This is a genomic window from Prauserella alba (genome assembly GCF_024171735.1).
Taxonomy (GTDB): domain Bacteria; phylum Actinomycetota; class Actinomycetes; order Mycobacteriales; family Pseudonocardiaceae; genus Prauserella; species Prauserella alba.
The window spans coordinates 1-57,671 of the sequence record NZ_JAMTCH010000010.1 but is presented as its reverse complement, the minus strand read 5'-3'; the positions used below and the strand labels follow the sequence as shown (position 1 = coordinate 57,671).

Genomic DNA, 57,671 nt, shown 5'->3' with positions numbered 1-57,671 from the left:
AACATCTACGGCCCCACCGAGGCGACCGTCGACGCCGCCTACGCCGACATCGACGGCGACACCCCGGTGATCGGCAAGCCCCTCGCGGGGATGCGTGCGTACCTGCTGGACAACGCACTGCAGCCGGTCACACCGGGCGCCGTGGGGGAGCTGTACCTCGCGGGGCCGCAGCTCGCGCGCGGCTACCTCGGCCGGTTCGCGGGTACCGCCGAACGCTTCGTGGCCGATCCGTACGGCCCGCCCGGCGAGCGGATGTACCGCACCGGCGACCTGGCCAGGTGGAGTCCGGAGCGCGGGTTCGACTACCTGGGCCGCGCCGACGGCCAGGTGAAGATCCGCGGCCACCGTGTCGAGGTCGGCGAGGTCGAGGCGGAACTCGGCGCACTGCCCGGGGTGAGCGGTGCCGTCGCCATGGTCCGCAGCGACACGGCGACGCCCCGGCTCGTCGGGTACGTCGTGCCCGAACGCGGCGCGGCCCCGACCCCCGACACGATTCGCGACGGCCTTGCCGAGCGGCTGCCCGACCACCTGGTGCCGTCGGCCGTCGTCGTGCTCGACGAATTGCCGCTCACCGTGGGCGGCAAGGTCGACCGCGGCGCGCTGCCCGCGCCGCGCGCCGCGACGTCGGGCAGGCCACCGTCGACCGAACGCGAACGGCTGCTGTGCGCCGTCGTCGCCGAGGTGTTCGACCTGCCCGGTGACGAGGTGAGCCCGGACGGCGACTTCTTCGGTCTCGGCGGCGACAGCATCAGCGCGATCAGCGTCAGCAGCCGCCTCCGCGGCCACGGGTTCGAGTTGCGGCCGCGCGACCTGCTGGCCCGGCGCGACCTCGCCTCGCTCGCGATGCGCATGTCGACCTCCGGCGGCGACACCGAACCCGCCGTCGCCGACGAGCCCGTCGGCACCCTGCCCGCACCGCCGATCGCCTGCGGCCTTCTCGACCCGCATCCCGACCCGGCTGCGTTCGCGGGCTACGCACAGTGGACGGTCGTCACGACGGCCACGCCGCTGGCACGGCCGCGCGTGGTCACCGGCCTCGGCGTCGTCCTGGACACGCATGCCGCACTGCGGCTGCGGCTGACCGGCCGCAGGGAGCTGGAGGTACGGCCCGTCACGGATGTCTCGGCCGAGGGCATGGTGTCGGCCGAACCCGCCGGCACCGACCCCGCCGACGTGGCGCAGCGCCTCGCGGCCGAGCTCGACCCGGCGGCCGGCGAGATGCTGCGGCTGGGCCTCGTTGGCGACGACCGGCTCGTGATCGTGGCGCACCACCTCGTCATGGACGGTATGTCCTGGCGGGTGCTGTTGCCGGACCTGCGGGCGGCCTGCCGCGGCGACATGCTCGCGCCCACGGGCACGTCGTGGCGCGCGCACGCGCTCGCCCTGGCCGAACAGGGCGCGGCGGGCGAGCGGCGCAGCGAACTCGACCACTGGCACGGCGCGACCGACCCGGCGATCCGGCCGCTCGGCCTGCCCGCGCTCGACCCCGCGCGGGACACCGCCGCGACGGCCCGCCGCGACGTCACCGTCCTCAGCGCACGGTCGTCGGCCGCCGCGCTGACGGCACTGCCCGCGGCGTACCGCACCGGAACCGACGAGGTGCTGCTCGCGGCACTGGCCCTGGCACTGCGCGCCGTCCACACCCGCACAGCACCGGGCGGGCACGCGCAGCCGCGCCGCGACGCCTTCGGGATCACCGTGGAAAGCCACGGCCGCGAAGCACTCACGCCCGGCGCCGACCTCTCGCGCACGATCGGCTGGTTCACCACGGAATTCCCGGTGCGCGTCCCCGCCGAGGCGTTGCGGACCGATGCGGAACTGCGTGACGCACTGGCGGGCGGCCACGCGGCCGGGCGGCTGCTGCGGGCGGTCAAGGAGGCCCGCCGCGCGGTGCCCGGCGGCGGCATCGGCCACGGCATCCTGCGGCACCTCGACGACGCCGCCGCACTGGCGCCGGAACCACCGGAGGTGCTGCTCAACTACCTCGGCCGGTTCACCGCACCCGACGGCGGCGACTGGCGACTGCCCGAACGCGAGGCCTTCGGCGTCCTCGAACCCGAAGGCAAGGCGCTCGAACAGGTCCTCGCGCTGAACTGCTTCGTCCACGAGCACGCCGACGGTGACGCCGGCGGCGCTGCCGACGGTGATGCCGGCGGGCCGAGACTGGCCGTCGAGTGGACCGCGGCGGGCAGGCTCGTCGACGCCGGTCTCCTCGCCGAACTGCAGCGCGCCTGGTCCGAGGTACTGGACGCCCTGGCCGCCCACGCCGAACGCATCGGCCCCGGCGGCGGTGGGCTCACGCCGTCCGATCTGCCGCTCGTGTCGCTGACCCAGGCCGACATCGACGTGCTCGAGCAGGCGCGGCCCGTCTCGGACGTGCTACCGGCGACCGCGCTGCAGGCCGGACTGTCGTTCCACACCATGGCCGCCGGCGACACCGACACGGACGTGTACGTCGTGCAGGCCGTCCTCACCCTCACCGGCGAGCTGGATGAGCAGCGCCTCGCCGACGCCGCCGAGCAGCTGCTGCGCAGGCAGCCCGCGCTGCGCGCCCACCTCGCCACGACCGCGGCGGGCCAGGTCGTGCAGGTCTTTCCCGCCGAAGCCGACGTCGACTGGCAGCACATCGACCTGTCCACAGCAGACTCCAGCCGCGGCGACGTATGCGGCGGCGACGTTGGCGACGACGACGTGCGCGGCGGCGATGTCGACGCGGTGTTCGCCGACCGGTGCCGCGAGGAACTGGAGCGGCCGTTCGACCCGGAGGTGCCGCCGCTGATCCGGTTCCGGCTCTTCCGGTTCGGCCCGGCCGAGCACCGGCTCGTGCTCACCAACCACCACGCGCTGCTCGACGGCTGGTCGATGCCGCTGACCGGGCGGACGTTGCTCGCCCTGTACCGAGAACTCGGCGGCGGACCTGCGGTCGCGCCGTCGGCGTCGCTGCAGGACTACCACCACTGGCTGGCGAGCCGTGACCGCGGCGCCGCGGTCGACGCCTGGCGCGACGCGCTGTCCGGTGTGGACGAAGCGACACTGCTGGCGCCCGCGACCGCCCGCCGGGAGGTCGCCCGGCCGCAGCGGGTCACCCTGGACCTGGGGGAGGAATTCAGCAGGCGGCTGAGCGCCTTCGCCCGCGACCGCGGCATCACGGTCACCACGGTGTTGCAGACCGCCTGGGGACTGCTGCTCGGCAGACTGACCCGCAGGCGCGACGTCGTGTTCGGTTGCCCGGTGTCGGGCAGGCCCGCCGAGGTGGACGGGATCGAATCGATGATCGGCCAGCTCGGCAACACGATCCCCGTGCGGGTGCGCCACCGCCCCGACCAGCCGGCGGCCGAGCTGCTGGAAGCCGTCCACGACGCGTCCGTCGCGCTCGCCGAGCACCACCATCTCGGCCTGCCCGACATCCAGCGCGCCGCCGGCGTGGGCGAACTGTTCGACACGATGCTGGTGATGGAGAACTTCCCGTTCAACGGCGCGGGCCTCGCCGTGGACGAGTCCGTCGCGCTCGCCGGTGTCGACATCACCGACGCGACGCACTATCCGCTCACCGTCATCGCGCTGCCCGGCGACCCGCTGCGGCTCGTGCTGAGCTACCAGCCCCACGCGTTCACCGACGACACCGTGCGCGGGTACTCCCGGTGGCTGCACACCCTGCTGACCGAACTGGTCACCGCACCCGACCGGCCCGTCGGCAGTCTGCCGATGCTCGACGCCGCTGAGACCGCCGCGACGCTGGAGCAGGGCACGTCGTATCTCCCGGCGAAACCCCGCGACGGGGTGCTGGAGACGTTCGCCTCGTGGGTGGCCCGTACCCCCGACGCCGAGGCGCTCGTGTGCCGGGGCCGCAGCCTGACCTACGCCGAGCTGGACCGCGAGGCCAACCGGCTCGCCCACCGCCTGCTCGACGCGGGAGCCGGGCCGGAGACGCCGGTCGGCATGCTGCTGGGCCGGGACGTCGAGATGATCGTCGCGTTGCTGGGGATCCTCAAGGCCGGTGCGGTGTACCTGCCGCTGGACCCGGACTATCCGAACGACCGGCTCGCCTACATGATCGGCGATGCGCGGCCCGCCGCGTTCGTCACCGACGCCGAAGCGCTGGCGCAACTCGGCGGCGAGGTTCCCGGGGACGGCACCGTCGTGCGGGTCGACGATCCGGCCGCGGCGGCCACCGCCCGCGACCACGACCCCGCCCACGCCCGCGCTGGGCTGACGCCGGATGCGCTGGCCTACATCATCTACACGTCCGGCACGACCGGTAAACCCAAGGGCGTGGCCGTCACACACCGCGGCATCCCGGACCTCATCTCGCTGCAGGAGGAGGTCGTCGGGGTCACCGAACGGGACCGCTACCTGCACTTCGCCTCGACCAGCTTCGACGTCGCGTTCTGGCAGACGATGGTGCCGCTGGCCTCCGGCGGAACCCTCGTCGTCGCGCCCGACGAGGTGCGGGTGCCGGGAGACGAACTGCTCGACTACATCGCCGAGCACCGGCTGACCGGCATCAACCTGCTGCCCTCGTTCCTCTCGGCGGTGCCCGAGGACCGCACGGTGCCCGAGGACGTGTTCTTCGTGGTCGGCGCCGAACGGCTCGACCCCGAACTGGCCGACCGGTGGGGCAAGGGCCGGCGTGCGCTGTTCAACGCCTACGGGCCGACCGAGGTCACCATCAACTCGGTCACCTGGCACTACGAACCGGGCGAGACCGGCGCCGTCCCCATCGGACGGCCCGACCCGAACGTGCGTGCCTACGTGCTCGACGACGGCCTGCAACCCGTGGGCACCGGCGTCCCCGGTGAGCTGTACCTGGCGGGGCCGAAACTCGCCCGCGGCTATCTCGGCAGGCCCGGGCAGACGTCGCAGGCGTTCGTGGCCGACCCGCACGGCGGGCCGGGGTCGCGGATGTACCGCACCGGCGACGTCGTGTACTGGCGCCCCGACGGTCAGCTGGTGTTCCTCGGCCGTGCGGACCGGCAGGTCAAGGTGCGCGGTTTCCGCATCGAGCTCGCCGAGATCGAGACCGCGCTGACCCGGCATCCCGACGTGCGCGGCTGCGCGGTCGTCGTGCGGGGCGGCAGGCAGCTCGTGGGCTACGTGATCCCGGCCGAAGGTGCGGAGTTCGATCCGGTGCGGCTGCGCGAGGATCTGCTCGGCGAGCTGCCCGACTACATGGTCCCCGCCGCGTTCGTGCGGCTCGACCGGCTGCCGCTCACTCCGGGCGGCAAGCTCGACGAGCAGGCACTGCCCGCGCCCGAACACACCGGTGACGGTGCCGGGCGGGAACCGGCCACCCACGCCGAACAGGTGCTGCTCGGCATCGTCCGGGACGTGCTGGGCGACGACGGCGTTCGTCTCGACGACCACTTCCTCGAGGTCGGCGGCGACAGCATCGTCTCGCTGCAGGTCGTGTCCCGCGCGCGCAGGGAGGGCCTGCGGCTCGGGCCACGCGACGTGCTCGACGGCGGGACCGTCGCGGGCATCGCCGCGCGCTGCAACGCCGCCTCCGGCGGCACCGACACCGGACCGTCCACGGGGGACGCCCCGCTGACGCCGGTCATGCGCGACCTGCTCGACCGCGCACCCGAGCCGGGCGACTTCTGCCAGTGGACCGAGATCTGCGTCCCGGCGGGCGGTGACCTCGCGACGTGGTCCCGCGTCGTGGACGCGGTGCTGCGGACCCACGACGTACTGCGGGCACACCTCGCGCCGGGCGCCGACGGGACGGGGCGCGGGGACCGGGTGCTGCGGATCCCCGATCCCGGCGCCGTCACCGCCGCCGACGTGCTCACTCGCGTCACGGCGAGCGGCGACCCGCGCGACCTCGTCGACGGCTGGATCGCCGACGTGCGGGAGCAGTTCGACGTCGATCACCCGCCGCTGGTGCGGGTGCTGTGGGTCGATCGTGGCCCCGCCGAGCTGGGCAGACTCGTGGTCGTGGCGCACCACCTGCTCGTCGACGGCGTGTCGTGGCGGGTGCTGCTCGACGACCTCGCCGATGCCTACGACGGCAGGGACCTCGTCAAGCCGACACCGTTCCTGGGCTGGGCACGCGCCCTCGACACGGCCGCGGACGCGAGGGCAGGTGAACTGCCGCACTGGCGCGCGGTCGGGAGGAACCCGCAGAAACGGCTCACCCGCGCGCGGTTCGACCCGCAGCGGGACACCGCTGCCACGGCGGTGCACCACGAGTTCTCGCTCGACCACGAGACGAGCAGAGCCCTCCTCACACGCCTGCCCACCGCATACCACGCCACGCCCGACACCGTCCTGCTCACCGCGCTCACCAGGGCGATCGGCCGGTGGCGGGACCGCGAACCGGACCTGTACGTCGCGCTGGAAGGGCACGGCAGGCACGCACCGGACCCGGCCCAGGAGTTCGACCTCTCGCGCACGGTCGGCTGGTTCACCGCCGTCCACCCGGCACGGATCACGCTGCCGGACGGTGGCACTGCCGCGCAGCTGAAGGCGGTCAAGGAGCAGCTCCGCGCCCAGGGCGACGGCCTCGGCCACGGGATTCTCACCGCGGCCGGGCAGGTGAGCCCGGTGCGCCCGGACGTCAGCTGGAACTATCTCGGCCAGTTCGCCTCCGCCCCCGACGGTGAGCGCGCGTGGCAGGCGCCACCGGGGTCGGCGCCGTTCGGTTCCGGCGGAGACGCGCTCCCCATGCCGCACAGCCTGTTGTTCAACGCGATGACCACCGGCGGCAGCGACGGCCAGGAGCTGCACGTGCGGGTGAGCTGGCCGCGGGCGGTGCTGACCGACGACGACGTCGCCGGGTTGGTGGACGCGTTCCGCGGGGAACTCACCGCGTTGGCCTCCGACGAGGACGCGAGGGCCGGCGCGGGTCGCACCCCGTCCGACTTCGCACTCGTATCCCTCACGCAGTCCGATGTGGAGGGGCTGGAGCAGCGGTATCGCGTGTCCGACGTGCTGCCGCTCAGCCCGCTGCAGGAACTGATGCTGCAGCACTCGCGGCGGGTGCCCGCGGGCGGGCGCGATCCGTACACGGTGCAGGCGGCGTTCTCGCTGACCGGCCTGGTCGATGTCGACGCGCTGCACGCCGCGGCCTGCGACCTGCTGTTGCGGCATCCGAATCTCGGTGCCGCGTTCCCGCGCGGCCTGGACGTGGCGGTCCTGCTCGCCGACGCCGCACCGGACCGTCGCTATGTCGACCTGTCGACCGAGGCGGACGTCGACTCGGCGGTCGAGAGGGTGCTGGCCGCCGATCTGGCTGAGCCGTTCGACCTCGCCGAGGGCTCGGCCGTGCGGCTCACCGTCGTCCGCCGGACCGCCGACGCGGTCGACCTCGTGCTGACCACGCATCACGTGCTGTCGGACGGCTGGTCGGCCCCGCGGATGCTCGGGGAGATCTTCACGGCCTACACCGCGCGCACCGCGGGCACCGACACGGTCGACCGGCCGGAGCCGGTGCCGTTCACGCGGTACCTGCGTTGGCTGTCCGAACGCGACCGTGACGCCGACGTCGCCGCGTGGTACGGCGAACTCGCCTCGGTGGACCGGTACGACAGGGCGCTGCCCGACACCCCGGCATCGACCGCCGCCGATACCGCCGATGCTGCCGACGCTGATGCCGTTGCGGCGGGGGTGCCGGAACCGGTCACGTTCGACCTCGAACCGCAGCTGGTGCGCGCGCTCACGGCGACGGCTGCGGCAGGCGGCATCACGCCTGCGACGCTCGTGCAGGGCGCGTGGGCGGCCGTGCTGACCGCGCGCAGCGGTCGCAAGGACGTCCACTTCGGAACGATGGTGTCCGGCAGGCCACCCGAGGTGGACGGGGTCGAGGAGATCATCGGCCTGCTGGCCAACACCGTGCCGGTCCGCGCGAACCTGACCGGCTCGCTCGACGGCGCGCTGCGCGAGCTGCAGGACCGGCAGCAGGCGATGGCCGAACACCACACGGTGTCGCTTCCCGCGCTCGAACGGTCGGTGGGCGTGAAACGGCTCTTCGACAGCCTGCTGGTGTTCGAGAACTATCCGGTGGACCCGGACCGGCTGGCCGAACCCGCGCCCGGTCTGCGGCTCACGGGCATGCGGTTCCGGGAGTTCACCCACCACCCGGTGACGGTCACGGTGATGCCGGAGGGCGCGGGCTGGCGCGGCATCGTCGCGTGCCGGCCGGGCACGGTGGCCGAGCACGCGGGCATCCTCGCGGCCGCGTTCGAACAGGTGCTGCGGGCGCTGCCGGAGCTGCTCGCCGACGGCAGCGTCGGCACCGGAGACACGGCCGGCGCCGACGCTGCGGTGCGGCTCGCGCGGCGGTCCCTGCGGGCGGACGACCGGTGACCGCGCAGGCGAGCAGCGACGACCCCGTTGCAGCCGCGGCGCCGGACCGCATCGACGGCAGGTTGCTGGCGATGGCGCTGGTGCTGGTGCTCGGCGCGTTCATGGCGTCGCTGGACTCGACGATCGTCAACGTCGGACTGCAGACCCTGAGTGTCGAGTTCGGCGCGAGCGTGACCGAGGTGCAGTGGGCCAGCACCGCGTACCTGCTCGCGGTGGTCGCAGCCGCGCCCACGTCGGGGTGGCTGGCGGAACGGTTCGGGGCACGCCGCGTGTGGCTGGCCGCGGTGGCGGTGTTCCTCGTCGGATCGTTGGCGTGCGCGCTGGCGTGGTCGACGGCGTCACTGGCCGTGTGCCGCGTGCTGCAGGGTCTCGGCGGCGGGCTGCTGCCACCGACGGGACAGGCGCTGCTCGCGCGCGTGGCCGGCAAGAGCCGCACCGGCCGGGTCATGAGCATCGTCGGCGTGGTGCCGATGCTGGCGCCGGTCCTGGGCCCACTGGCCGGCGGCACGCTGCTGGAGGTGGCGGACTGGTCGTGGCTGTTCCTCGTGAACATCCCGGTCGGTCTCGTGGCGATGCTGCTGGCCGCGTGGCTGGTGCCGCGCGTACCCGCGGCCGACCAGGTGTCGCGGTTCGATCTGCGCGGGGCCATGCTGCTGTCCCCGGGGCTGGCGGCCGTGCTGTTCGGGCTCACCGACATCGGCTCCGCCGACCGGAACACCTCGATCGCCGTGACGGCCCTGGTCGTCGGCGCGGGGCTGTTGGCCGCGTTCCTGGCGCACGCGCTCCGCGCGCACCGCGTGCCGCTGGTGGATCCCCGGTTGTTCCGCACCCCGCCGGTGGGCGCCGCGGTGCTGGCGCTGTTCGTGGCGGCGGCGTCGGTGTTCGGCACGATGTTCCTGCTGCCGATGTACCTGCAGTCGGGCCGTGGGCTGTCGGCGTGGGACGCGGGGTTGATACTCGCTCCGCAGGGCGTCGGTGCAGCACTGGGCTCGTTGCTGGTGGTCAAGCCGCTGATCGACCGGGTGGCGCCCCGCACGATCGTGGTGACCGGATTCGTGCTGATCATCGTGGCGACGGTGCCGCTGACCCAGCTCGCCGGCCTCTCCGGCGAGTGGCTGATCGCGACGCTGCTCGTCCGCGGGCTCGGCGCCAGCATGATCGCCTCGCCCGTGATGACGATCGTGTACACGGCGGTCGACCCCGAGTGGCTGCCACGGGCGTCGAGCGCGCTGAGTCTCGTCAACTACGTCGGCGGCGCGATCGGCACCGCGGGACTGGCGGTACTGCTGGAACTGCGGCTCACCGCGACGGGAGACGTCGCGGCGTCGTTCAGCGAGGCGTTCTGGTGCGTGCTGGGGCTGTGCGCACTCGCTCTCGCCGGTGCGCTCCGCCTGCCCCGGACGGTGCCCTCGCGGTAGTTGCACCGGAACGACCGTCGCGCGACAGCGTGTCGATGAGGGCGGTGGCCGGCTCCGGAATCCGCAACACGGTGCCCGGAATCCGCAACACGGTGCGTGCGGGTCAGCGGAGGGTGGCGCCGCCGTCGACGTAGAGCTCCTGCATGGTGACGTGCCGGGCCCGGTCCGAGGCGAGGTAGAGGACGGCATCGGCGACGTCCTCCGGGTCGGCGATACGCCGGAGCGGAATGCCCACCCGGTAGTTCTCCGGGTCGCCCTTCAGCACCGGGTCGGGGCCGCCGCCGTCGTGTTCCCACATGGCGCGCTGCATCGGTGTGTCCGTCGAGCCGGGACAGACGACGTTGCAGCGGATGCCGTGGTCGGCGAGCTCGAGGCCCAGCGACTTGGTGAACATCGTCGTGGCTGCCTTCGACGCGGCGTAGGCCGCCATGCCCCGTCGGGGCACGCCACCGGCGTTCGACGACACGGTGACGATGCAGCCGCGTTCCCGCTCGATCATCCGTGCGCTCACGGCCCGCGACACGTGGAACACGCCGGTCGTGTTGACCCCGAACGTGAACTCCCAGTCCGCGTCCGAATAGGACGCAACGGGTCCCTTCACCAGGACACCTGCCACGTTGGCCAGCACGTCGATGGCACCGACGGCCGCCTCGGCCCTCGCGACCGTGTCGTCGACCTGAGCCGAGTCGGTCACGTCGCACGGCAGGCCGGTGATCCCGGGTTCGTCCTCGTAGGTCTCGCCGATGCCGGGGGAGCGGTCGGTCGCCACCACGACGGCACCCGCGTCGCGCAATGCCCTGGCCACGGCGGCGCCGATACCCTGCGCGGCGCCCGTGACGAAGGCGACCTTGCCGGCGAATTCCTGCTGATCCACGGAGCTCCTTCGAACGGCCGGTCTCGTCCGCGAGCCGGTCGGCGGACACGCGCGCGACATTACCGTGGTGTGCGGCCGATGCGCTGTTGACGAGACCACAGCTCGCCGTCGGATCCCGCTCGCTGTCGGATGCCGCTCGCCGCCGTGGCAGCTCGCCGCCGTGGCAGCTCGCCGTCGTGGGCGATCCCGCTGCCGTGGCGATCCCGCTGCCGCGGGCCGCGGGCGGAGCGGCTCGTGCTCGGCGCCCGGACCGGCCTGTCGCCGGGGGCAGACACGCGAACTGGGCCGGGCACGCGAAGTGGGGGCCGGACATGCGAAATGGGGGCCGGACATGCGAAATCCCCGGGGTGGTCGGCCCACCCCGGGGATTTCGCTGCTACGCGGTATCGAGTTCCGCGGCGCGAGCAGCTCGCTCTCAGGCGCCGAGGATCGACGGGATCGCGCCGGCCCAGGCGGAGCTGACCAGGCCTGCGGCACCGGCACCCAGGTGGGCACCGGACTCGTTCCAGGCGTTCACGTAGTCGGCACCGGTCGGGTTCGACGGAACCTCCGGAACGTCGACCGTGCCGGCGGACGCGACACCCGCGGTGGCGGTCAGGGCGCCCAGGGCGATGGCGGTAGCGGCAGTGGTACGAGCCAGGGTCTTACGCAATTTCCAGTCTCCCTAGGGATCGGGCTGCTTGGGTCGCCGGACCTTCCTCGGCCCGACTCCAAGATCATCGAACCGATTCCTCGCAGGTCGCAAGGGCTGCCATGCGATCGAGACGTGGGGGAACATGAACGAGTGACGCGTTGTCACACTGCGTTTCCCGTGTTCCCACGGTTGGTGTCCCACTGTCGAATGAAGACAGTTCAGAGTGGAATGTTGTTCATGTTTGACGGTTCGTCTGCCCGTGTCCGAGTGGTGTCCAGTGTGTCCACATTGGCTGATTCGGGGAACGCCTGAACGAGTGAGTCATCGTAGCCGCCGCCGAGGCGAGCCCGCGTCGAGGTCCATCCCGGACTCGGTCGTGGGCGGCGGTCAGCGGTGCCAGAGGTCCACGACGCTGACGCCGGTCTCGCCGAGCAGCCGGCGGGTCAGCGGCAGGCTGATGCCCACGACGCTGGACGGGTCGCCGTCGATGCCCTCGACGAACCAGCCGCCCAGCGCATCGAGCGTGAACGCCCCCGCGACCTGCAGCGGCTCGCCCGTGGCGATGTAGGCGTCGAGCTCGTGCTGGGCGGGCTCGGCGAACCGCACGGTCGTGGTGCACGTACCGCTAGCCTCGGCCGTGACCGCGCCACCCGAGAGACGCAGTACCGCGTGCCCGGTCAACAGTTCGCCCGTGCCACCCGCCATGTCGGCCCAGCGTTTACGCGCCACCTCGGCCGTGTGCGGCTTGCCGACAAGTGCGTCCCCGATCGACAGCATCGAATCGCAGCCCACCACGACGGCGTCCCCGGACGCGGCTCCGTCGGCGTCTCCGCGGGGGTCGAGTTCGCCGGCGACCGCGCGGGCCTTGGCGGCGGCCAGCGCAGTCACGGTCTCGGCGTGCGTCGGGTCGGTGAGTTCCGCCATCACGGCGTCCTCGTCGACCCCGGAGACGATCACGTCGGGTTCGATCCCCGCGGCGCGGAGCACGGCGAGACGGGCGGGAGAGGCGGAGGCGAGGATGAAGCGCACGGGACCCAGATTACGAGGGGGTCTGCGGCGGGCCGGTACCGGTGGCCGGGTGGCGCCGCCGGGTCTCTCCGCCGCCGTCAGCTGTCGAGCAGGGCGCCGTGGGTGCCACTGATGTGCGTGGTGAGTGCGGTGCGGAAGCCGGCCGCATCGCCCCGTTCGAGCAGGGTGCAGAGGTTGTCGTGCTCGGTGAGGATCTCGCTCCGGCGGTCCGGCACCCGGCGCAGCGCCGAGGTGGCCATGCGCACCTGCCGGTCGTGCAGCCCGGAGTAGAAGTGTGAGATCAGGCCGTTGCCGGCCGCGTCGACCAGCGTCGCGTGGAATTCGCGGTCCAGCGCCGAGAACCGGGCCCGCTCGGCCGGTACGTCGAGGTCGCGTTGCCGGTCGAGCACGGTTCGCATGCGGGCGGCGACGTCGTCGGCGTCGCCGCGGTCGATCACGCGCTCCGCGGCGTGGCTCTCCAGCAGGATGCGGGCCTCGGTGACCTCGTCGACCTCGTCCGGCGACACGGGTACGACGAGGGCGCCGCGCTTCGGGTACAGCCGCAGCAGGCCTTCGACCTCGAGCCGCAGGAATGCCTCGCGCACCGGGGTGCGGGACAGGTTCAGTGCCGCGGCGGCGTCGCCTTCGCTGAGCAGTTCGCCGCCAGGGAGTCGGCCGTCGAGGATGCGCTCCTTCACCCAGTCGTACACCCGCTCACCTGCCGGGCGCTGCGGTGTCGGTTCGCCGGCGATGAGGGGCTGCGGGGCCGGTTCCCCGCCGGTTGCGGGCGAGTCGGTGGCCGGTGCGGGCGGGTGTGACCGGTCGCTCGTTGACATGGTCCGCAGTCTAGCCGGATCGTTGAGCACAACATAGATACAAGTTATGTCTGTGTGATGTTCATGTACTCGTGACGGTCGAACGAGGGGATGGCTGTGCGCTTACTCGGGTCGCGGCCCGCCGCGACTGCGCAGGACGGGACGTCGGCGCCCGGTGCGCTCGTGCCGTGGGCGATGTGGGCACTCGGCGCGCTCTGCTACTTGACGGCGATGTTCCACCGGATGAGCCTGTCGGTGGCCGGTCTGACCGCGCAGGAACGGTTCGACATCGACGCGACCGGCCTCGCCGCGTTCTCTGTGGTGCAACTGACGCTGTACGCACTGCTGCAGGTGCCCGTCGGCATCGGCAACGACCGGTACGGGCCGCGAGTGCTGCTGCTCGGCGGTACGGCCCTGATGGCCGCGGGGTCGGTGGTGTTCGCCCTGGCCACGGCGTATCCGGCCGCCATGGCGGGCCGCGCGCTGATCGGCGCAGGCGACGCGTGCATGTTCGTCAGCGTCCTGCGGATCACGCGCAACTGGTTCCCCGGCCACCGCTACGCGTTCGTCTCCGCGCTGACCGGCATGATCGGCGGGCTCGGCCAGATCATCGCCACCTCCCCGCTGGCCGCGCTGCTCGGCGCGGAGGGCTGGACGGGTGCGTTCCTCATCGCGAGTGTCGTCACGGTCGTCGTGCTGACGGCGACCGCCTTCGCCTTGCGGGAGTCCCCGCATTCCCGTGCAGTGCAATCCCGCGCCATGTCGGACCGCGCCGTCTCGGACCGCGCGGCCTCGGACCGTGCCGCTCCGGACCGTGCCGCTCCGGACAGTGCTGCGTCGGGCAGTGGTGCTGCGTCGGATGGTTCGGATGGTGCTGTGCTCGATGGTGCGCTATCCGGCAGTGCTGCGCTGTCGGACGGTGCTGCGCTGTCGGACGGTGGTGTGCTGCCCGACGGTGCCGCCTCCGTGGCTGCGGTGCCGGAGGGTCCTGCGCCCGAGTCGTTGCGGGACACGTTGCGGTTGACCTGGCGTTCGCCGGGGGTGCGGCACGCACTGCTGACTCACTTCGTGCTGATGGGCTCGTTCGTCTCGTTCACGGCCGTGCTCGGCCAGCCATACCTCGTCGCCGTGCACGGTCTGTCGGGTGGCGCGGCGGCCGGCCTGGTCATGGCCGTCGTGCTCGGATTCGTCGTGAGCAGCACGGCCGCGGGGCGCCTGGCCTCGCACCGGCCGCAGCTGCGTGGCGTGCTGGTGCTCGGGGCGGGTGCACTCGCCGTCGCGGGAGCCGCCGCGCTCGTGGCGCTGCCGGCGGGGACGGGCGTGGCGGCGTTGTTGCCGCCGTTGACCGCGCTCGGCGTCGGCGGCGGTGTCAGCATGCTTGCCTTCGACCTGGCCCGCTCGGCCAGTCCGGAGCACCGTGCGGGTGTGGCCAGCGGGCTCGCCAACATGGGTGGGTTCACGTTCGCCGTCGTGTCGCAGCTCGGCGCCGGTCTGGCGATCGACGGGCTGCTCGCCGTGGGGGCCGGGCAGGCGGCCGCCCACCGCTACGCGTTCGCGCTCCCGCTGGCGATGGCCGCCGTCGGGGTCGTCGGGATGGTGCGGTTGCGTCGGTTCGCCGGGACAGCGGGGACGGCCACGCCGCGGGCCGCGGAATCGGACGCCGGTTTGGTGCCCACGTGATGTCCCGCCGACCGGTGGTGTCCGAGTCGGCGGAGCGGGACACGCGGTCCGGTCACGGTGACCCGTCCCGCGCTGCGTCGCCGGGCCTCACCACGGCACGGGTCCGTCCGCGTCGATGAACGTGCCCGTCGCATCGCGGTTGGGGTGATCCGACAGTGCGCTCGGCCGCAGTGCTCGGACGCCGCGGTGCTCGGGACCGGGCACTCGGCCACGGTGCGTGGACGCGGCCGGTCGCACACCGGTGGCGCGCCCGTTGTGGTCGTCGCGCGGCGTGCCCGGCTATCGGCCCCGGTCCGGGCGACGCGTTGACGTCAGCGGCGCAGCGCCGACGCGCGCCATGCCCCCGGCCCGGGGGCCAGCGGTGCGTGCACGAGCGCGGCCCGGTCGGCCCACCGGGAGCGGGGCGACGCACCGTCGTCCTCGTCGCGCCCGGCCGCTGCCAGGCTCGCCACCACCGCGGTCAGCGCGGCGAGTTCCGCATCGTCCGGTTCGCCGCGTACGACCCGCAGCAGCGGCTGACCGTTGTCGGAACCACTGGTCTCGGCGGTGGTCGGCGTCGTTTCGGGAGTGTCGTCGGAGGCGCTCACAGCGGAATGTTCCCGTGCTTCTTCGGGGGCAGGTTCTCGCGCTTCTCCCGGAGCATCCGCAACGCGCGCGTGACGTGCCCACGTGTGTGCGCAGGCGGGATGACCGCGTCGACGTACCCGCGCTCGGCAGCCACGTACGGGTTGCACAGCGTGTCCTCGTACTCCTGGATGAGCTCGGCCCTCAGCTGTTCGACGTCCTCGCCGCTCTCGCCGGCCGCCGCGAGCCGCTTGCGGTGCACGATGTTGGCGGCACCCTGCGCACCCATCACGGCGATCTGCGCGGACGGCCAGGCGATGTTGATGTCGGCGCCCAGGTGCTTCGAGCCCATGACGTCGTACGCGCCGCCGTAGGCCTTGCGCGTGATGACCGTGACGAGGGGAACGGTCGCCTCCGCATAGGCGTAGAGCAGCTTCGCGCCGTGGCGGATGATGCCGTTCCACTCCTGGTCGGTGCCCGGCAGGAAGCCCGGCACGTCGACGAACGTCAGCACCGGAACGTTGAACGCGTCGCAGGTGCGCACGAACCGCGCCGCCTTGTCGGAGGCGTCGATGTCGAGGCAGCCCGCGAACTGCGTCGGCTGGTTGGCCACGATCCCAACGGCCTGACCCTCGACGCGGCCGAAACCGGTGATCACGTTCGGTGCGAACAGCTCCTGCACCTCGAGGAACTCGCCGTCGTCCAGTACCCGGCTCACGACTTCGTGCATGTCGTACGGCTGGTTCGGCGAGTCCGGGATCAGTGTGTCGAGCTCCCGGTCGCCGTCGGTGACGTCGTCGGCGACGGCGCCACCGGTCGGTTCCGGTGCCTCGAACACCGGCGGCTCGGCCAGGTTGTTCGAGGGCAGGAAGCTGAGCAGCTCCTTGACGTAGGAGACGGCGTCGTCTTCGTCGGAGGCCAGGTAGTGGGCGTTGCCGGACTTGGCGTTGTGGGTGCGCCCGCCACCGAGGTCTTCGAACGTGACCTCCTCACCGGTGACCGTCTTGATGACGTCGGGGCCGGTGATGAACATGTGCGAGGTTTCGTCGACCATCACGACGAAGTCGGTGAGCGCGGGGGAGTAGACGTGCCCGCCGGCATTGGTGCCCATGATCAGCGAGATCTGCGGGACGACACCGGAGGCGTGGGTGTTGCGGCGGAAGATCTCGGCGTACAGGCCCAGCGAGACGACACCCTCCTGGATGCGGGCGCCGCCGCCCTCGTTGATGCCGATGATCGGCCGGCCGGTCTTCATCGCCAGGTCCATGACCTTGGTGATCTTCTCGCCGTACACCTCGCCGAGTGCCCCGCCGAGCACGGTGACGTCCTGGCTGAAGACGCACACTTCGCGGCCGTCGATCGTGCCGTAACCGGTGACGACGCCGTCGCCGTACGGGCGGCTGTCCTCGAGGCCGAAGTTGGTGGAGCGGTGCCGTGCGAGCGCGTCCAGCTCGACGAAGGAACCCGGGTCGAGCAGCATGTCCACGCGTTCGCGTGCCGTCTTCTTGCCCTTGGCGTGCTGGCGTTCGACGGCGCGCTCCGACCCGGCGTGCACGGCCTCGTCGTAACGCAGATACAGGTCGGCGAGTTTGCCTGCCGTGGTGTGGATGTCCGGTTCTGTGCTCGGTGCGTCAGGCGCGTCCCCGACCGGCTCCGTTGCGCTGCTCATGACATGCGAGCTTAATCGTGGCGTGAAGGGCGCTGGTGTGGCGTGGGCTACGTCCACGGTCCTCGTCCCCACGTGCCGTTACGCGCCCCGACGTTCCGCCGCGTCGTGCGCCGGGTCCCTGCCGAGGATGGGCTGCCGGAAGTCGTGGGCCGGGTGCCCGAACCGCTGGTTTCCCAGCACGCCGAGAAGTTGCAGCTTGAGGGTGGCTTCGGCACTCGGCGCTGCGGTGAGCACGAGCAGTGCCTGCGATCGGTCCTCGGTGAAGAGCACCTGGCAGTCGACCTCGATCTCGCCCAGCTCCTCGTGCAGGAGCGTCTTGTGATCGGCGAACCGTTTGCCCACCTCGTGCCGCTCCCACAACCGGGCGAACTCCGTGCTCTCCCGCAACAGTGCGTCGACGAGTTCGCCGGCGCGAGAACGCGGGCCGAGTGACCCGTAGGCGGCACGCAGGTTGGCGACCTGTGCCCGGCTCTGCCGGTCGTGGTCGGCTTCGGGGTAGCACCGCCGTTCATCCGGGTCGGTGAACCAGCGGTAGAACTCGCTGCGGGCCAGCCCCGTGAACCGGGATCGGTCGCCGAACAGTGCCTCCGCCATCGTGTTCTGCACCAGCGTCTCGCCCAGTTCCGACACGATCAACGCGGGCGTGTCCTGGAGCCGGTCGAGGACGCGCAGCAGCGCCGGGGCGACGTGGTCACCGCCCGTGCCCGCCGGCGGCACGTTCCGCCCCGCGACCTGGAACAGGTAGTCACGTTCGTGCTCGGTCAACCGCAGCGTCCTGGCGAGCGCGGCGAGCAGCTGCTCGCTGGGCTGCGGGCCACGCCGTTGTTCCAGCCGCGTGTAGTAGTCGGTCGACATCGATGCCAGTGCCGCGACCTCTTCACGCCTGAGCCCGGGCGCGCGGCGGCGCGGCCCCGAGGGGAGGCCGACGTCCTCGGGGCGGAGCTCCTCCCTGCGGCGGCGGAGGAACTCCGCCAATGCTGTGCGGTCCATGCGACCAGTATCCGGTCCCCGGTGACACGGATGCAGGGATCGTGGATCCCCCGATGAGCGGTCTCTGCCTCGCCGGCACCGCCGCGGCGAGAGTCGGGGCATGGACATCACAGCGAACAACACCGTCTTCATCCCCGGCGCCACCAGCGGTATCGGACTGGCGCTCGCGCTGGCACTGCGCGCCGAGGGCAACACCGTCGTCATCGGCGGCAGGCGCGCCGACCGGCTCGCGTCGATCGCCGCCGAGTACCCGGACCTCGGCACGGTCGCCGTCGACACCACGGACCCGGCGAGTATCGCTGCCGCCGCGAAGGAGGTCCGTGAGCGGTACCCGCAGCTCAACGTGCTGATCACCATGGCCGGAATCATGCGCGTGGAGGACTGGACCAGGCCCGACGCGTTCCTCGACTCCGCCGAGTCCGTGGTCACCACCAACGTGCTCGGGCCGATCCGCCTGATCGCGGCGTTCGTGGAACACCTGAGGGAGCAGCCCGACGCGACGATCATGACCGTGTCGTCCGGGTTGGCGTTCACCCCGCTGGCCGCCACCCCGAGCTACAACGCGTCGAAGGCCGCGATCCACCTGCTCAGCGAGTCGCTCCGGCTCCAACTCGCCGACACCTCGGTCTCCGTCGTCGAGATCGTGCCTCCCGCGGTGCGCACGACGTTGCTGCCCGGCCAGGAGACCAGCGAGTTCGCCATGCCGCTGGAGGACTACGTCGCCGAGGTCGTCGAGCTGCTGCGCAGCGACCCGAACGCCGGAGAGGTCCAGGTCGAGCGGGTGAAGTTCCTGCGTCACGCCGAAGCGCGTGGTGACTACGGCGACGTCGTGGCCACGCTCAACGCCGTCGACCCGCATGGGAAGTGACGGACCCGCGGCCACCGGCGTTAGGGTTCCGCGCGTGCCGAATCGCATCGATGGAGCCCGGCTGCGCGGTGAACTGGCCGCGCCGGTGGGGCCGTACGCGCAGGTCGACGTGGTCGCCAGCACCGGGTCCACCAACGCCGACCTGCGGCAGGCCGTCGTCGACGGCGCGCCCGACCGGACCGCGCTCGTCGCGGCCGAACAGACAGCGGGTGTCGGCAGGCGGGGCCGGACCTGGGCGTCTCCCGGTTCCGGGGTGTACATCAGCGTGCTCCTGCGGCCCGTGGGTGTGCCGGTCGCGGGCGTGGGGTCGTTGTCGATCATCGCGGGACTGGCCGTGCTCGACGTGGGCGACGCGCTCGGGGCGCGGGTCGCACTCAAGTGGCCCAACGACGTTCTCGCCGCGGACGCGTCCGGCAAGTGCGCGGGGATCCTGTCGGAGGCGGCCTCGTCGGACGAGCTGGCGGTGGTGCTGGGTCTCGGCCTCAACGTCACGCGCGTGCGCGCGGACGTGGCCACGCCCGCAGGAGCGCTGCCTCCGGTGTCGTTGGCGGAACTCGGTGCGGCCACCAGTGACCGGACCGATGTGGCGATGATGGTGCTGGCGGCGCTGCACGAACGGGAGGTCGCATGGCGTGAGGCAGCGGGCGACCTCGCCGACGCCGGCATGCTCGACGAGTACCGGCAGCGCTGCCTCACGCTCGGCCAGGAGGTCAAGGTCGTCACCGGCGGCGGCAACGTGATCGGCGACGCGGTCGACATCGAACCCACCGGAGCGCTGGTGGTCGAACTCCCCGGTGGCACACGGCGGAGTGTTTTCGCGGGGGATGTCGTGCATCTCCGCCCGACCGATGGGTGAAACACGCTACGGAGCGGTACTGTTGCCCGCAGAGAAGATGACCGCGTTTCGGGGAGTGGCCAGCGGTGGCGTATCCACAAAGCCTGCTCAGTGAGGGCGAGAACGTCGTCGTCCACAAGCATCCGCATTTCAAGATGCTCGTCTGGCCGGTGCTGATCCTGGTGATCACGCTGGCCGTGGGAATCTGGCTGGCGTTCTTCGTCGCGCCCGGTTTCGACGCGCCGTGGGATCTGGTCACGCAGATCGCGGTCGGCGCCGTCGCGCTGCTCCTGCTGGTCTGGCGGGTCTTCGCGCCGTTCGTGCGGTGGCGCACCACCCATTTCATCGTGACCACCGACCGGGTCATCGCCCGTGAAGGCGTCGTCAAGCGCACCGGCATCGACATCCCGATGGCGCGTATCAACAGTGTGCGTTTCGAACACGGCCTGCTCGACCGGGTCTTCGCGTGCGGCACGCTGATCATCGAATCGGCGTCGGAGGAGCCGCTCACCTTCGACGACATCCCGAGCGTCGAGAAGGTGCACACTTACATCTACCGCCAGGTCAACGAGAACCCGTACGACGACTTCGACTACGACCCGTCGGGGCACGCGCCGACGGCCCAGCAGCCGCAGCAGCCGCCCCAGCCAGGACAGCCGCCCCAGCCCGGCCCGCAGCAGGGGTGACACGCGTGAGCGCACGAGAACTGGGGCTGCCCGAACGCCTCACCCGTCACGACGACCTGCCGCCCGAGGTGACGATCTGGGAGGTCGGACCGCGCGACGGGTTGCAGAACGAAGCGGACACGGTGCCCGTCGACGTCAAGCTCGAGTTCCTGGACCGGCTCGCGAACGCGGGCCTGACGACCCTGGAGGCGACGAGCTTCGTTCACCCGAAGTGGGTGCCGCAGCTCGCCGACGCCGAGGAACTGCTCTCGCGCCTCGATCGCAGGGCCGGGGTGCGTTACCCGGTGCTGGTCCCGAACGCACGCGGCCTCGATCGCGCCGTCGATGCGGGCATCGTCGACGTGGCGGTGTTCGCCAGCGCCACGGAGTCGTTCGCCCGGCGGAACCTCAACTCCACGTACGGCGACCAGTTCGCCATGTTCGAACCCGTCGTCGCGCGTGCGCGCGACGAGGGCATGGCCGTGCGCGGATACCTGTCGATGTGCTTCGGCGACCCGTGGGAGGGCGTCGTCGACCCGGACCGGGTCGTCGCAGCGGGCAGGCGCCTGCTCGACGCCGGGTGCTGGCAGTTGTCCCTCGGCGACACCGTCGGTGTCGCCACGCCGGGCCAGGTCGACCGGCTGGTCGACGCGTTCGCCGCGGCGGGGGTGGGCGTCGACGCGCTCGCCGTCCATTTCCATGACACCTACGGGCAGGCGCTGTCGAACACGCTCGCCGCGCTGCGCCGCGGCGTGTCCACGGTCGACTCGTCCGCGGGCGGCCTCGGCGGCTGCCCCTACGCCGAGTCGGCAACCGGGAACCTTGCCACCGAGGACCTCGTGTGGATGCTCGACGGGCTCGGGGTGCAGCACGGCGCCGACCTCGACGCGCTGGTCATCACGAGCACGTGGATGGCGGAGCAATTGGGCAGGCCGAGTCCGTCACGCGTCGTGAGCGCCCTCGCGGGCTAGCTGGGACATCCTTTCCGGGCCGCCGGGAACCGCAGGCCGGGCCGCCGCGTCTGAACTCCAGCCGGGGCTGCATGCGGCCGCACTGATCGACGTCGGGAGAGCGCCGTGACCGACCATCGCGACGAGGTGGAGCAGTTGCTCGCCGAGTACCGGCGGAGCCGGGAGCAGCTGGCGGACGTGCAGCAGCAGCTCACGGCCATCAGCGAATCAGCCAGCAGCGACGACGGTCTCGTCACCGCGACCGTCGGCGGCCGCGGCGTGCTCACCGGCCTGACGATCGCCGACGCCGCCTACGAGCGGTACCGGCCCGCCGAACTCGCCGCCCAGATCGTCCGCCTCACGGGAGCGGCGACGGCGAAGGCGTTCACCGGTGCGAGCGAGACGCTGGCGCCTGCGCTGCCGCAGGACACGGACCCGCAGGCGCTGTTGCTCGGTACGGCCGACCTGTCGGCCGACGAGATCACGCCGGCCGCGGACAGCAGTGCTCCTACCGCGGACGACTTCGGCGACGACGAGAGCTTCGAAGACGCCAACTGGATAGACGACTCCGAATGGCAGCGATCGCGATGAGCGGCCCCGGTCACCACGGTTTCGAGGCCGACGCCGAGCGGCTCGGTCAGCGCGCATCGGAGTTCGACGGGCTCACCCGGCGCGCGGCGGAGATCGCGCGGACGTTGCGCGAGGCCGTCGCGTCCTCGCCGTGGGGCGACGACGAGGTCGGCAGGGCGTTCGACGGACGGCACCGTACGCCCGCGGACGAGACGGCAGGAGTACTCGACGGCCTGTCCGGCGGGCTGGCCGAGATGGGCAGGGCGTTCTCGTCCGCCGCCGAGGCGTACACCGCGGGCGACGAAGCCGCGCGGCAGTCGATCACCGATGCCGGGCGCGAAGGGTAGACCCGCGACATGGGAATCGAACTGCCCGCGGAGCTCGCCGACATCGCCGCCGAGACCGGTGTCGCCTGGCCACAGGCCGACGAGGACGCGATGCGTCAACAGGCGCGGTCGTGGCGCCAGGCTGCGGGCGAGCTGCAGAGTCTCGCCGGCGACGCGGACACGGTCGCGGGACAGGCCCTCGGCGCGATGAACGGGGAGGCGGGCGACGCCGCGCGCCGGACCTGGTCCGGATTCGTCGACCCCGAGCGGGGCAGTCTCAGCCACGCCGCGCAGGGCGCGGGCGACGCCGCCGACCGGCTCGACCGCGCCGCCGACCAGGTGGGCCGTACGAAGGTCGAACTCGTGCGCAAGCTGCGCGACGCCGCGGTGGCCCGCGACGCCGCCGGTGCCGCCGCCGACGCGGGCCACCCGGCCGCGTTGGCCGGTATCGACACGGTCGTGCAGGGCACGGCCGCCAACATGCGGGCCATCACCGGTGGGCTCGCCGACACGGTCGGTGTCGACGGTGCGAGCCAGGGTGTCGCGGCCGACGTCGTCAACGACCGTCCCGGGGGCGCCGGTGGTTCGGGCGACGGTGGTGGTCTGCTCGGTGCGATCGGCTTGCCCGATGTGGACACCGCCGCCCCGGACGCTGCGCTCGGCGACGCGGGTCTCGGAAACACCGTGTTCGAGGATGCGGCCGGTCTGTTCGGTTCCGGCCGGGACGTGGGGAACGCGCTCGGCCAGGAGGGGCCTCTCGGTGGGCAGGGTTCGTCGGCCGGTCCGGCGCCGTCCCCACCACAGGGCCCGTTGGGGCCGGTCGATGACGTACTCGGCCAGGCTCCGGGGATCGGTTCCGGAGGGGCCCTCGCCGATGCCTCGGACGTGCCGGGCGACGACGCCGCCCCGGGCGGTCCCGGTGGGGTGCTCGGCGGAGGCGGTGCGGGGACGGCTGAGCCCGGCCGCGACCTGCTGGATGGTGTCGAGGAACTGCTCGGCGGGCCGGCCGCGGGCGAACACCCCGGTCAGGGTGTTTCCGACGGCCCCGGTGGCGCAGGCGGCCCCGGGTTTCCGAGTGGCCAGGGCGGCCCCGGGTTCCCCGGCGGCCCCGATGGCGAGGGCACCCCACCGTTCGGCCTGGGACAGGGGCCGGGGCCCGGATCCCAGCCGGTGCCGCCCTTCGGTGGTGGCGATCGCGGGACGGGACCGATCGTGCTGCCCGACGCGCCGACCCCACCCGGAGGTATTCCCATCGGTTCCACGTGGGGGCCGCCTGCGCCCGGTGGCGATGCGCCGACGCCGCCGACCGGCACGAATCTGTCCGGCTTCAGCGGACCTCCGGCAGGCGGCGCACCGCCACCGCAGCCGGGCGCCGTTCCGCCCTCGGTCGGTGGCCAGCCCGGTGGGTTCGGCCCGCAGCCGGGACCGCCACCGGCCGGTGGCCCCATGGCGGGTGGCGGCGCCGTGCCGGGTGGCGCTGTCGCCGGAGGTGCTGCGCAGGGTGGGCCGGTTCCGCCCGCCGCCGGTCAGGCCGGCGGTGCGGCCCCGTACGGACAGCACGGCCAGGGACAGGGACAGAATCCCTACGGTCGACCGCAGGCAGGCCAGCAGCCGCAGGGGCAGCACCCGTACGGCAGGCCGCCCGCGGGACAGCAGTATCCGCCGCAGGCGCCGGCCGCTCAGCGTCCGCAGCTGCGGAACGCGCCGCCGGCACCGGGCGCCGGGTCGTACGCGGCTGCGCCCGGCGCCCCACAGCCGTACCCACCGCAGCAGTACGCAGCATCGCAACCGGCCGCGCCCCCGAACCCGGCACCGCCGCAGCAGCACCAGGCCCAGCAGCACCAGGCGCCCGCGTTGGGCTCGCCGCGGCAGGAGCGGGAGAGCGTGGTCGCGTTGTTCCTGGTGCACATGTTCCCGATCGGGCACCTCCCGGTCGCCTCCGACCGTCCGGCGCGGCAGTTGCCTGCGCCCGAACCGGACTCCGAAGCGCCCGTCGTGGCCCGGTTCGAACCGCACGACCACCCGAACTCGGACGTCGTCGAGCCGGACCAGGCCCTCGACCTGCTGAGGCAGGGGGCCCGGCAGCCCGCGCCGCCGCCCGCGGACGTCCTGCCGTGCCCACCACCAGGTGTCCGCGACGGCCATGACCCGCTCGGTGGGATGCACGAGCGTGCTTGGGACGCCCGGTTCCTGGCCTCCGAACCGGCCGCGGTCGGCGCCACCCGTGATGGTGACGCGGTCGTTCGCGGCGAGACCGCTGTCGACGTTGCCGAAGCTGGTGGCGGAACGGTGGCCGTCGGCGATGGCGGGGCCAGTGCTGCGGGGTCCGGCGGGCCGGCAGCCGACGCTGACGGCCGTGGCCTCGGCGGTGCCGGTGCCGGTGCCGACGGTGACGGCGACAGCGACGCGACCGGTGCCGACGGCGATGCGGCCGGTGACGTCGCGGTCGCCCGCGATTCGGCCGCCGGCGCGGTGCCTGCCTACGTGTGGCCGCCCGCCGATGAGTTCCCCGAGGGCTGCTCCGCCGACGGAGAACCCGAACTGCTCGCGGCCGGCACGATGCTGGACCGGTTCGGCACCGCCCACGGGCGGGTCTTTTCCGCCGCGGGCACCCCGTTCGAGCAGCGGTCGCAGCCGCCGTCCGATCTGGACGCGGGCTACCGGCGCTACCGCGTCCTGCGGGAGGTGCCGATGTGGCGCGGCGTGTCGGCCCCCTGGTTCGGCCAGCCCGGTGGCGGTGCTCGGTACCGCGCCACCTGCAGCGCCGCCGAACTCGTCACCCTCGGCTATCTGGCCGACGCGACGTTCGAAGCCGTCGACGCGCCGCCTGCCACCGTGGACGCAGGCGCTCCGACCACAACGGACGACGCGGCCGTTCCGGGAGCGACCCCTCCCGACATGACAACTACCGATGCCACCACATCGGACGCCGAGGATTCCGCGGACACTTCGGACGGTGTCGGGACCGTCGGCTCCGTACTCGACGGCACCGAGCTACCCAACGGCACCGAGCTACCCAACGGCACCGGGGTGCGCGACGACACCGAAAGACGCAACGACGCGGACGTGCCCAACCACGCGGACGTGCCCAACGACGCGGAGGGATCCAACGGCCCTGGCCGCGATGAGGGCGCGCGCGGCGTTGAGGGCACCGGGCACCCGCAGGACACCGGCCGTCCCGGCGGTGCCGCGGCCGACGAGGGCGCAGACCGGACCACGAAGGAGAACGAGTCGTGAACACCGAGTCGATCATGCGCTGGCTCGAGGCGGTCGGCGTGCCGCCCGAGGTGGTGTCCCTGGGCACCGAGGTCGACAACGCCTGGTGCGTGCTGCGCGAGGAGGACGTCGACGACGCGGGCGGGGTCGCGTGGGAGGTGTTCTGGAGTGAGCGGGGCAACCGCTACGACTGGGCGCGCTTCACCAACGAACAGGTCGCCTGTTACTACCTCTTCGGCAGGCTGACCTGGGCGCAGGTCGCCAGGGGAGCGGTCGGCGTGCTGCCCTGACCCCGCGCCGTGTCGCGCATGTCCTGCACTCGGCCCCGTGTGTTCTGCACTCCGGCCCGCGTGTCTTGCACTCGGAATCGTGTGCCTTGCGTCCGCCCGTCTCCCGGCCGCCGCCCCACTGCCGCCCGGACGCACGCCTGTTCCGTCGTGCATGTCCTGCGCTCGGACCGTGCGCGCTGCCCGCCGGCCGTACTCGTCCGGTGGGCAGGCACGAGATCGGGCCGCGTGGGTGCAGAACACGGGCGCATGAATGCGGAACACGCGGGTGTGAATGCAGAACACGCGCCGATGTGGGCATGCGGGTGGCAGTCGGCCGACGACCGGTGGTGCTCAGCGGCGGCGGAGGTGGGCGAGCGCGGCGTCGTGGACCAGGCCGTTGGTCGACAGCGCCGAGCCGCGGTCGAACCGGGCCGCTCCGTCGAGATCGGTGAATCGTCCGCCTGCCTCGGTCACGAGAACCTGTGCCGCCGCGACGTCCCACGGGTTGACCACGGGCTCGGCCGCGATCTCCAGCGCACCCTCCGCGACGAGGCAGTGCTGCCAGAAGTCGCCGAACGCGCGGGTTTCCCAGCACGCCCTGGTCAGCGACAGGTAAGCCTCCTGGGTGCGGTGCTCTGCCCAGTTGTTCAGGTCCGTTGTGGACACGTAGGCGTCGGCGAGCTGCGGCACTCGCGAGACGGCCAGTTGGCGCTCACCGGCCGAATCCCGCAGCCACGCGCCACCACCCTGGCTCGCCCACCACCGACGGCCCAGCAGCGGAGCGGTGATCATGCCGACCACCGGAACACCGCCGTCGAGCAGTGCGATCAGCGTCGCCCAGATCGGCACACCGCGCAGGAAGTTCTTCGTGCCGTCGATCGGGTCCAGCACCCACACCCGGCCCGGCGCGGCGATCGACCCGCCGCGCTCCTCGCCGGCCACACCGTCGCCGGGGCGCCGGCCGGCGAGGACACGACGGATCGCGTCCTCGACGTCGGTGTCGGCGTCGGTCACGGGTGTACGGTCCGGCTTGGCCGTCACCTGCAGGTTCTGCGTGCGGAAGCGTTCGACGGTGATGGCATCGGCCGCGTCGGCGAGTTCGGCCGCCAGCTCTGCGTCGTCGGAATAACGGGACACATCACGATGGTTCCACGTGCCCCCGCCGTAAGGTTGACCAGGTGAGCATGGTCCTACTCGCCGAAGACGATCCCGCGATCGCGCAGCCGCTGTCCCGCGCGCTGGAACGTGAGGGTTACGAGGTCGTGGCCGTCGCGGACGGGTCGGCGGCGCTCGAAGCCACGGCGTCCGAACGCGTCGACCTGCTGGTGCTCGACCTCGGCCTGCCCGAGATGGACGGGCTGGAGGTGTGCCGCAGACTGCGGGCGTCGGGTGCTCAGACACCGGTGCTGATGCTGACGGCCCGCACCGACGAGGTCGACTTCGTCGTCGGCCTCGACGCGGGTGCCGACGACTACGTCGCGAAGCCGTTCCGACTCGCCGAACTGCTCGCCCGGATCCGTGCGCTGCTGCGCAGGCGGTCGCCGGGCGCGCTCGACATCGGCGGCGTGCGCATGGACGTCGCGGCGCGGCTCGTGAGCGTCGATGGCGAGGAGGTGCAGCTCGCCAACAAGGAGTTCGAGCTGCTGCGGGTGCTGATGAGCAGGGCCGGACAGGTCGTGAGCCGCGAGGAGATCCTCGCCGAGGTGTGGAACGACCTGGACACCGAGGCGCTCAAGACGTCGAAAACGCTCGACATGCACATGTCGTGGCTGCGCAGGAAACTCGCGGTGGCGGCGGGCCGGGATCCGCGGAATTCGAACGAGGAACACATCGCGACGGTGCGCGGTGTCGGTTTCCGGTTCAACGTCGAATGACGGCGACACGAACGGCGGCGCTCGCGGGAGACGGGAGCGATGGCCGGCGAGCCGGTACGGGCGGGCACCGGCGGGCGACGGTATAGACGGGACGAGGGCACGGGCGGCGTATGCGGCGGCGAATTCTCCTGGCGATCCTGTTGGCCGTGCTGGTCACCGGAGTGGCGCTGGGCGCGCCGCTCGGGGTGACGGGCGTGCTGCTGGTCGAGAACTTCCACCGGGAGGAGCTGACCAACAGCGCGCAGCGGATCGCCGCGGCCCTCGACAACCAGCTCGCCAATCGGCACAGCCTCAACCTGCGGCACATCCGGTCGGCGATGCCGCGGGACGCGCACCTGGTCGTCCATCATGATTCGGCGGCGATCATGGAGGCGGGACCGTCGACGGGCGACGACGTGATCAGCGAACAGCAGCCGATCGCGGGCGGCCACATCGTGATGACGCAGCCGGCGGGTGAGATGCGGACCCAGCAGACTCAGGTCGCGGTGGCCGTGGTGTTCGTCGTCGTGTTGTCGGTCGGCATCGGCACCTTCGTGGCCACGGTCACCGCGAACCGGCTGGCGCGGCCACTGCGGCACGTCGCCGACCGCGCGGCCCGCCTCGGCGCGGGCGACTTCCGCCCCGAGAGCAGGCGGTATGCGGTCGCCGAGCTGGACATGGTGGCCGACGCACTCGACTCGTCGGGCACTGCGCTCGCCCAGCTGGTGCAGCGGGAGCGGCAGCTCGTCGGCGACGTGTCACACCAGCTGCGCAGCAGGCTCACGGCGCTGCAGCTGCGGTTGGAGGCGCTGGGGCTGCATCAGGACCCGGAGGTCGCCGAGGAGGCGCACGCGGCGCTGGAGCAGTCCGACCGACTCGCGGGGGCGCTCGACGAACTGCTCGCCGCCGCACGCGCCGCCAGTGAGGTCGGCACCGAGCCGGTGTCGTTGACGACGATGCTGCCCGAGGTCAGCGACGAGTGGCGGGACGTGCTCAAGGCCGAGGGGCGGACGCTCCGGCTGCGGATCGCCGACGGCCTGATGGTGCGTGTCACGCCCGCCCGCCTGCGGGAGATCATCAGTGTGCTGCTGGACAACGCGATGCGGCACGGCGCGGGCACGGTCACGCTGGCGGCCCGGCGCGGCGACACGGACGGCACGGTCGTGGTGGAGGTCAGCGACTCGGGGCCGGGTGTGCCGGACGAACTGGCGCCGCACGTGTTCGACCGCGGGTTCTCTGGCGCCGGGTCGACCGGTGTGGGACTCGCGCTGGCGCGGGCACTGGCCGAGGCCGACGGTGGCAGGCTCGAGCTGTCCACCAGGGCGCCCGCGACGTTCAGCCTGTTCCTCCGCGTGCCGACCGCGGGCGACGTCCCCGCCGTCAAGTGGCCCAACGAGCGGGTGCCGAGGTAACCGGGGGTGTTTCGGGAGGCTTGACCGCCTACGCGGGTCGTGTCGACCGGGTGGTGTGCGCACCACCGTGGTGGGTGGTGGCGGGCGACGGGTGGGCGGGTGCCGAGATAGCAGGAGCGCTTCGGGAGGTGTGACCGCCTGCGCGGGTCGCGTCGATCGGGTGTGTCCGTGTCGCCGGTGGTGGTGGGTGACGGGTGGCCGTCAGTGGCGGGCGAGGGTTTCGCGGCGGATGCCGCCGAGTTCGTCGGGGAAGACCCACTTCCGGAATCCCCAGAAGCGGAACACCATCGCGAGCAGCATGCCGATCACCGAGCCGCTGATGAAGTCCGCCGTCTCCTGCACGAACAGTGACACTTCCGGCCGTTGCAGGTGGAGCACGTAGCGTGAGATGAGCAGCGGCACCAGGTTCACGGCCACGGCGACGCCGCTGATCACGAAGAACAGGGTCGCTTCGTGGCCGGTCTCACGGCCGCCGCGGGTGCGGAACGACCATTCGCGGTTGAGCACGTACGACACGATCGTCGCGACGAGGATCGCGATGGCCTTCGCCGTCGTCGGCTTGTCCATCAGGACCGTGAACTTCAGCAGGTACCAGATGCCGTTGTCGACCAGGAAGGTCGTGCCGCCGACGACGGCGAACTTGAGCAGTTCGCGGTGTTTCAGCAGCAGCGAGCGCAGCGGCCCGGGTACGTGCTCCAGCACGGTTTCGACGACGGACACACATCGCAGTGTAGCCATCCGCGCGGGGTGAGTCCGCCGAACGGTGGAACGTCACTCGCCGGACGTCTGCACCACCCGGTCGCCCGCGGCCGGGTGCGACGCAGCGCACCGGCGATGCGGGACGGCAGGTACCCGCGACTCACGTTCGGGCACCGGCGACACGGTGCGGGTCGATCAGTGCGGGCTACTCAGTGCGGATCGCGGTTCCGCGTGCCCTTGTCGTCGAAATCCCTGTCGTCGAAATCCCTGTCGTCGTGGTCCTTGTCCTCGTGGTCCTTGTCGCCAGGGCCTCTGCCGTTGTGGTCCCAGCCGTGGCCGTTGCCCTTCCCCGGCGGCCCGGGCCACGGATCGGTCGGTGGGCCGAGCGGGTCCGTGGACACGGGCTCGGTCGTGGCGGTCGCCGATCCCGACGCCGGGTCCGAGGTGGGACGCGGTGCGGTCGCCGAGCCGCTCGGGGTCGTCCCCGGAGGTGCGGTCGCCGAACCGGAGCCGGTCGGCGGCTCGGTCGCCGACGCCGAACCGGAGGCGGGCGGGGCCGTGGTCGCCTCCGCGGACCCGGATCCGGACTGCGGGTCGGGCGCGGGGGCCACGATGCTGCCGAAGCACTTGAACGGCAGCGGCCAGCATCCCACCTGCGGGAACGTCGCGTCGTCGCTGGCTGAGGCGTCGCCGAGGGTTCCGGTGAACGTCACAGTGACGTCGCCGCCGGGGTGGCCCGGGCCGAAGCCGATGTCACCGAAACCGTGGCCGTTTCCGCCACCGTTGACGTCGCCATCGCCGTGGCCCTCGCCGTAGTCGTCGTCGTGCTCATCGTCGCCGTGGTCGTACACGGTGACGTACACGGTCCTGTCCTCGCCGGGTTCGAGCCCATCGGTCGAGGTGCACGACAGCGGCTCGCTCCACCCGTGGGCGCAGTCCATGCCGGGGCCCACGCCGTGTGCGGGCCGATCGGACGTGAGTGTGACCTTGTCGGTGGTGTCACCGGTGTTCCGGATCCGGACGGACGCCTGCGTGCCGAAACTGTTCGCCTGAACCCGGATGCCGTCCTCGGGTGGTGGCGGGGGCGGCGCGGGCTTGGGTTCGACCTTGACGGGCACCCGCAGCGACACGTCGACGGCTCCGCCGCCGCTGAGGTGTCCGGTGACCTGCCCGGACTCGGCATCGGCGGAGGCCTGCAGGCGGAACACGAGGGTCATGGCCTCGCCGGGCTGCAGCCCGCGGCCCGTGGAGCACGTGACGGTGCCGGTGCCGCCGGGGCAGGCGATGCGTTCGCCGCCGCCGGCCTGCCGGAGAGCCCCGCCGGACGGCGACGCCCCGCCACCGGCGGGTGCCGTGGTGCCGCCCCGCTGGTCCGAGCCGCGCTGGGTGTTTGCGGCACCTGCGGTCGTGCCGCCGCCACCGCCGCCGCCGAGGGAGCTCACGCCCTCGGGCAGGTTCAGCGTGACGTCGATGGGATCGGACAGCGTGCCGCCGTTGTTGCGCACGGTGATCGGCAGGTCGGTGGGGCCACCGCCGGCGACCAGCTCGACGCCCTCCTGATCAACGGTCGCCCCGACGGAGGCCGGTTCCGGCGATTTCGGTGGTGTCACGTTCGGCGCAGGTGGCGGCTGCTGCTGCGGTGCGGGTTCGTTCGGCGCCGGAGGGTTGTCCGGTGCAGGCTGCCCGGGCGGCGGGTCGGCGGGTTCGTTCGGCGCCTGTGCGGCTGGCGGCTGCTGCTGTGGCTGTTCGGCGGCCGTCGGGATCTGCTGCCCGCCGCCACCGGCGGTGAGTGCCAGCGCGACGGCCGCGGCCATCGCGACGCCGGAACCCGCCACGCCGACGAACTCCCTGGGCGCGCCCGCGGCCGCTCCGGCGGCGCCTCCGCCGCTGCCGGCGCCACCGGCGGCACCACCCGCGGCGGCCCCCGCGGAACCCGCCGCGGTGCCCGCGCCGATCGCGGTCGCCGCCGCGGCCTTGCCGCCGCCCGCGAGCGCGAGGTACCCGAGCACCCCGCCGCCGAGGACGAGCGGAGCGATGACCGCCCGCAGCGCGCCGTTGACGTCGGCCAGCTCGGCGGCGAGCGCCTGGCAGTCGGAGCAGTCGTCGAGATGCGTCTCGACCTGCGCGCGTTCCCGTTTCGACAGCCCGTCGCGGGTCCAGGCCCCCAGCTTGTCGGCCGTGGCGTGGCACGTGCTCGCGCTGACCTCGGCGAGATGCACCTGCAGGTACGCCTGGCGCAGACCTTCGCGCGCGCGGTAGGCGAGCGCGGACACGCTGTTGGCCGTCAGGCCGAGCAGCGGCGCCACCTCGGCGGGCGAGGCGCCTTCGATCTCGGTGTGCCACAGCACGGCCTGCCAGCGTTCCGGCAGTTTCGCGAACGCCTTCGCGGCGAGTGTGCGCTCGAGACCTTCGAGGGCCGTGTCGGAGAACTCCACGGTCAGCGCTTCGGCGCCCGCGCCGCCGACCGTCGTGACGGTCGTCATGTCCTCGGCGAGATCGAGCTTCTTGTCGCGCCGCGTCTTGTCGTAGGCGCCGTGCCGTACGGCCGTCAGCAGGTACGCGCGGAACGCGCTGTCCGGGCCCTTCCCGCCGCGGAGCGTGTCGAGGACCTTCGAGAAGGCGTCCGAGACGAGGTCGTCGGCTTCGATCGACGTGCGCGCGAGTTGCCGCGCAAGGTTGTACGCAGCGGATACGTGACGTTCGTACAGCGTCCCGTAGCACTCGAGCTGGCCCGCGCGTACCGAGGCGATGAGTTCGGCGTCGCTCATGCCCTGCGGGTCGGTGGGTGCGGTGCTCACGGCTCTCCTCTCAGGTCGTCCCGGTTGGGGGACGCACTGCGGAGCAAAGTGTGACGGACATTCGGGGAAGCGTCACGCCGAGGGTGGCGACTTCACCCGGTTCACTCGCACCGCAACTTTTCGTGGCCGTCGCCGTCATGCAGGGCGGATGGGCCCGTCTCACCCCCGACGAGCCGACAAGGAGGCGTGAGTGGACGTGAGTGCTGGCGACGTGGAGGGTGTGCCGTTCGCTCTGTCGGACGATCATGACGGCGGACCGCCCTCGGGCCGGCAGCCGCACGCCGTGCGGGAGGCACAGCGGGTCGTGCGTGACCCACGCGTGGCGCTCCGGCGGCGATGGCGGGCGGCGAGCCTGGCCTGCGGCTGGCGATTCGCCGACGACTGGGACGTGGCAGAGGTCGACCTCGTGTGTTCGGCGGTGACGCGCTCCGGTCTCGACGGGGCGGGTGCGGCGCTGGTGGCACTGGCGCACGCCCGTGCGGCCGCGGGCACGGGGCTCGAGGAGACCCTCGGGGATCTGGCCGCGCTGCACGGCGTGCTGCAGGTGCCCGCGGGCGCGCCGGCCGGTGAGACCGGTCATGCCGATGCGCTCGACGCCATCGCCGAGGCAGGCGACGTCGACGCGCTGCCCACGCGGTTGCTGCGGATCGTCGCCGTGGCCTGGGCCGAGGTCGCGCTGGGCCACGTCGGGACCACCGAGGTGCACGACTCGCTCACGGGACTGCCGACCCAGGCATACCTGCGCACCCGCCTGTCCGAGCTGTACCGGCGGGCGGCGCGGGACGGGGTGAGCGTGGCCGAGGGGCAGGTGCTCGTGGTGATCTCGCTCGACTTCGCCGACTCCGCGGTCTACCTGCGGCCCGCGGGCATGATCCTGGCCGCGGACGTGCTGCGGCATGTGTTCGACGGTGGCGAGAGCCATGCCGTGCTCGGCGCCTCGACGGTGGTCGCGGTCGTCCCCCGGTCGGACGATGTGGCCCGCAGCGCGGTGCGCCTGCGACGCGAGCTCACCGAGCGCTTCGCCGTCGACCCGCAGCTGGTCGAGTCCGGGTCGGCGCGAGTGAACGTCGTGCGGTTGCCCGTGTCCCACGACGACGCCTGCCTGCTGCTCGATTCCCTCGCCGCGAGGTAGCAGCGTGGGGGCAGTGGAGCAGACCGAGCGGAGTGGCCGACGCCGAACTCACACGACGTTCATGGTTTCCTAGAAAGAGTGAGCACCCCAGACCTGCGCGAGGCCGAGACGTCGGCGGGCTCCCGCCGGGAGCCCGCCGGGTCGGCTCCGCTGCAGCTGCGCGCCTCGGCCGAGCGCCTGCTCGCGCGGCCCAGGTCGCTGGCGCTGGTGCTGGCGCTTCCCGCGCTGATGATCGTGGCGGGTGTCGTGGGCTGGCTGCTGGACCTGCAGCTCGGCGTCGACTCGGCGGTCTACCGCGCCGGTGCCGTCACCCTGCTGTCGGGCGACCCGCTGTACGAGAGCAACACGCTCGCGCCGGAACCGTTCTGGGCGTTGCTGCCGTTCACGTATCCGCCCACGGCCGCGCTGCTGTTCGTGCCGCTGGCCGTGTTCCCGGTGCAGGTGGCGTGGGGTGTGCTGTCGGCGGTGTCGCTGCTGGCGATGACCGTCGTCATCCGGGTCGCGCTCGGTGCGTTGCCCCGGCCGAAGGGGGAGCTGCCCGTGTGGGCCTCGCCCGCGCGCGTCACCCTGCTGTCGGCCGTCCTGTTCTTCGCGCTCGAACCCGTGTGGCGGACGATCTTCCTCGGTCAGATCAACCTCATCCTGATGGCGCTGATCGTGCTGGACGTGCTGGTGATCTGTGCCCGCGGGAGCCGGTGGGGCGGCGTCATGGTGGGCGTCGCGGCGGCGGTGAAGCTGACGCCGCTGATCTTCATCCCGCACCTGCTGTTCACCGGGCGGCGGATGGACGCGATGCGCGCGATGGGCACGTTCATCGGCCTGCAGGGGCTGATGTTCGCCCTGATCCCGTCGGACGCGTGGCGGTTCTGGACGCACACCGTGTTCAACGCTGGCCGGATCGGGCCGATGCACTGGGCGGGCAACCAGTCGCTCAACGGCCTGTTCAACCGCATGACCGACCTGGCGCCGTGGGCGTCGAACGCGGCGATCGTCGTCGGGCTCGCGCTGGCGCCGCTGGCGGTGTGGCTGATGCTGCGGTTCCACCGCAGCGGCCGCCCGCTCGAAGCGCTGCTGGTGACGGCGTTCTACGCGCTGCTGCTCTCGCCGGTGTCGTGGTCGCACCACTGGGTGTGGGCCGTGCCGCTGATCATGGTGCTCGTGTCGAAGCTGCCGCACGCCGATCCGGTCAAGACGCGAAAGCGGTGGATCGCGGCGGGCGCGGTGTTCGTGGTGTTCGTCAGCTGTGTACTGCTGGTGTTGCCGAACGGGCGCAACCTGGAGCTGCACTGGGAGTTCTGGCAGTACATCCTGGGCAGCGCCTATCTGCTGGTGCCGGTCGTGCTGGTCGCCGTGCTCGCGGGCCGCTGGCTGTGGCGCAACCGCGAGAACCTGCGCGGGGCGCTGCGCGACCGGGACACGCTGATCGCCCTGCTGCGCGGCAGGGCGGTGGTGGCCGCCGGCGACGACGCTCAGCCGCCGGCCGCCGCCGGGTCCGGCCCGGCCGGTTCGGGTGCGCCGGGTTCGAATGCGCCGGGTTCGGGTGCGCGGCGGTCGAATGCGCCGCGGTCGAGCTCCGCCGGGTCCGACCAGCGGTAGACCGGAGCGTCGGCGAGCTCGGGTCCGTGACCGCCATGCCCCGATCGGGGACCTGGGCGGCGAGTGCCGAGACTGTCACGCATTCGCTGCGTGGGTACTGCAGCCGGCTCCGGAGTCGAGGCTTGCGGCAACCGTGTCCGGCCCCGCTGATCCCGGCGCTCCGGCGGGAATGCGTGGCCCTCACGAACGAGGACATCGAGGAGATGCTCGTCCGCGACGAGGTGGAGCGGTATCGGGTGCAGGTGGCTGCGTGGCAGTGGCCGGGGTGACACTCGGGGGCGGCTCGTGATGCGGCCGGATCCCGCCCGCTTAGGCTGAGCGCGCTATGGATACGCGTACCGGACTCCCCATCGTCGGCATGGTCGGCGGTGGCCAGCTCGCCAGGATGACCCACCAGGCCGCGATCGCACTCGGCCAGTCGTTGCGGGTGCTGGCGGTCGGCGAGGGCGAATCGGCGGGCCTCGTCGCCGCCGAGGTCAGCCACGGCCATCACACGGACCTCGACGCGCTGCGCACGTTCGCGCGTGGCGTCGACGTGCTGACGTTCGACCACGAGCACGTGCCCGGCGAACACCTGCGGAGCCTCGTCGACGAGGGATTCGTCGTCCGGCCAGGACCGGGTGCGCTGGCGTTCGCGCAGAACAAGCTCCTCATGCGGGAACGGATGGCCTCGCTCGGCCTGCCGAACCCGGCGTTCGTCGAGGTCACGCAGGTCTCCGACGCCGTGAAGTTCGGCGACGAGTACGGCTGGCCCGCGATCCTCAAGGCCGCGACGGGTGGCTACGACGGCAAGGGCGTCTGGCAGCTCGGCTCCGCCGACGAGGCCCGCGCACAGATTCCCGAACTCCTCGACGCCGGGATGTCGCTGCTGATCGAACAGCGCGTCCCCATGGTCCGGGAACTGTCGGCGCTCGTCGCACGGTCGCCGTTCGGGCAAGGGGCGGCGTGGCCCGTGGTGGAGACCGTGCAGGTCGACGGGATCAACACCGAGGTCCTCGCACCCGCGCCGGGCCTGTCCGAAGCCGGCACCCAGCGGGCACAGGACGTCGCGCTGCGCATCGCCGAGGAGCTCGACGTCGCCGGGGTCATGGCCGTCGAGCTGTTCGAGACCGACGATGGTGGCCTGGTGATCAACGAGCTGGCGATGCGCCCGCACAACTCCGGTCACTGGACGATGGACGGCAGCCGCACGTCCCAGTTCGAACAGCACATGCGCGCCGTCCTCGACTACCCGCTCGGCACGACCGATCCGCTGTCGCCGACCGTCATGGCCAACATCCTCGGCGCCCCCGAGACCCCGACGATGAGCGTCGACGAGCGCCTGCACCACCTGTACGCGCGCTACCCCGACGTCAAGGTGCACCTGTACGGCAAGGGGGAACGTCCGGGGCGCAAGCTGGGCCACGTCAACGTGCTCGGGCCCATCGACGAGCAGACCCGGGCGAAGGCGCGGATGGCGGCGCACTGGCTGTCGGCCGCCGAATGGCCGGACGGCTACAGCATCCACTGAGGCATCCGGCCCCGGCCGGAGTCAACCGCCACGACGAACCCCGCGGGAGGCAGGACGTGAGCACACCGGACGTCGGCGTGATCATGGGCAGCGATTCGGACTGGCCGACGCTCGAAGCGGCAGGCCAGGCGCTCGACGAGTTCGGCGTCGGCTACGAGGTCGGCGTCTACTCAGCACACCGGACGCCGCAGCGGATGCTCGACTACGCCCGCGAGGCGGCGGGCCGCGGACTGAAGGTGATCATTGCGGGTGCCGGGGGTGCCGCGCACCTGCCCGGCATGGTCGCGTCGGCGACGCCGCTGCCGGTGATCGGGGTGCCCGTGCCGCTGAAGTACCTCGACGGGCTCGACTCGCTGCTGTCGATCGTGCAGATGCCCGCGGGTGTCCCGGTGGCGACCGTGTCGGTCGGCGGGGCCCGCAACGCCGGTCTGCTCGCCGTCCGCATGCTCGCGGCGAGCGACCCCGAGCTGCAGCAGCGGATGACGGCGTTCCAGGCCGACCTCGAACAGCTCGTCCACGACAAGGACGCCGCCCTGCGCGCCAAACTGGCCGACTGACGCTCACGCGCAACGGCGCTCGATCAATGCCCCCAAGGGCACCTTGGTTGCGTTGAGTGCGACCAAAGTGCCCCTGGGGGCATCACGCGGACTGCGACGGCACGGCACGACGTCACGGTCCGGCAACCGCTTGCAGCACCTCGAGGGCACGCACCGCCGCGGGGTGGTCGGCGACTGTCTTCTTCACCGACACCGCGATCTTGCGCACCGGCTGCGGGGAGGCGAGGCGCACGGTCGTCAGCCCGGCAGGCAGGTCGCCGATGCCGAGTCGGGGAATCACGGTGATGCCGATCCCCGTGGCCACGAACGGGATCGCGGTCCGGTAGTCGTGCGTCTCGACCGCGAACTGCGGTGAGAATCCCGCCTCCGCGCAGGCGTCCAGCAGCACGCGCCGGCACGCGCCGCGCTGCAGGTCGTTGTCGACCCAGCGCCGGTCGGCGAGCTCGGCGAGCGGCACCTCGCCGCGAGCCGCGAGGGGGTCGGTGGCCTGCACGACGGCGAGGAACGGGTCGTCGACGAGCGGGTGGACGTCGGCGTGTGGGGCGTGTTCGATGCCGGGCGCGTCGACGAACAGGTCGATGTCCGGCAGTTCGAGGCCGTCGCGCTGTTCGGTCATGCGCAGGTCGAGCCGGAGTTCGGGGAACTCGGTCTGCAGTGCCGCTGCCACCGGTGGCAGCCACGTGGCGCCCGCCGAAGCGAAATAGCCGATCGACAGGCTGCCGACCCTGCCCGCGCGCAGGTCGTCGGCCACCCCGTCCAGTGCTGACAGGGCGCTGAACACCTGTTCCGCCTCGCCGGCGAGCGTGCGGCCGGCCGACGTCGGCTCGATACCCCTGCCGACCCGGTCGAACAGCCGCAGCCCCGTGTCGCGTTGCAGTGCGGCGAGCTGTTGGCTCACCGCCGACGGCGTGTACCCGAGTCTCGTGGCCGTCGCACGGATCGATCCGGTCGCGATGACCGCTCGCAACAGCCGCAGTTTCGCCACGTCCAGCATGGTCCAACTGTATGTCGCCACTGAACACTCCGGCGCTACTATGTTTCCGAGCTGTTGTGTTCGCCCGGTCACACCGGCCCCTACGCGCGGGTAACATTCGTGGGGCCGATACTGCGGTCGATAACTACTGCGGCCAACGACACAGACAGGCGACGTGAACGACGCCTAACATCGGTGCGAGAACGGACGCAGAAGGTTTCGGACGAAAGGTGACGCAGGTGAGCGAAGGCCCAGGCCTCTACCAGCTGGCGGAGGAGCACGAGGAACTGCGCGCGGCCGTGCGGGCGCTGGCCGAGAAGGAGGTCGCTCCCTACGCCACGGAGGTGGACGAGCAGGAGCGGTATCCGACGGAGGCGCTGGACGCGCTCAACAAGGCCGGTTTCAACGCGGTGCACATCCCCGAGGCCTACGACGGCCAGGGGGCGGACGCCATTGCGGCGTGCATCGTCATCGAGGAGGTCTCGCGTGTCGACGCGTCGGCCGGTCTCATCCCGGCGGTGAACAAGCTGGGTACGCAGCCGATCATCCTGTCGGCGTCGGACGAGCTGAAGAAGCAGGTGCTGCCGGACATCGCTGCAGGCAAGGGTGCCTCCTACGCACTGTCCGAGCGTGAAGCCGGTTCCGACACCGCGTCCATGCGCACGCGCGCGAAGCAGGACGGCGACGACTGGGTGCTCAACGGCACCAAGTGCTGGATCACCAACGCGGGCGAGTCGAGCTGGTACACGGTCATGGCCGTCAGCAACCCGGACGCGGCGAAGCCGTCGCAGGGCATCTCGGCGTTCGTCGTCCACGCCGACGACCCGGGCTTCTCGGTGGGCCCGAAGGAGAAGAAGCTCGGCATCAAGGGATCGCCCACGCGGGAGATCTACTTCGAGAACTGCCGTATCCCTGGTGACCGCATCATCGGCGAACCGGGCACCGGCCTGAAGACCGCGCTGCTGACGCTGGAGCACACGCGCCCGACCATCGGTGCCCAGGCACTCGGCATCGCGCAGGGCGCGCTCGACGCGACGGTCGACTACGTCAAGGAGCGCAAGCAGTTCGGCCAGGCCATCGGCGAGTTCCAGGGCGTGCAGTTCATGCTCGCCGACATGGGCATGAAGGTCGAAACGGCCCGCCACATGGTGTACGCGTCCGCCGCGGCCAGTGAGCGCGGTGACGAGCGGGCGGCGTTCATGGCGTCGGCGGCGAAGAAGTACGCCTCCGACGTCGCCATGGAGGTCACGACCGACGCCGTGCAGCTGTTCGGCGGCGCGGGCTACACGCGCGACTTCCCGGTGGAGCGCATGATGCGCGACGCCAAGATCACCCAGATCTACGAGGGCACGAACCAGATCCAGCAGCTCGTGATGGCGCGCTCGCTGCTGAAGGGCTGAGTTCGAGGACCGAGCCCGTGACGGGTGGGGGCCACCGGCGACGACCTCGCCGGTGGCCCCCACCCGCGCGGCCGCCGACCACCCCGTGTTGCACGTTCCGGGGCCCGTGTTGCGGGTTCCGGGAGCCGTGTTGCCTTTCTCGGGGACCGTGTTGCGTTCTCCGGTGCCGCCCCTTCCGCCGGCCGACCGCCCGGCATCCTCATCGATGCGCACCGGGACGTGTCTCCGTTCCCGCGCCCCGCGTGGTGCAGGGATGGGCCCGGATGCCGTGCCGGTGCAGGCCGCGGAAGTCGGATCTGCCACAGTGCCGACGTATGGACCGCGAAGCATCTGCCGAGGCGTCCGAGTCGACCTCCGACGGCACGCGTAGGCCGCCGTATCCCGTGCTGGCCATCCTCGCGGCGTGCGTGATGCCGGTACTCGCCGTGTTGCTGCGGGTGCCGGTCGCGCAGGGGTTGTGGACGCTCGGCGGTGGCAGTGTCCGCGGGCTGATCGTCGTCATCGGCGTCCTGGCCGCGGCGACGTTGCCGATGGTGTACGGCATCCACCGGTTCGCGGCGCGCGGTGGCCCACAGTGGTGGCTGCTGGGTGTGGTGCCCGCGGGCATCGCAAGCGTGATCGTGCTGCTGGTGCCCGAGCGCACGCATGTCGAGGACGTGGTCCGCGACATGCAGATCGGACCGTCGGCCGGAGCGGCGAACGCACTGCTGCCGACGTGCCTCATCGTCGCCGCGGTCGTGTTCGTGTCGGCGGCGTACGTGTTCGGCATCCTTCGCGGCGACCGCGACACCCCGCGCGGCGGCTGGCGCACCCTCGGCATCGTCCACGTCGTCGGCTGGGCGGTGCTCACCGCGGCACTGGCGTTCACCATGGTGTGAGCGGCCGTAGTGCGGCGAGGTCGCCAGTGATCATGTCTGCGATTCTTCGATGGCCGGCGGCTGGCGGGAAGGCGTTTCGCGTTGCACCTCTGGTGCCCGGCCCTCTGCTCCTCGTCTCGCTGCAGGACATGCGGGGCTGAATGCAGGACACGCGGCAGGGAGGGTCACGCCGAGATCGTGTGCCGCCGCGGAGGCTGCCGGGCGGTGGCAAGATCGACCCATGCCCGCCCCGACGTCACCGCAACCACCCACACCGCCGAAACCGTCGTTCACGATCGTTCCCGCGGACATCGACGACCCCGGCGCGACCCCCGTGCTCCGCGCGTACTTCACCGAGCTGTGCCGGCGCTACTACCCACGGCCCATCACCGGCGACGACGTCGACGCGGCCATGGCCGATGAACCCGGCGCCGACCTGCGCCCGCCGACCGGCGTGTTCCTGCTCGCCCGGCAGAGTGGTGCCGTCGCGGGGTGTGTCGGGGTGCGGCTGCTGGACGCCTACGCCGAACTGACGAAGATGTTCGTGCTCCCGGAGTTCCGCGGCACGGGTCTGGCACCGCGGCTCCTGACTGCCGCCGAGGACCATGCTCGCGCACACGGCAGTCCGGAGATGCGCCTGGGCACGCGCCGGGATCTCGTCGAGGCGCAAGGCCTCTACCGCCGCAGCGGATATCACGACATCGACCGGTACGGCGACGATCCGTACGCCGAATGCTGGTTCGCCAAACCACTGCCCGCACCGCCGGTCTGACCGCCCAGGGTGGTCCGCGTCGCCGGTAGCCGCATGCGATTTCGATCCACGCCCGCGGCCGTGACCTGCACGTGTGTCCCGCACAGCACCGGCGTCCTCCCGGAAGCCGCAACACGGCGCCCCCGAGAACGCAACACGCGCCCCTGAGGCCGCAACACGGGGCCTGTCCTTGTCGTTGAAATTTCAACAGTATCGTGGTCGGCGTAAGGCGCGCTCAGGCAGCCGCGGTGAGCGCGGGCAGCAGGCACGGCTGTGCGGCCGGTGGGCCCACGGCCCGGTCAACCATCTGGCGGAGGTCAGGCATGTACGCACGAATCCAGGACGTCGCGGCGCTGATCGGGCGCATCGCGGTCGGCGTGGTGTTCCTCGCCCACGGACTCGACAAGTGGAACGCGGGGATCGACGGGACGGCTCAGATGCTCGGGGCCGTCGGCATCCCGCTGCCCACCGTCGCCGCGGTCTTCATCATCGCCGTCGAGGTCGTCGGCTCGATCCTGTTCATCGTCGGCTTGGCGACACCGCTGGTCGGCATCGGCTACGCGGTGGTCGGCCTCGGCGCGACGTTCGCCGTCCACCTCGACGCGGGGCTCACCGGTGAAGGCGGTTACGAACTCGTCCTCCTGCTCGCCCTCACCGGCCTCGCGCTGGGCTTCAACAGCGGCAGGCTGGCACTCGACCACGTCCTGCTCGGCCGCCGCAGCAGCAAGGAGGCCGAACCGGTCAGCTGAGGTCGACGGTCGCGGCTTCGGCGGCGCGGTGCGCGTCCAGCTTCGCCGGGTTGGACACCTGCACCACGTGCGCACCCGCCGCCAACGGTGCGACCAGTGCGTCGACCACGCCGCCGGGCAGGGTCCATGCCCGCGTCGACAACACCCGGTCGCCGGAGCCGATGCCGAGCTCGCCCGCGCGTTCCCGTGCGGTCGCCAGCACGTCGTCGGCCGTCGAGCCGAGGAGTGCGGGCGTGTCGCCGGGAACGGGAGTCAGCGGGGTGAAGTCGTCCCCCGCGCTGCGGGCGTCCGACAGGTAGTCGAACGCGCCGGCCGCCGCTCCCTGCGGTCCGAGGCCGCGGCCGAGCGGGTCGAGCGCGACCACGGCCGTGTCGTCGGCGACCCCCGTCGGACCGTCCGGCCCGGTGAACGCGACCCGCGCACCGTCGGCGTCGGCGACCACGTGCCCGCCGCACCACCACGTGCCCAGCAGCACGCCCGCTGTCTGCCAGTGCGCGGGCAGGTCGACCGCCACCGGATCACCCGGCTCGACGTCGAACTCCTCGACGAGCCAGTTCGCCGTCTTCGCCGCCCAGTTGACCAGCGTCGCGACGGACAGTTCCACGCGGCTGCCCACGGCGTCGTCGTAATGCGTCACCGCCGGGCGCGCTGCCGACGACAGCGACGGGCGCAGCAGCTGATCGGTGAGGTTCACACCCGCGATTCTCCCTGCCGGCCGCGTCAGTTGACGCAGGGGACCTGACCGGATGCCCGGCTGAGCGCCACACCACCGGTGACACCGCGTGCGGCGCCCCCTGCCGCGCTGCCACCCACTGCCGCGCCGCCCCCGCTCGGCGGGTCGCCGGCCGCACCGCTCGGATTCGTCGGGCCGGGGGACGCGCCTCCGCCGTCGTTCGACGGTGCACCGTCCTGCCCGCCGGAGCCGTGTGCCAGGCCGCGGATGAAGGAGCGCACCCGCTGCAGATCGACCGTGACGATGCTCTGCCCGTCGCTGCTGCGGGCGGCGACGTCGGTGACCGGGATCGTCTCGAACTCCATACCGTCCCCGAGCAGGTCCTTGGCCTGCTGAGCGAACCCGAGCACGTCGAGGTCAGGGTCGAGCACCAGCGACCGGCGGACCGTGTCGATCAGATCGGACAGTTTGTCCGGGTTCGTCAGGGTGCCCGTCGACATCGCCTTGTCCAGCGCCGACGAGAGGAACGTGTGCTGCCGGACGATGCGGTCGAGGTCGCCGTTGGGGAGATTCTTGCGCTGGCGGACGTACGACAGCGCCTCGCCGCCGGACACCGTCTGCACCCCGGCGTCGAAGTCGGCGCCCGAGTCCTTGTCCTTCGTCGGTGCGTTCAGGCACACCTCGACGCCCCCGATGGCTTCCGTGAGCAGGTAGAACCCGAGCAGGTTGATCTCGGCGTAGTGGTCGATGTGCACCTGGGTGAAGTCCTGCAGCGTGCGCACCAGAGCCCGTCTGCCCGCCTGGTTGGAGTCCCGTTCGAGCTGCGCCCTGTCGGTGACGCCGTCGGCCTGCAGTCGCTGCCACTCGGCGTTCTTCGCCGCGCCGTAGGCCGAGTTGACCTTGTCCTTGCCGCCGTGGGGCACGTCGACCCACGTGTCCCGCGGCACGGACACGCCGACGGGGTCGCTGCCGTCCTTCGGGATGCGCAGGATGATCATCGTGTCGGTCTTGATGCCGCTGGTGCTCTCCGTGCGCAACGCCTTCAGCACCGACAGCGGCAGCGGATTGCCCTGCATGTCCGTGCGGGAGTCGGCGCCCACCAGCAGGATGTCCGTGGCGCCGTCGTCCTTCGGGGGCGGCGGCGGAGCCTCGTCGTCGCCGCTCGACTCGTAGTGCCAGTCGTCGAGTGCGTCCGTGGTCTCGATCGCGTCGTGGAGCTGGTCGAGCCGCGCGTACGCATAGCCGGTGACGCAGAGCGCGATCACCGACAGCAACGTGACGACGGTGCGCCCCGTCGCCCGGCCGGTGCGGCGGAGTCTGCCTCCGCGGTTCGCCCCGGTCGGGGAGGGGGCAGGGGTTGCTGCCTGCGTGGCCGCCGCGTGCGACCCGGCTCGCGTGCGGCGGTGCGGGGTCGGCCGCGGGGTGCCGCTCGGCCGCCCCGCGGTTCCGGCGGGTTCTTCGCCGTCGCCGGTGTCGGGAGTCGCGTCGGCGCCGTCGCCCGAGTCGGCATCGGCGCGGTCGGCGCTGTCACCGTCGGCCTGGTCACCGTCGCCGCTCTCACCATCGCCGTCGGCCTGGTCACCGTCGGCGGGTGTCGCCTCGGTGCCTGCTTCCCCCGTTTCTGCTTCCCCCGTTCCGGTGTCCGCCCCGGTGTCGCTGTCCTCGGAGCCCTGGCGCTCGGCGTCCTGCTCCTCGCGCTCGTTCACGCGGCCCCTCCCCATCCGGCGTGTACTGCTCAGGCCTGCCGTAAGCCTAGTTCACGCACGGGATGTCACCGGCGGTGATGGGTTCGGACGGCTCATCGGGTTCATCCGATTGCGCCTGTGCGGGCTGCGCTGTCCGGGGCTGGGTCCCCGCGCTGTTCGCCACGGGTCCGGACAGGGACGCCGGCGCCACGGAACGGGGCGTGTCCGCGCCCTTGGTCGTTTCCCCCGGCACGAACCCGGCGTGGACGTGCACCTCCAGCCTGCCTTCGGGCAGCGCAGGGTCCTCCTCGACGCCGACGTCGGGGCCGAGGAGCGCCGCGGCGGCCTCGGCGGCGTCGGCGTCCCCCGGGGCGTGCCGGACCACCGGCTCGGTCACACCGTCCATAATGGCTGAGCCCTCGCCCTGGAAGCCGTTGTCCCGCAACAGCGACCGCACCGATTCGCCGTGCGCCGGGTCCGCCGACGCGCTGTAGACGTCGACCGTGTACTCGCCGGCGTCCACGTCGGGTGCGGCCGAGGAGTCCGGTTGCTCGTCCCCGACGATCTCGTCGACGAACGAGCGCACCTCGTCGACGTCGATCTCCAAGGCCGAGGCGCTGCCGAACTGCTCGTTCCCCTCCACCGGGATCGTGTGGAACTCGATGTTGCCGCCCGACAGGTTCCTCATCTGGGCGGCGAACTGCATCAGGTCCCAGTCCTCGGAGAGCACCACCGACGACTGCACCGCCTCGACGACCTCGCTGATCTTGGCCGGGTCGAACAGCACGTCCGACGAGAGCATCTTCCGCACCAGGCCGGACAGGAACGCTTGCTGCCGTGCGATGCGGTCCAGATCGTAGTTCGGCAGGCCGTAGCGCTGCCGCACGAACGCGAGCGCCTCGACGCCCTTCAGCGTGTGCCTGCCCGCGCTGAGGTCGAGGCCGGACCGCTCGTCGTCGACGTCGTTCTTCAGGCACACGTCCACGCCGCCGAGCGTCTTGGTGATCTCGTAGAAGCTGGCGAGGTTGACCTCGGCGTAGCGGTCGATCATGCCCGGTCGGTCGATGAGCTTCTCGACCGAGGCGATCAGGTTCTTGCGCCCGGCGACTCGTGCGCGGTCCTCGATCTCGTCCTGGTCGAGCTCGGCGCGGGCGCGCAGCTGTTTCGACGTGTGGGTGTAGGCACGGCCGAACGCGCTGTTGAGCTTGTGTGTGCCGTACTCGTTGGCGAGTTCCACCCAGGCGTCACGGGGGAACGAGATCGCCGAGGCGCCCCGCCCGTCCTGTGGGATGTGTACCAGGATCATCGTGTCCGTCTGGCGCTCGCCGTCCGCGTCACCCGCGTGCAGCTTGTCGAGGACCTCGCGAGGCAGCGGATCGCCGTGGTTATCGGTGCGGCTGTCCATGCCGACGAGCAGGATGTCGATCGCGCCGTCCATCGGCGCGGCGGTCGCCCGGTCGCCGTCGAAGACGTCGGTGGTGGACGTGCCCGAGTTGACGTCGCCGATGAACTGCCAGCCGTACCACGACACGACCATGACCATGGCCGACACGAGCGCGACCACGGTCTTGCCGCCCCGGCGCGCCCAAGTGGCCGCACCGGCCCGCCGCGTGGCACCGGCGGCGTCATGCGGCGGCCCCTCGTCGCCGTGACGGCCGTCCTGTCGCCTGCGGCGCCGGCCCCACGGGCCCCACAGGCTGTGCTTCCTCCACTGACTGCGCTTTCCCCGCTGCTTGCGCTGTCGGCGGGAGCCGGCCACGACCGCTGTCCCCGGCCAGTCGGTCACCTCTAGCTCCTCCCGGATGGCTGCCTCGTCTCACACTACTGATCGACGTGTGTAACGCTTGTTCGGCCGCACAGCCGTTGCGACCTTGTTGCTGCGTTCCCCTCTTTCGGAGGGTTCCAATCGGCCGTTCGCGGTCTGCGGTGGCGCTGGCGGGCACGCCCGCGCCGGGCACAGGTACGGGAGGACACATGCGGGTGCTCGTCACGGGCGGCGCCGGGTTCATCGGGTCGCATTTCGTGCGGCAGACGCTGGCAGGAGCGTACGCGGAGCTCGCCGGCGCCGAGGTCGTCGTGCTGGACAAACTGACGTACGCAGGCAACCAGACGAACCTGGATCCGGTCGCCGGCGATCCGCGGCTGCGGTTCGTGCGCGGCGACATCTGCGACGCGGGCGTGGTCACCGAGGTCATGCGTGGTGTGGACCTCGTGGTGCACTTCGCGGCCGAGTCGCATGTGGATCGTTCGATCGCGGGGTCGGCCGACTTCGTGCTCACCAACGTGGCGGGAACGCAGACGCTGCTGCAGGCGGCACTCGACGCCGGCGTCGGCCGGTTCGTCCACGTGTCCACCGACGAGGTGTACGGCTCGATCGAGGAAGGTTCGTGGCCGGAGGACCACCCGTTGCTGCCGAACTCCCCGTACTCGGCCTCGAAGGCCTCGTCCGACCTGCTCGCCCGCTCGTTCCATCGCACCTACGAGCTCGACGTGTGCATCACACGGTGTTCGAACAACTACGGGCCGTACCAGTTCCCCGAGAAGGTCGTCCCCCTGTTCGTGACCAACCTGCTCGACGGCAAGCAGGTGCCGCTGTACGGGGACGGGCTCAACGTGCGCGACTGGCTGCACATCGACGACCACTGCCGCGGCATCGCGCTCGTGGCCGCCTCGGGACGGGCGGGCGAGATCTACAACATCGGCGGCGGCACCGAACTGACCAACCGCGAACTCACCGAACGCCTGCTCACGGCCGTGGGGGCGGGCTGGGAGATGGTGCGTCCGGTCGAGGACCGCAAGGGCCACGACCGCCGGTATTCGGTCGACATCACCAAGATCAGCACCGAGCTGGGTTATCGTCCCCGCATCGACTTCGAAACCGGACTCGCCGACACGGTGCGGTGGTACGCCGAGAACCGCGCATGGTGGGAGCCGCTGAAGAACCGGTGACGTGCGTCGCCCGCTGTCTGTCGTTGTATGAGGTGATCGGATGAGCCGCCTCGCGGTGCTGGTGCCAGGAGGAACGGGCCAGCTCGGGAAGGACCTGTCGGCCGTCGGCGCGGAGCGCGGGGCCGTCGTGCACGCCCCCGGGTCCGCGGAACTGGACATCACCAAGCCGGGCGCCGTGCTGGAGGGCGTCTCCCGGTTGGTGGACGAGGCACGCGCCGACGGCCGCATGCCCGTGGTGATCAACGCGGCCGCCTACACGGCCGTCGACGCGGCCGAGGACGACGAGCAGCGCGCGTTCGCCGTGAACGTCGACGGGCCGCGTGTGCTGTCCGCGGTGTGCGCGTCGCGACGGGTGCCGCTGCTGCACGTGTCGACCGACTACGTGTTCGACGGGGACGGTGACACTCCCTACGAACCGGATGCGCCACTGGGCCCACGCAGTGCCTACGGCCGGACCAAGGCGGCCGGCGAGGATGCCGTGCTCGGTTCCGGCGTGCGGGCGTGGATCGTCCGCACCGCGTGGGTGTACGGCGCGGGTGGTGGCAACTTCGTGAAGACCATGGCGCGGTTGGCTTCCGAAGGCGTGAATCCGTCCGTTGTGGATGATCAGCGTGGGAGTCCGACGTGGACGGCCGATCTGGCTTCCGGGCTGCTGGAACTGGCCTGCGCCGTGGCGGGCGGCAACCCGCCGGCGCGCCGGGTGCTGCACTGCACGGGCGGTGGTGAGACCACCTGGTACGAGTTCGCACGCGCCGTGTTCGAGGAGGTCGGTGCCGACCCCGACCGCGTGTCACCGTGCACCACGGCGGATCATCCGCGCCCTGCGCCGCGCCCCGCGTACTCGGTGCTGTCGAACGCCGCGTGGCGCGAGGCGGGCCTGACTCCGCTGCGCCCGTGGCGTGAAGCCCTGTCCGCCTTCGCCGCCGGTCACCGGAGCATCCTCGTCGACACCTAACCCGCTCGCGCGTCCTGCACTCGGCACCGCGTGTCCTGCGTTCGGGACGCCGTGTTGCGCTTTCCGGGACCGTGATGTTGCTGCATGCTGTCCGGTAGGAGCGCGCAACGCCGGGATCCACTCTTGCCGGACCGCGGTGCCCGGCCTGTCGACCGGCGGACCGTATGAGCGAACCGGTGGGCGACGCTGCCCCGCGGCGGGGTCAGCCCTGGACCGTCGGCCGGATGGTGATGTCGCCGATCTCCACCTCGTGTGGCTGCTCGATGGCGAACACGATCGCGCGGGCGACCGCCTCCGGAGGGAGCGCCCACTCCGGCATACCGGCGTCGCCCGCCAGTTCGGTGTCGACGTATCCCGGCGACACGGAGGTCGTCCGCAGCACGCCGTCGGTCGATTCCTGGCGCAGCGCTTCGAGCATGGTGCGCGCGGCGTTCTTGGTGCCGGCGTACGCCCCTTGGCCGGGAACGATCTTGAGACCCGCCGTCGACACCGTCGTGACGAGGTGGCCGTGCCCTTGCTCGCGGAAGACGGGGAGGGCGGCCGCGATGCCGTTCAGTACGCCGTGGAGGTTGACGTCGATCATGGCCTGCCACGCGTCGACGGTGAGGTCGGCGATCGGGGAGACGGCGGCGGCACCCGCGTTCCCGACCAGCACGTCGAGTCGGCCGAACTCGGCAACGGCGGTGTCGACGAGGTGCATGACGTCGTCGCGTCGGGTCACGTCGGTGGTGACGGCGACGGCGCGTCCGCCGCGCTCCCGGATGTCGCGGGCGAGTGCGTCGAGCCGGTCTGCGCGGCGGGCGCCGAGTGTGACCGCCGCGCCCCGTTCGGCGAGCAGGTGCGCGGTCGCCTCGCCGATGCCGCTGCTCGCGCCGGTGACGGCGACGACCTTGTCCACGGCCGATGGCATGATTGCTCCCTGAGTGCGTTGAAGTGGACACGTGTCCGGTTGGGCGTTCACTGTACCGGACACGTGTCCGTTTGCAATGGGAGCGGTGCGAGGAAGCGATGAATGCACAGCGTCGAAGGGCTGATGCCACCGAGAATCGCGCGCGGATCGTCGAGGCGGCCCGTGAGCTCGTCGCGGACGGCGGCGAGGTGATGCTCAATGCCGTGGCCAAGAAGGCCGGCGTCGGTCAAGGAACGCTGTACCGCCATTTCCCGACCCGCGACGACTTGTTCGCCGAGGTGTATCGGCAGGATGTGGAGGAGCTCGTCGACGCGGCCCCTGCGCTGGTTGCCGAATACGATCCGCTCTCGGCTTTGAGTGCCTGGTTCGACCGGCTGGTGGCGTACGCGCGGGTCAAGCGGGGTGTTCTGGCGGCCGTCGAGGCAGGCGTACGGCGTGATCTCGCCGACCACAGCCACGGCCCGATCGGTGATGCGGTGACGACATTACTCGAAGCGGGCAAGGCCGACGGCACCATACGGTCCGATGTGGACGCACGTGACGTCGTGTTGCTCGTCGGATACCTGTCCCGGCTCGACGACGGCGAATGGGACGGGCGGGCTCGGCGGCTGCTGGACGTCGTACTGGACGGGCTTCGTCGCGGGGCGTGAGCCTGGCTTCGCCGAGCTCCGTCACGGTGCGGAACACGCCGTACTGAACGCAGAACACGCGCGTCCGAGTGCAGGACACGGGGTCCTGAACGCAGCACACGCGCACCGGAGGGTGCAACCCGGGCCGGGGTCGGTCAGGGGGTTCCTGCGGCGGTGCGGTAGGCCTCGAGTGTTGTCTCGGCGCAGCGGAGCCACGTGAAACCGCCGGCATGGGCACGGCGGGTGGCCGCGGTCGACGCCGCGTTGGGCTCGTCGACGGCGGCGCGCAGCTCGGAGGCGAGCGCGCCGACGTCGCCGTACGGCACGAGGTGTGCCAGCCCGCCCGAGACTTCGCGGAGTGCGGGTACGTCCGTGCACACCACGGGCGTGTCGCACGCCATGGCTTCGAGCACCGGTAGTCCGAAGCCCTCGTCCCGCGAAGGCAGCACGAGCGCGGACGCGCCCGCGACCACCCGTTGCAGGTCCACATCGGACAGGTAGCCGACGTGGTGCCGCCGCTCGCCGCGGGGGAAGCCGCCGGGGCCCGCGAACACCAGCGGTGGCAGCGACGGATCGGCGGCGTGCGCCTCGAGCAGCCAGTTGAGGCCCTTCCGCGGCCCCGGCGCGCCGGCGAACAGCAGGTACCGCGACGGCAAGCCGAGCCGCTGGCGGGTACGCGGGCTCGGGGGACGTCCGGTGAACCAACCGGCGTCGACGCCGAGCGGTGTCACGACGATCTTGCCGCGGTCGACGTCGAGCCGTTCCGCGACGGCGTCGGCGACGGCCTCGGTCGGGGTGCAGATCACGTTCGCCCGCGCCGCACCCCGGCGCACGAGTTCCGGCACCTCGGCGTCGCTCGGCGCCAGCTCCTGGGGGGCGTCGAGGAACGCCAGGTCGTGGATCGTGAGCACACCCGCACCGCGGATACTGGCCGGCAGTACGAAGTTCGTGCCGTGGACGACGTCGTAGCTGCCCGCGAACAGGCCCACCGGCGGCAGCGGTGAGCGCACCCACAGCTTCCGGAGTATCCGTGCGGGAACCGGCATGCCGCGTGCGGACACGTCGTGCGGCAGCACCGTCCGCAGCTTCCGCCAGCCGCGCAGGGTGAACGCGACGGCACGCAGATCGACGTCGCCCGTCAGCGAGGCGAGTTCCTCCGAGAGCGACGCGGTGTACCGGCCGATTCCCGTGCGATCGCCCAGCAGTGGGGTGCCGTCGAGCAGCACCCGCAGCGGCTTCCCCTCCGGCCTCCCGTTCGGCTCAGCCACGGCGCAACCTCGTCCGTACGATCTTGCGCACCCGGCCCGCGGCCCTGCGGGTCAGCTCGCCGGGACCGCCGTCGGAGAGGTACTCCTTGACCAGCGCCACGTCGCGGCGCAGCTTCTGCACCCGGTTCAGCGGCGGTTCGGAGGTGAGGTCGGCCGCGCCGGCCAGCCGGTCGGCGGCCGGGCGCGGATCGCGCACGAACCGCACCAGCGGGTCGAGCACGTTCTGCCACGTGTACCGCTCGGCGACGGCGGCCATGCGTTCCCGGCAGCCGTCGGCGAAATCCGTGTCGTACAGGCACTTCTCCAGCGCGTCGGCGAGCGCCTCGGTGTCCTCGGCCGGTACGACGATGCCGAGTCGTTCGCGGCGGACCAGGTCGGCGAACGCGTCGCCGTCGGTCGTGATGATGGGCAGTCCCGCCCACAGGTAGTCCAGCACGCGGGTGCGGAACGCGAACGTCGTCTCGATGTGCTCGAAGTGCGTGGTGACACCGCAGTCGGCGTCGAGCAACCAGTTCTGGCGGTCGTCGTAGGCCACCCATTCCTGGTTGAAGAACACGTGTTTACCGGTCAGTCCGAGGGAATCGGACAGCCGCATGGTCTGCGCGCCGATGTCCATCTCGGTCACTTCGGGGTTCGGGTGCTTCATGCCGAGGAACACCAGCCGAGCGTCGCCGCGGCGGTCGCTGAGCCGTTCCACGGCGCGCACGAGCGTCAGCGGATCGAACCAGCTGTAGACGCCGCCCGCCCACAGCACGACCCGGTCGCTTTCGGACAGTCCGAGCGAGGCGCGCAGGCCGGCGCCGGTGCGCTGCGGTGGCCGTGCCGACAGGCCGAACGGGACGACCGACAGCAGCGACTGCGTCGTCGGGTCCGCGTCGTAGAGCCGCGGGGTGAGCCTGCCCGTCGCGGCGAGGTGGCCGAGCCACAGGTGCCGTTGCCGCTCGGAAGCGCACAGGAAGAAGTCGCCGCGCTGCAGCTGGGCGTCCAGGACCCGGGTGACGCCGTCGAGGTCGGCGGCGCGGCGATCGTCGGGCACGTCCTTGGTCTGCTCGAGCAGTTCGAGGTGCATCGGGTCGTACAGGTCGCACACGACGATCTTGTGTGCGTACTCGGACTGCAGCGCAGGCGCCATCTCCAGCACGTGCCCCTGCAGGATGACGACGTCGGCCCATGCGACAGGTTCGCTCAGGTCGCGCCTGCGGGCGGCGCTCACGGGAAAAGGAGCGGGTGGCGGCTCGGCGAGCGGGTTGACCGTCACGAGGCGCACGTCGTGTTCGCCGGAGAGGACCTCGGCGATGTTCCACGCCCTGATCGCCGGGCCCGCCATGCGCTCGGTGATCGCGTCGCCGGTGAGCACCAGCACCTTCCGGCGGGTACCGAAGGCCTGCTCGATGCCGAAGGCCTCGACGAGGATGTCGTGTGCGGTCAGGTAGCGGGGGAGCGGATAGGCCGGTTCGAGGGCGTTGCGCAGCAACGGCAGCAGGTCGGCGTCGGTGCGCACTCGCGCGGCCTGTTCGGCGGCGCGCGACTGCGCCAGCGACGGCAGTTGCTCGACGAACTGGTCGATCGCCAGTACGCCCGCGAGCGTGCTGCGCGGCACGGGCACGGGCGCGGTGTCGGCCGGGCCGGTGCCGTGTTCGAGGTCCAGTTGTGTCGGGTCGAGCTCGCCGCGCGCGGTGGCCCGCCGCACGGTGAGCGCCAGTGCTGCGGGCAGCGCGGCGGAGAGTGTTTCGGTAGAGGCGTTCTTGTACAGCGCGGCCAGGGCGTTGCGCTCCAGCAGGAACGTCTCCCGGCCGCCGTCCGGTGAGTCCACTTCGGACATGGTGGCGTGGTGCCGGTGGTAGGTCAGCGACTCCGGCACGTAGCGCACGCGCCAACCGCGCAGGTTGAGCCGCCAGCCGAGGTCGACGTCCTCGTAGAACATGAAGAAGCGCTCGTCGAACCCGCCCAGTTCGGCGAACACGGAAGCGCGTACGAACATCGCCGACCCGGTCGCGAACAGCACGTCCTTGGCGACCTCGTGCTCGGCACGCGGCACGTCGGCGATCGGCCCCCCGGCGCGCGGCTTGTAGCCCATGCCGAACCAGGTGAGTCCCGCGTCGACGAAGTCGGTGCCCGTGCCGTCCCAGTCGAGGACCTTGCTCGCGACCGCGCCGACGGCGGGCTCGGCCCGCAGCGTGGCCACGGCGTTCCCCGCCCAGCCGGGCGCGGGCCGGGCATCGTTGTTGAGCAGCGCCAGCACGGTGCCGTTCGCCTCGCGTGCGCCGAGGTTGCAGCCGCCGGCGAACCCGCGGTTCGTCTCCGACGTGACGAGCCGGACCCCCGGCACCGCGTCCCGGATGCGTGCCACGTCGTCACCGCCCGAGGCGTTGTCGACGCAGATGACCTCGAGGTTCGGGTAGTCGTGCTCGGCCAGCGCGCGCAGGCAGGCGATCGTGTCGTCGGCGCCGCGGTAGTTCACCACCACGACCGAGACCAGCGGTACCGCCGGATCGTGCCGTGCCGGTGGGCCGTGCATCGTTGCCGGGTCGTGCTGCGTCGCCGGGTCCTGCTGCGGCACGGGCGCTCCCTTCCCCTCACCTCGTCCCAGCTTATCCGCCTGCCCAGCGCTGCCAGAGGGAGCCTCGGCCGACCGTGGAGCGGCGTCCGATGTCCCGGCGGGTGCGCCGTACCCAGCCCAGCATGCGGGTGACGTCGGCCAGCACGCGCAGGCGCAGTCGTGGGTCGAAGTTCGCGGCGTCGGGCACGTCCGGACCGTCGGGCCGGAGTGGTGCCGCCAGTCTGCGCAACGGCAGCACCGCGGTCAACGCGGTGAACTTGGCGAGTTCCCGCAGCGCGACCGCGGCGGGCGCGCAGCGCAGCAGCATCAGCAGACGGTTGCGTTCGTTCCACCGGTGGAAGGCCGCCGATCCCGGCCGGGTACTGGCGCCGTGGCGGTGACAGACGTCGGTGCCGGCCACCGCGATGTCCCAGCCGGCCAGGCGCAGGCGCCAGGACGTGTCGGTGTCCTCGTAGTAGCAGAAGAACTCCGCAGGCACACCGCCGACGTCGCGGAGGGCGCGCGTACGGACGAGTACGGCACCGCCGCAGAACCCGAACGGCGCTGTGATCCTTTGTTCGGCTGGGGTCCCTTGCTCGGCTGGGGTCCCGCGGTCGCTGGTCTCGTCGTCGCTGGTTTCGTGGTCGCTGGTCTCGCGGTCGGCGACGGTGTCGTGGCCGGTGGTGGTCGTGGGGCCGGTGGTGGTCGGGCCGTCGAGGTCGCGGCCGTGCCCGTCGGCGGTGAGGCCGACACCGGTGGACTGCACCGTGCCGTCGGGACGGATCAGCCGGGACGTGACGGCTGCCGTGGCGGGGCCCGCGGCGGATTCCAGGGTGGCGAGCCAGTCGGGCGGCGGCACGGCGTCGTCGTTCAACCACGCGACGAACTCGGTGTCGACCACGTCGAGCGCGGCTGCGACGCCGCCTGCGTAGCCCGTGTTGGTTCCGAGCCGCAGCACCTCGGGGGCGCTCGGGTGCTCGGCGAGGATCCGCCGGGTGCCGTCGTCGGCCGCGTTGTCCACCACGAGTGTCCGGTGTGGACGGGTCTGTGCGGCGAGTCCGTCGAGGCAGTCGCCGAGGTGGGCCGCGCCGCGCCAGGTCACGACGACGACGGTGGTGGCGGGCATGGGTAGCACCGTAGCGAGCGCGGCGCAGCGGCGGGCGGGAGGTCGCGGCGGGCGGGAGATCGCTGTGGGTGGTCATGATCAGGGGAAGGTTCGGGGCTCCCGCCCGCCGGCCCGGCCACCGCCCCTCAAGGACACGCTGACGCGTGACTGTGTTGAGTGCCTCCAAGGTGCCCTTGGGGGCAGAATGGCCCCGGTGCGGGAGTTGACAGTGGTGGCCGAGCAGCTGCTGGCGCCGGTGCCCGGCGGGACGGGCCGGTACACGGCGGAACTGCTGCGCGCGCTGGCGGAGACCGCGCCGGAGGACTGGCGGGTGGCCGGCGTCGTGGCGCGCCACGGCGACGTCGAGGCCGCGCGCGTCGCCGGTGTCGCGGGCCCGCGGGTGCTGCCCGTGGGGCGGCGCGTGCTGACCGAACTGTGGCGGCGCGGGACGCCGTGGTGGCCCGGCGGCGACGCCGTCCACGCGCCGACGCCCCTCGCGCCGCCCCGCGCACCCCGCGGCCGCACCTTGTCGGTGACCGTGCACGACACCGTCCCGTGGACACACCCGGAGACGCTTACCCCGCGCGGCGTCTCCTGGCACCGCGCCGCGATCACGGCGGCGCTGCGCAGAGCGGACGGCGTCGTCGTGCCCACCCGTGCGGTCGCCGACGACCTCGCGCGACACGTCGCCGGCCCCGCCCCCGTGCACGTCGTCGGCCACGGCACGACCAGCTGGCCCGAACCGGCCCCGCTCGCGACGACCGAAGCGGCATCGCCGCCGTCGGAACCCCTGCGGTCCGGCCTGCCGGAGCGGTACGTGCTCGCCGTCGGCACGGTCGAACCGCGCAAGGGCATCGACGTCCTGATCCGCGCGATGGCAGGCATCGGCGATGCGCCGCTCGTGCTGGCCGGTCAGCCCGGCTGGGGTGGGCTGGACCCGCGCCGCGTCGCCGCCGATGCCGGCCTGCCGCCCGAACGGGTACGTGTGCTCGGCAGGTTGACCGACGCGGAACTGATCACCGTGCTGCGCGGCGCGAGCGCTCTCGCTGCGCCGAGCTTCGCCGAGGGCTTCGGCCTGCCCGTGCTGGAGGCGATGGCAGCGGGCGTGCCCGTGGTGCATTCGGACGCGCCCGCGCTGGTCGAGGTCGCGGGCGGTGCGGGCCGGTGCGTACCGCGCGGCGACGCGGATGCGCTGGCCGCGGCGCTGCGGGAGGTCCTGACCGGTGGAGAGTACGCCAGGACACTGGTGCGGGCCGGACGCACGCGTGCGCGTGCGTTCACGTGGGGCGCCGCCGCGCAGGCGATCTGGCGGTTGCACACGACGTCACCCGCCCGGACCCCCGCGACGGTGGACCCCTGATCGGGGTCGCTCGGTGGCTGCCGGCACCGCAGGCACGTCGCTGACCGGCTGTTATGCGCCCGTGATCCTGTCGTGACTTTGGCGAACGCCCGACGCGCGCCGGTCACCGGGTCGTACCCTGCTCGGGTGGCCGATCCCAGAGTGCTGATCGACGCCACCGCTGTGCCTGCCGACCGCGGTGGCGTCGGCAGATATGTCGACTCCCTGGTCGCCGCCCTCGACGCCGACGGGGCGGCGATCGCCGTGGTGTGCCAACCGCGGGACACCGAGCTGTACGGCCGGCTCGCCCCGCACGCGGAGGTCGTGCCCGCCGCCGAATCGACCGCCACCCGCACGGCCAGGCTCACGTGGGAACAGACCACGCTGCCGCGTCTCGCGGCCAGGCTCGGCGTCGACGTCGTCCACTCACCGCACTACACGATGCCGCTGGCGAGCCGTGCCGCCTCGGTGGTCACGTTGCACGACGCGACGTTCTTCACCGACCCGGTGCTGCACTCCTCGGTCAAGGCGCGGTTCTTCCGCACGTGGACGTCGACCGCGTTGCGGCGGGCCGACGTGTGCGTGGTTCCCAGCGACGCCACCGCCCACGAACTCACCCGCGTCACCCCGGCCGCGCGCGCCCGGGTGGAGGTCGTCCACCACGGCGTCGACGAGGAGCGGTTCCACGTGCCCTCACCGGAGGAGACCAGGGCGGCACGCGACGCGGTCGGCCTCGGCACCACGCCGTACGTCGCGTTCCTCGGTGCGCTCGAACCGCGTAAGAACGTGCCCGCGCTGGTACGCGGGTTCGCCCACGCCGTCGCGGACATGCCGGAACCGCCCGCGCTCGTGCTCGCCGGGCAACCCGGCTGGGACCGGCAGGTGGAGTCGGCGCTCGATTCCGTGCCGCACCGGCTGCGGGTGATCCGCGCGGGCTACCTGCCGTACGACGCGCTGGCCGGGTTCCTCGGCGGCAGCGAACTCGTCGCGTATCCGAGCCTCGGCGAGGGCTTCGGCCTGCCGGTGCTCGAAGCGATGGCGTCCGGCGCCTGCGTCCTGACCACGCGGCGACTGGCGTTGCCCGAAGTCGGCGGCGACGCCGTGGCCTACTGCGGCGTCGGAGCAGGCGACGTCGCGGCCGCTCTGCGGGAACTGCTCGACGACCCCGCACGCCGCTCGCGGCTCGCGTCGGCCGCTCAGCGCCGGGCGAAGGAGTTCGCGTGGGGATCCACGGCCGAACGCCACCGCGAGGCCTACGCCAGGGCCGCCCACGCCGCCGCCCTGCCGCACTGACGCCAGGGCTCTTCCGCGCGTGTCCGGCACCCGCCCCTGCCGTGTTGCGGGTTTGGGGGATCGTGTTGCGGGTTTGGGGGATCGTGTTGGGCGGGTTCTAGTGGTGGTTGCAACGCTCCTGGTTTTGAGGAGTGGTTGTGGGGTTGTCGGTGGTGTGGGATGTGTTTTGTCGGGTGTTGGATGGGGAGGGTGGGAATGTCGCGGCGGCGTCGCGGGCGGTGGGGGTGCATCGTTCGACGGGGTTGAGGTGGGTGCGGGCGGCCCGGGCTGGTGGATATAACCCGGTGGTGTCTGGTGATGGGTCGTTGGCGGCGGTTCAGGCGGAGTTGCATCCCCGGTTTTTGACGTTGCCCGAGCGGGAACGGATCGCGGATCTGCGGCGGG

Annotated in this window: 44 protein-coding genes (1 of these 44 running past the window's edge); 26 read left to right on the top strand and 18 right to left on the bottom strand. The window is 72.0% G+C overall.

Annotated features, from left to right (window positions below; all coding sequences use genetic code 11):
- Together LY12_RS25360 and LY12_RS25355 are read left to right on the top strand one after the other, a co-directional pair.
- A protein-coding gene (locus LY12_RS25360) for a non-ribosomal peptide synthetase (protein ID WP_253859994.1) crosses the window boundary here: on the top strand, positions 1-8,304 show its 3' portion. It extends 2,280 nt beyond the left edge of the window; the window shows 8,304 of its 10,584 coding nt (coding positions 2,281-10,584); the start codon falls outside the window, past its left edge; the stop codon is at positions 8,302-8,304.
- A 71-nt stretch (positions 8,305-8,375) separates the two neighbouring features.
- The gene (locus LY12_RS25355; protein WP_253860032.1) at positions 8,376-9,722 is read left to right on the top strand and encodes a DHA2 family efflux MFS transporter permease subunit; all 1,347 of its coding nucleotides are present in this window, start codon (positions 8,376-8,378) and stop codon (positions 9,720-9,722) included.
- A 103-nt stretch (positions 9,723-9,825) separates the two neighbouring features.
- Here the strand turns inward: LY12_RS25355 and LY12_RS25350 are convergent, their stop codons facing one another.
- The 4 genes from LY12_RS25350 to LY12_RS25335 form a co-directional block, all read right to left on the bottom strand.
- Positions 9,826-10,596, bottom strand: coding sequence for a 2,3-dihydro-2,3-dihydroxybenzoate dehydrogenase (locus LY12_RS25350; RefSeq protein ID WP_253859993.1), 771 nt, complete (start codon positions 10,594-10,596; stop codon positions 9,826-9,828).
- A 415-nt stretch (positions 10,597-11,011) separates the two neighbouring features.
- Positions 11,012-11,248 (bottom strand): hypothetical protein, encoded by a 237-nt coding sequence (locus tag LY12_RS25345; protein ID WP_253859992.1) that lies wholly within the window; start codon positions 11,246-11,248, stop codon positions 11,012-11,014.
- 369 nt (positions 11,249-11,617) lie between these two features.
- Positions 11,618-12,259 carry a Maf family protein gene (locus LY12_RS25340; protein ID WP_253859991.1) on the bottom strand — a complete coding sequence of 214 codons (642 nt, stop codon included), beginning with the start codon at positions 12,257-12,259 and terminating at the stop codon, positions 11,618-11,620.
- 77 nt (positions 12,260-12,336) lie between these two features.
- On the bottom strand, positions 12,337-13,074 hold the full coding sequence (locus LY12_RS25335; RefSeq protein WP_253859990.1) for a GntR family transcriptional regulator: 738 nt from the start codon (positions 13,072-13,074) through the stop codon (positions 12,337-12,339).
- A gap of 90 nt (positions 13,075-13,164) precedes the next feature.
- Between LY12_RS25335 and LY12_RS25330 the strand changes: the two genes are divergently transcribed.
- On the top strand, positions 13,165-14,733 hold the full coding sequence (locus LY12_RS25330) for an MFS transporter (protein WP_253859989.1): 1,569 nt from the start codon (positions 13,165-13,167) through the stop codon (positions 14,731-14,733).
- A gap of 311 nt (positions 14,734-15,044) precedes the next feature.
- On the opposite strand, the gene LY12_RS25325 is transcribed toward LY12_RS25330, so the two are convergent.
- The 3 genes from LY12_RS25325 to LY12_RS25315 form a co-directional block, all read right to left on the bottom strand.
- Complete coding sequence (locus tag LY12_RS25325) at positions 15,045-15,245, bottom strand: acyl-CoA carboxylase subunit epsilon (RefSeq protein ID WP_253860031.1); 201 nt, start codon at positions 15,243-15,245, stop codon at positions 15,045-15,047.
- Positions 15,246-15,316: 71 nt separating this feature from the next.
- Positions 15,317-16,966 (bottom strand): acyl-CoA carboxylase subunit beta, encoded by a 1,650-nt coding sequence (locus LY12_RS25320; protein ID WP_253859988.1) that lies wholly within the window; start codon positions 16,964-16,966, stop codon positions 15,317-15,319.
- Between the two features lie 78 nt (positions 16,967-17,044).
- Positions 17,045-17,956 carry a helix-turn-helix transcriptional regulator gene (locus LY12_RS25315; protein ID WP_253859987.1) on the bottom strand — a complete coding sequence of 304 codons (912 nt, stop codon included), beginning with the start codon at positions 17,954-17,956 and terminating at the stop codon, positions 17,045-17,047.
- Positions 17,957-18,056: 100 nt separating this feature from the next.
- Here LY12_RS25315 and LY12_RS25310 point away from each other — a divergent pair, with 100 nt between their 5' ends.
- From LY12_RS25310 to LY12_RS25275, 8 genes are all read left to right on the top strand, one after another.
- The gene (locus tag LY12_RS25310) at positions 18,057-18,824 is read left to right on the top strand and encodes an SDR family oxidoreductase (RefSeq protein ID WP_253859986.1); all 768 of its coding nucleotides are present in this window, start codon (positions 18,057-18,059) and stop codon (positions 18,822-18,824) included.
- Between the two features lie 34 nt (positions 18,825-18,858).
- A complete protein-coding gene (locus tag LY12_RS25305; RefSeq protein WP_253859985.1) occupies positions 18,859-19,680 on the top strand; it encodes a biotin--[acetyl-CoA-carboxylase] ligase in 822 nt (273 codons plus the stop codon).
- 65 nt (positions 19,681-19,745) lie between these two features.
- Positions 19,746-20,345 (top strand): PH domain-containing protein, encoded by a 600-nt coding sequence (locus LY12_RS25300; protein ID WP_253859984.1) that lies wholly within the window; start codon positions 19,746-19,748, stop codon positions 20,343-20,345.
- A gap of 5 nt (positions 20,346-20,350) precedes the next feature.
- Positions 20,351-21,295: a hydroxymethylglutaryl-CoA lyase gene (locus LY12_RS25295; protein WP_253859983.1), complete on the top strand. Its 945-nt coding sequence runs from the start codon at positions 20,351-20,353 to the stop codon at positions 21,293-21,295.
- A gap of 105 nt (positions 21,296-21,400) precedes the next feature.
- On the top strand, positions 21,401-21,865 hold the full coding sequence (locus LY12_RS25290) for a YbaB/EbfC family nucleoid-associated protein (protein ID WP_253859982.1): 465 nt from the start codon (positions 21,401-21,403) through the stop codon (positions 21,863-21,865).
- A complete protein-coding gene (locus tag LY12_RS25285; protein ID WP_253859981.1) occupies positions 21,847-22,191 on the top strand; it encodes a hypothetical protein in 345 nt (114 codons plus the stop codon). The genes LY12_RS25290 and LY12_RS25285 overlap by 19 nt, the downstream gene beginning before the upstream one ends.
- A gap of 9 nt (positions 22,192-22,200) precedes the next feature.
- Positions 22,201-25,407: a TNT domain-containing protein gene (locus tag LY12_RS25280; RefSeq protein WP_253859980.1), complete on the top strand. Its 3,207-nt coding sequence runs from the start codon at positions 22,201-22,203 to the stop codon at positions 25,405-25,407.
- The gene (locus LY12_RS25275) at positions 25,404-25,676 is read left to right on the top strand and encodes a hypothetical protein (protein WP_253859979.1); all 273 of its coding nucleotides are present in this window, start codon (positions 25,404-25,406) and stop codon (positions 25,674-25,676) included. Before LY12_RS25280 ends, LY12_RS25275 begins: the two co-directional genes overlap by 4 nt.
- Positions 25,677-26,006: 330 nt before the next feature.
- Here LY12_RS25275 and hisN read toward each other — a convergent pair whose 3' ends face one another.
- Positions 26,007-26,792, bottom strand: a complete 786-nt coding sequence (hisN, locus tag LY12_RS25270) for a histidinol-phosphatase (protein WP_253859978.1) — start codon at positions 26,790-26,792, stop codon at positions 26,007-26,009.
- Between the two features lie 47 nt (positions 26,793-26,839).
- Between hisN and LY12_RS25265 the strand changes: the two genes are divergently transcribed.
- Positions 26,840-27,529 (top strand): response regulator transcription factor, encoded by a 690-nt coding sequence (locus LY12_RS25265; protein ID WP_253860030.1) that lies wholly within the window; start codon positions 26,840-26,842, stop codon positions 27,527-27,529.
- Positions 27,530-27,639: 110 nt separating this feature from the next.
- Positions 27,640-28,920 carry an ATP-binding protein gene (locus tag LY12_RS25260; RefSeq protein ID WP_253859977.1) on the top strand — a complete coding sequence of 427 codons (1,281 nt, stop codon included), beginning with the start codon at positions 27,640-27,642 and terminating at the stop codon, positions 28,918-28,920.
- Positions 28,921-29,121: 201 nt separating this feature from the next.
- Here the strand turns inward: LY12_RS25260 and LY12_RS25255 are convergent, their stop codons facing one another.
- Both LY12_RS25255 and LY12_RS25250 read right to left on the bottom strand, forming a co-directional pair.
- The gene (locus LY12_RS25255) at positions 29,122-29,640 is read right to left on the bottom strand and encodes a GtrA family protein (RefSeq protein ID WP_253859976.1); all 519 of its coding nucleotides are present in this window, start codon (positions 29,638-29,640) and stop codon (positions 29,122-29,124) included.
- A 188-nt stretch (positions 29,641-29,828) separates the two neighbouring features.
- A complete protein-coding gene (locus LY12_RS25250; protein ID WP_253859975.1) occupies positions 29,829-32,417 on the bottom strand; it encodes a sigma-70 family RNA polymerase sigma factor in 2,589 nt (862 codons plus the stop codon).
- 190 nt (positions 32,418-32,607) lie between these two features.
- Between LY12_RS25250 and LY12_RS25245 the strand changes: the two genes are divergently transcribed.
- The 4 genes from LY12_RS25245 (at position 32,608) to purE (ending at position 37,212) form a co-directional block, all read left to right on the top strand.
- Positions 32,608-33,549, top strand: a complete 942-nt coding sequence (locus LY12_RS25245) for a GGDEF domain-containing protein (protein WP_253859974.1) — start codon at positions 32,608-32,610, stop codon at positions 33,547-33,549.
- Between the two features lie 78 nt (positions 33,550-33,627).
- Positions 33,628-35,145, top strand: a complete 1,518-nt coding sequence (locus LY12_RS25240) for a glycosyltransferase 87 family protein (protein WP_372493636.1) — start codon at positions 33,628-33,630, stop codon at positions 35,143-35,145.
- A 325-nt stretch (positions 35,146-35,470) separates the two neighbouring features.
- Positions 35,471-36,655: a 5-(carboxyamino)imidazole ribonucleotide synthase gene (locus tag LY12_RS25235; protein WP_253859973.1), complete on the top strand. Its 1,185-nt coding sequence runs from the start codon at positions 35,471-35,473 to the stop codon at positions 36,653-36,655.
- Between the two features lie 56 nt (positions 36,656-36,711).
- A complete protein-coding gene (purE, locus tag LY12_RS25230; protein WP_253859972.1) occupies positions 36,712-37,212 on the top strand; it encodes a 5-(carboxyamino)imidazole ribonucleotide mutase in 501 nt (166 codons plus the stop codon).
- Between the two features lie 112 nt (positions 37,213-37,324).
- On the opposite strand, the gene LY12_RS25225 is transcribed toward purE, so the two are convergent.
- Positions 37,325-38,206 (bottom strand): LysR family transcriptional regulator, encoded by an 882-nt coding sequence (locus LY12_RS25225; protein WP_253859971.1) that lies wholly within the window; start codon positions 38,204-38,206, stop codon positions 37,325-37,327.
- Positions 38,207-38,415: 209 nt separating this feature from the next.
- Here LY12_RS25225 and LY12_RS25220 point away from each other — a divergent pair, with 209 nt between their 5' ends.
- The 4 genes from LY12_RS25220 to LY12_RS25205 all read left to right on the top strand — a co-directional run bounded on the left by LY12_RS25220 (position 38,416) and on the right by LY12_RS25205 (position 41,942).
- Positions 38,416-39,585 carry an acyl-CoA dehydrogenase family protein gene (locus LY12_RS25220; protein ID WP_253859970.1) on the top strand — a complete coding sequence of 390 codons (1,170 nt, stop codon included), beginning with the start codon at positions 38,416-38,418 and terminating at the stop codon, positions 39,583-39,585.
- Positions 39,586-39,899: 314 nt separating this feature from the next.
- Positions 39,900-40,463: a hypothetical protein gene (locus tag LY12_RS25215; protein ID WP_253859969.1), complete on the top strand. Its 564-nt coding sequence runs from the start codon at positions 39,900-39,902 to the stop codon at positions 40,461-40,463.
- Positions 40,464-40,683: 220 nt separating this feature from the next.
- Entirely contained in the window at positions 40,684-41,214 is a 531-nt protein-coding gene (locus tag LY12_RS25210; RefSeq protein ID WP_253859968.1) for a GNAT family N-acetyltransferase, read from the top strand.
- A 302-nt stretch (positions 41,215-41,516) separates the two neighbouring features.
- On the top strand, positions 41,517-41,942 hold the full coding sequence (locus tag LY12_RS25205; RefSeq protein WP_253859967.1) for a DoxX family protein: 426 nt from the start codon (positions 41,517-41,519) through the stop codon (positions 41,940-41,942).
- On the opposite strand, the gene LY12_RS25200 is transcribed toward LY12_RS25205, so the two are convergent.
- The 3 genes from LY12_RS25200 to LY12_RS25190 are packed head-to-tail and all read right to left on the bottom strand — an operon-like array spanning position 41,935 to position 46,086.
- Positions 41,935-42,636 carry a TIGR03089 family protein gene (locus LY12_RS25200; RefSeq protein ID WP_253859966.1) on the bottom strand — a complete coding sequence of 234 codons (702 nt, stop codon included), beginning with the start codon at positions 42,634-42,636 and terminating at the stop codon, positions 41,935-41,937. The genes LY12_RS25205 and LY12_RS25200 overlap by 8 nt on opposite strands.
- A gap of 26 nt (positions 42,637-42,662) precedes the next feature.
- Positions 42,663-44,321 (bottom strand): LCP family protein, encoded by a 1,659-nt coding sequence (locus LY12_RS25195; protein WP_253859965.1) that lies wholly within the window; start codon positions 44,319-44,321, stop codon positions 42,663-42,665.
- 46 nt (positions 44,322-44,367) lie between these two features.
- Complete coding sequence (locus tag LY12_RS25190) at positions 44,368-46,086, bottom strand: LCP family protein (protein WP_253859964.1); 1,719 nt, start codon at positions 46,084-46,086, stop codon at positions 44,368-44,370.
- A gap of 188 nt (positions 46,087-46,274) precedes the next feature.
- Here LY12_RS25190 and rfbB point away from each other — a divergent pair, with 188 nt between their 5' ends.
- Together rfbB and rfbD are read left to right on the top strand one after the other, a co-directional pair.
- Positions 46,275-47,249 (top strand): dTDP-glucose 4,6-dehydratase, encoded by a 975-nt coding sequence (rfbB, locus tag LY12_RS25185; RefSeq protein WP_253859963.1) that lies wholly within the window; start codon positions 46,275-46,277, stop codon positions 47,247-47,249.
- A gap of 40 nt (positions 47,250-47,289) precedes the next feature.
- Positions 47,290-48,204 (top strand): dTDP-4-dehydrorhamnose reductase, encoded by a 915-nt coding sequence (gene rfbD, locus LY12_RS25180; RefSeq protein WP_253859962.1) that lies wholly within the window; start codon positions 47,290-47,292, stop codon positions 48,202-48,204.
- A gap of 202 nt (positions 48,205-48,406) precedes the next feature.
- On the opposite strand, the gene LY12_RS25175 is transcribed toward rfbD, so the two are convergent.
- The gene (locus LY12_RS25175; protein WP_253859961.1) at positions 48,407-49,114 is read right to left on the bottom strand and encodes an SDR family oxidoreductase; all 708 of its coding nucleotides are present in this window, start codon (positions 49,112-49,114) and stop codon (positions 48,407-48,409) included.
- Between the two features lie 98 nt (positions 49,115-49,212).
- Between LY12_RS25175 and LY12_RS25170 the strand changes: the two genes are divergently transcribed.
- The gene (locus tag LY12_RS25170) at positions 49,213-49,764 is read left to right on the top strand and encodes a TetR/AcrR family transcriptional regulator (RefSeq protein ID WP_253859960.1); all 552 of its coding nucleotides are present in this window, start codon (positions 49,213-49,215) and stop codon (positions 49,762-49,764) included.
- 134 nt (positions 49,765-49,898) lie between these two features.
- On the opposite strand, the gene LY12_RS25165 is transcribed toward LY12_RS25170, so the two are convergent.
- The 3 genes from LY12_RS25165 to LY12_RS25155 all read right to left on the bottom strand — a co-directional run bounded on the left by LY12_RS25165 (position 49,899) and on the right by LY12_RS25155 (position 54,676).
- On the bottom strand, positions 49,899-51,011 hold the full coding sequence (locus LY12_RS25165) for a glycosyltransferase family 4 protein (protein ID WP_253859959.1): 1,113 nt from the start codon (positions 51,009-51,011) through the stop codon (positions 49,899-49,901).
- Entirely contained in the window at positions 51,004-53,529 is a 2,526-nt protein-coding gene (locus tag LY12_RS25160; RefSeq protein ID WP_253860028.1) for a glycosyltransferase, read from the bottom strand. The genes LY12_RS25165 and LY12_RS25160 overlap by 8 nt, the downstream gene beginning before the upstream one ends.
- A gap of 73 nt (positions 53,530-53,602) precedes the next feature.
- Positions 53,603-54,676 carry a glycosyltransferase family 2 protein gene (locus tag LY12_RS25155; protein ID WP_253859958.1) on the bottom strand — a complete coding sequence of 358 codons (1,074 nt, stop codon included), beginning with the start codon at positions 54,674-54,676 and terminating at the stop codon, positions 53,603-53,605.
- 193 nt (positions 54,677-54,869) lie between these two features.
- On the opposite strand from LY12_RS25155, the gene LY12_RS25150 reads away from it, so the two are divergent.
- Positions 54,870-56,015: a glycosyltransferase family 4 protein gene (locus LY12_RS25150; RefSeq protein ID WP_253859957.1), complete on the top strand. Its 1,146-nt coding sequence runs from the start codon at positions 54,870-54,872 to the stop codon at positions 56,013-56,015.
- A 141-nt stretch (positions 56,016-56,156) separates the two neighbouring features.
- Positions 56,157-57,287, top strand: a complete 1,131-nt coding sequence (locus LY12_RS25145; protein WP_253860027.1) for a glycosyltransferase family 4 protein — start codon at positions 56,157-56,159, stop codon at positions 57,285-57,287.
- Positions 57,288-57,671: the final 384 nt, after the last annotated feature.

What these genes read in the sequence shown, in the direction of transcription:
- LY12_RS25355 (WP_253860032.1), top strand. Translation starts at nt 8,376, where the DNA reads ATGGCGCTGGTGCTGGTGCTCGGCGCGTTCATGGCGTCGCTGGACTCG.
- LY12_RS25335 (WP_253859990.1), bottom strand. Translation starts at nt 13,074, where the DNA reads ATGTCAACGAGCGACCGGTCACACCCGCCCGCACCGGCCACCGACTCG.
- LY12_RS25330 (WP_253859989.1), top strand. Translation starts at nt 13,165, where the DNA reads ATGGCTGTGCGCTTACTCGGGTCGCGGCCCGCCGCGACTGCGCAGGAC.
- LY12_RS25320 (WP_253859988.1), bottom strand. Translation starts at nt 16,966, where the DNA reads ATGAGCAGCGCAACGGAGCCGGTCGGGGACGCGCCTGACGCACCGAGC.
- LY12_RS25315 (WP_253859987.1), bottom strand. Translation starts at nt 17,956, where the DNA reads ATGGACCGCACAGCATTGGCGGAGTTCCTCCGCCGCCGCAGGGAGGAG.
- LY12_RS25310 (WP_253859986.1), top strand. Translation starts at nt 18,057, where the DNA reads ATGGACATCACAGCGAACAACACCGTCTTCATCCCCGGCGCCACCAGC.
- LY12_RS25285 (WP_253859981.1), top strand. Translation starts at nt 21,847, where the DNA reads ATGGCAGCGATCGCGATGAGCGGCCCCGGTCACCACGGTTTCGAGGCC.
- LY12_RS25280 (WP_253859980.1), top strand. Translation starts at nt 22,201, where the DNA reads ATGGGAATCGAACTGCCCGCGGAGCTCGCCGACATCGCCGCCGAGACC.
- LY12_RS25265 (WP_253860030.1), top strand. Translation starts at nt 26,840, where the DNA reads ATGGTCCTACTCGCCGAAGACGATCCCGCGATCGCGCAGCCGCTGTCC.
- LY12_RS25260 (WP_253859977.1), top strand. Translation starts at nt 27,640, where the DNA reads ATGCGGCGGCGAATTCTCCTGGCGATCCTGTTGGCCGTGCTGGTCACC.
- LY12_RS25235 (WP_253859973.1), top strand. Translation starts at nt 35,471, where the DNA reads ATGGATACGCGTACCGGACTCCCCATCGTCGGCATGGTCGGCGGTGGC.
- LY12_RS25225 (WP_253859971.1), bottom strand. Translation starts at nt 38,206, where the DNA reads ATGCTGGACGTGGCGAAACTGCGGCTGTTGCGAGCGGTCATCGCGACC.
- LY12_RS25215 (WP_253859969.1), top strand. Translation starts at nt 39,900, where the DNA reads ATGGACCGCGAAGCATCTGCCGAGGCGTCCGAGTCGACCTCCGACGGC.
- LY12_RS25210 (WP_253859968.1), top strand. Translation starts at nt 40,684, where the DNA reads ATGCCCGCCCCGACGTCACCGCAACCACCCACACCGCCGAAACCGTCG.
- LY12_RS25205 (WP_253859967.1), top strand. Translation starts at nt 41,517, where the DNA reads ATGTACGCACGAATCCAGGACGTCGCGGCGCTGATCGGGCGCATCGCG.
- rfbB (WP_253859963.1), top strand. Translation starts at nt 46,275, where the DNA reads ATGCGGGTGCTCGTCACGGGCGGCGCCGGGTTCATCGGGTCGCATTTC.
- rfbD (WP_253859962.1), top strand. Translation starts at nt 47,290, where the DNA reads ATGAGCCGCCTCGCGGTGCTGGTGCCAGGAGGAACGGGCCAGCTCGGG.
- LY12_RS25175 (WP_253859961.1), bottom strand. Translation starts at nt 49,114, where the DNA reads ATGCCATCGGCCGTGGACAAGGTCGTCGCCGTCACCGGCGCGAGCAGC.
- LY12_RS25170 (WP_253859960.1), top strand. Translation starts at nt 49,213, where the DNA reads ATGAATGCACAGCGTCGAAGGGCTGATGCCACCGAGAATCGCGCGCGG.
- LY12_RS25160 (WP_253860028.1), bottom strand. Translation starts at nt 53,529, where the DNA reads ATGCACGGCCCACCGGCACGGCACGATCCGGCGGTACCGCTGGTCTCG.
- LY12_RS25155 (WP_253859958.1), bottom strand. Translation starts at nt 54,676, where the DNA reads ATGCCCGCCACCACCGTCGTCGTCGTGACCTGGCGCGGCGCGGCCCAC.